This window comes from Streptomyces saintjeani (genome assembly GCF_055409605.1).
Genome location: NZ_CP189624.1, coordinates 3,916,498 through 3,972,935 on the forward strand (window position 1 = coordinate 3,916,498; position 56,438 = coordinate 3,972,935).

The 56,438-nt window shown below is 71.6% G+C and carries 54 protein-coding genes and 1 tRNA gene (1 of these 55 running past the window's edge); 24 read left to right on the forward strand and 31 right to left on the reverse strand.

What is annotated here, in order from left to right:
* A protein-coding gene (cbiQ, locus tag ACQCO7_RS17635; protein ID WP_464072746.1) for a cobalt ECF transporter T component CbiQ crosses the window boundary here: on the forward strand, positions 1-716 show its 3' portion. Its footprint begins 46 nt before the window's first position; 716 of the gene's 762 nt are visible here — the last part of the coding sequence; the start codon falls outside the window, past its left edge; the stop codon is at positions 714-716.
* Between the two features lie 35 nt (positions 717-751).
* Here cbiQ and ACQCO7_RS17640 read toward each other — a convergent pair whose 3' ends face one another.
* Positions 752-1,978 (reverse strand): RNA-guided endonuclease InsQ/TnpB family protein, encoded by a 1,227-nt coding sequence (locus tag ACQCO7_RS17640; protein WP_464072747.1) that lies wholly within the window; start codon positions 1,976-1,978, stop codon positions 752-754.
* 50 nt (positions 1,979-2,028) lie between these two features.
* Between ACQCO7_RS17640 and ACQCO7_RS17645 the strand changes: the two genes are divergently transcribed.
* From ACQCO7_RS17645 to ACQCO7_RS17655, 3 genes are all read left to right on the forward strand, one after another.
* Entirely contained in the window at positions 2,029-2,187 is a 159-nt protein-coding gene (locus tag ACQCO7_RS17645; protein WP_464072748.1) for an Arc family DNA-binding protein, read from the forward strand.
* A 27-nt stretch (positions 2,188-2,214) separates the two neighbouring features.
* A complete protein-coding gene (locus tag ACQCO7_RS17650; RefSeq protein WP_464072749.1) occupies positions 2,215-2,964 on the forward strand; it encodes an energy-coupling factor ABC transporter ATP-binding protein in 750 nt (249 codons plus the stop codon).
* Positions 2,965-3,071: 107 nt separating this feature from the next.
* Positions 3,072-3,506: a MarR family winged helix-turn-helix transcriptional regulator gene (locus tag ACQCO7_RS17655; RefSeq protein ID WP_464077225.1), complete on the forward strand. Its 435-nt coding sequence runs from the start codon at positions 3,072-3,074 to the stop codon at positions 3,504-3,506.
* Positions 3,507-3,693: 187 nt separating this feature from the next.
* Here ACQCO7_RS17655 and ACQCO7_RS17660 read toward each other — a convergent pair whose 3' ends face one another.
* Positions 3,694-3,939, reverse strand: coding sequence for a hypothetical protein (locus ACQCO7_RS17660; RefSeq protein WP_464072750.1), 246 nt, complete (start codon positions 3,937-3,939; stop codon positions 3,694-3,696).
* 157 nt (positions 3,940-4,096) lie between these two features.
* Between ACQCO7_RS17660 and ACQCO7_RS17665 the strand changes: the two genes are divergently transcribed.
* The 4 genes from ACQCO7_RS17665 to ACQCO7_RS17680 all read left to right on the forward strand — a co-directional run bounded on the left by ACQCO7_RS17665 (position 4,097) and on the right by ACQCO7_RS17680 (position 7,615).
* A complete protein-coding gene (locus tag ACQCO7_RS17665; protein ID WP_464072751.1) occupies positions 4,097-4,546 on the forward strand; it encodes an organic hydroperoxide resistance protein in 450 nt (149 codons plus the stop codon).
* Between the two features lie 101 nt (positions 4,547-4,647).
* Positions 4,648-5,820, forward strand: coding sequence for a serine hydrolase domain-containing protein (locus ACQCO7_RS17670; protein WP_464072752.1), 1,173 nt, complete (start codon positions 4,648-4,650; stop codon positions 5,818-5,820).
* 74 nt (positions 5,821-5,894) lie between these two features.
* Positions 5,895-6,911 carry a permease gene (locus ACQCO7_RS17675; protein WP_464072753.1) on the forward strand — a complete coding sequence of 339 codons (1,017 nt, stop codon included), beginning with the start codon at positions 5,895-5,897 and terminating at the stop codon, positions 6,909-6,911.
* Positions 6,908-7,615, forward strand: a complete 708-nt coding sequence (locus ACQCO7_RS17680) for a TIGR03943 family putative permease subunit (protein WP_464072754.1) — start codon at positions 6,908-6,910, stop codon at positions 7,613-7,615. Before ACQCO7_RS17675 ends, ACQCO7_RS17680 begins: the two co-directional genes overlap by 4 nt.
* Before the next feature lie 17 nt (positions 7,616-7,632).
* On the opposite strand, the gene ACQCO7_RS17685 is transcribed toward ACQCO7_RS17680, so the two are convergent.
* From ACQCO7_RS17685 to ACQCO7_RS17720, 8 genes are all read right to left on the reverse strand, one after another.
* Entirely contained in the window at positions 7,633-8,478 is an 846-nt protein-coding gene (locus tag ACQCO7_RS17685) for an EamA family transporter (protein WP_464072755.1), read from the reverse strand.
* Positions 8,475-8,966 (reverse strand): YbaK/EbsC family protein, encoded by a 492-nt coding sequence (locus ACQCO7_RS17690; protein ID WP_464072756.1) that lies wholly within the window; start codon positions 8,964-8,966, stop codon positions 8,475-8,477. The genes ACQCO7_RS17685 and ACQCO7_RS17690 overlap by 4 nt, the downstream gene beginning before the upstream one ends.
* A 154-nt stretch (positions 8,967-9,120) precedes the next feature.
* Positions 9,121-9,306 (reverse strand): DUF397 domain-containing protein, encoded by a 186-nt coding sequence (locus ACQCO7_RS17695; protein ID WP_464072757.1) that lies wholly within the window; start codon positions 9,304-9,306, stop codon positions 9,121-9,123.
* Complete coding sequence (locus ACQCO7_RS17700; RefSeq protein WP_464072758.1) at positions 9,303-10,160, reverse strand: helix-turn-helix domain-containing protein; 858 nt, start codon at positions 10,158-10,160, stop codon at positions 9,303-9,305. Before ACQCO7_RS17700 ends, ACQCO7_RS17695 begins: the two co-directional genes overlap by 4 nt.
* A gap of 440 nt (positions 10,161-10,600) precedes the next feature.
* On the reverse strand, positions 10,601-10,942 hold the full coding sequence (locus ACQCO7_RS17705) for a hypothetical protein (protein WP_464072759.1): 342 nt from the start codon (positions 10,940-10,942) through the stop codon (positions 10,601-10,603).
* 82 nt (positions 10,943-11,024) lie between these two features.
* Positions 11,025-11,669 carry a formylglycine-generating enzyme family protein gene (locus ACQCO7_RS17710; RefSeq protein WP_464072760.1) on the reverse strand — a complete coding sequence of 215 codons (645 nt, stop codon included), beginning with the start codon at positions 11,667-11,669 and terminating at the stop codon, positions 11,025-11,027.
* Positions 11,670-11,753: 84 nt separating this feature from the next.
* On the reverse strand, positions 11,754-13,955 hold the full coding sequence (locus ACQCO7_RS17715; RefSeq protein WP_464072761.1) for an MMPL family transporter: 2,202 nt from the start codon (positions 13,953-13,955) through the stop codon (positions 11,754-11,756).
* Positions 13,956-14,147: 192 nt separating this feature from the next.
* Positions 14,148-14,750, reverse strand: coding sequence for a TetR/AcrR family transcriptional regulator (locus tag ACQCO7_RS17720; protein ID WP_464072762.1), 603 nt, complete (start codon positions 14,748-14,750; stop codon positions 14,148-14,150).
* 187 nt (positions 14,751-14,937) lie between these two features.
* Between ACQCO7_RS17720 and ACQCO7_RS17725 the strand changes: the two genes are divergently transcribed.
* The gene (locus tag ACQCO7_RS17725; RefSeq protein ID WP_464072763.1) at positions 14,938-18,201 is read left to right on the forward strand and encodes a S41 family peptidase; all 3,264 of its coding nucleotides are present in this window, start codon (positions 14,938-14,940) and stop codon (positions 18,199-18,201) included.
* A 30-nt stretch (positions 18,202-18,231) separates the two neighbouring features.
* Here ACQCO7_RS17725 and ACQCO7_RS17730 read toward each other — a convergent pair whose 3' ends face one another.
* The 4 genes from ACQCO7_RS17730 to ACQCO7_RS17745 all read right to left on the reverse strand — a co-directional run bounded on the left by ACQCO7_RS17730 (position 18,232) and on the right by ACQCO7_RS17745 (position 22,536).
* Positions 18,232-19,125 carry an aminoglycoside phosphotransferase family protein gene (locus ACQCO7_RS17730; protein WP_464072764.1) on the reverse strand — a complete coding sequence of 298 codons (894 nt, stop codon included), beginning with the start codon at positions 19,123-19,125 and terminating at the stop codon, positions 18,232-18,234.
* Positions 19,126-19,247: 122 nt separating this feature from the next.
* Positions 19,248-20,135 (reverse strand): SDR family oxidoreductase, encoded by an 888-nt coding sequence (locus tag ACQCO7_RS17735; protein WP_464072765.1) that lies wholly within the window; start codon positions 20,133-20,135, stop codon positions 19,248-19,250.
* The gene (locus tag ACQCO7_RS17740; protein WP_464072766.1) at positions 20,132-20,998 is read right to left on the reverse strand and encodes an alpha/beta fold hydrolase; all 867 of its coding nucleotides are present in this window, start codon (positions 20,996-20,998) and stop codon (positions 20,132-20,134) included. Before ACQCO7_RS17740 ends, ACQCO7_RS17735 begins: the two co-directional genes overlap by 4 nt.
* Complete coding sequence (locus ACQCO7_RS17745) at positions 20,995-22,536, reverse strand: flavin-containing monooxygenase (protein WP_464072767.1); 1,542 nt, start codon at positions 22,534-22,536, stop codon at positions 20,995-20,997. Before ACQCO7_RS17745 ends, ACQCO7_RS17740 begins: the two co-directional genes overlap by 4 nt.
* A gap of 172 nt (positions 22,537-22,708) precedes the next feature.
* Here ACQCO7_RS17745 and ACQCO7_RS17750 point away from each other — a divergent pair, with 172 nt between their 5' ends.
* Positions 22,709-23,326: a MerR family transcriptional regulator gene (locus ACQCO7_RS17750; RefSeq protein WP_464077226.1), complete on the forward strand. Its 618-nt coding sequence runs from the start codon at positions 22,709-22,711 to the stop codon at positions 23,324-23,326.
* 46 nt (positions 23,327-23,372) lie between these two features.
* On the opposite strand, the gene ACQCO7_RS17755 is transcribed toward ACQCO7_RS17750, so the two are convergent.
* Positions 23,373-24,176, reverse strand: coding sequence for an exodeoxyribonuclease III (locus tag ACQCO7_RS17755; protein ID WP_464072768.1), 804 nt, complete (start codon positions 24,174-24,176; stop codon positions 23,373-23,375).
* Between the two features lie 137 nt (positions 24,177-24,313).
* On the opposite strand from ACQCO7_RS17755, the gene ACQCO7_RS17760 reads away from it, so the two are divergent.
* Positions 24,314-24,790 (forward strand): GNAT family N-acetyltransferase, encoded by a 477-nt coding sequence (locus ACQCO7_RS17760; RefSeq protein WP_464072769.1) that lies wholly within the window; start codon positions 24,314-24,316, stop codon positions 24,788-24,790.
* A 253-nt stretch (positions 24,791-25,043) separates the two neighbouring features.
* On the opposite strand, the gene ACQCO7_RS17765 is transcribed toward ACQCO7_RS17760, so the two are convergent.
* Positions 25,044-25,691 (reverse strand): response regulator transcription factor, encoded by a 648-nt coding sequence (locus ACQCO7_RS17765; RefSeq protein ID WP_464072770.1) that lies wholly within the window; start codon positions 25,689-25,691, stop codon positions 25,044-25,046.
* Between the two features lie 19 nt (positions 25,692-25,710).
* A complete protein-coding gene (locus ACQCO7_RS17770; protein WP_464072771.1) occupies positions 25,711-27,006 on the reverse strand; it encodes a sensor histidine kinase in 1,296 nt (431 codons plus the stop codon).
* A gap of 133 nt (positions 27,007-27,139) precedes the next feature.
* Between ACQCO7_RS17770 and ACQCO7_RS17775 the strand changes: the two genes are divergently transcribed.
* The gene (locus ACQCO7_RS17775; protein WP_464072772.1) at positions 27,140-27,949 is read left to right on the forward strand and encodes an ABC transporter ATP-binding protein; all 810 of its coding nucleotides are present in this window, start codon (positions 27,140-27,142) and stop codon (positions 27,947-27,949) included.
* A complete protein-coding gene (locus ACQCO7_RS17780; RefSeq protein ID WP_464072773.1) occupies positions 27,943-30,348 on the forward strand; it encodes an FtsX-like permease family protein in 2,406 nt (801 codons plus the stop codon). The genes ACQCO7_RS17775 and ACQCO7_RS17780 overlap by 7 nt, the downstream gene beginning before the upstream one ends.
* 126 nt (positions 30,349-30,474) lie before the next feature.
* Here ACQCO7_RS17780 and ACQCO7_RS17785 read toward each other — a convergent pair whose 3' ends face one another.
* Entirely contained in the window at positions 30,475-31,401 is a 927-nt protein-coding gene (locus ACQCO7_RS17785; RefSeq protein ID WP_464072774.1) for a LysR family transcriptional regulator, read from the reverse strand.
* Between the two features lie 84 nt (positions 31,402-31,485).
* Between ACQCO7_RS17785 and ACQCO7_RS17790 the strand changes: the two genes are divergently transcribed.
* Positions 31,486-32,247, forward strand: a complete 762-nt coding sequence (locus tag ACQCO7_RS17790) for a sulfite exporter TauE/SafE family protein (RefSeq protein ID WP_464072775.1) — start codon at positions 31,486-31,488, stop codon at positions 32,245-32,247.
* 185 nt (positions 32,248-32,432) lie between these two features.
* Here the strand turns inward: ACQCO7_RS17790 and ACQCO7_RS17795 are convergent.
* The 7 genes from ACQCO7_RS17795 to galU form a co-directional block, all read right to left on the reverse strand.
* Positions 32,433-32,506, reverse strand: a tRNA-Ala gene (locus ACQCO7_RS17795).
* Positions 32,507-32,602: 96 nt separating this feature from the next.
* Positions 32,603-33,892, reverse strand: coding sequence for a hypothetical protein (locus tag ACQCO7_RS17800; protein WP_464072776.1), 1,290 nt, complete (start codon positions 33,890-33,892; stop codon positions 32,603-32,605).
* Positions 33,893-34,065: 173 nt separating this feature from the next.
* A complete protein-coding gene (locus tag ACQCO7_RS17805; RefSeq protein ID WP_010354981.1) occupies positions 34,066-34,686 on the reverse strand; it encodes a GNAT family N-acetyltransferase in 621 nt (206 codons plus the stop codon).
* A gap of 26 nt (positions 34,687-34,712) precedes the next feature.
* A complete protein-coding gene (locus ACQCO7_RS17810) occupies positions 34,713-35,243 on the reverse strand; it encodes a MogA/MoaB family molybdenum cofactor biosynthesis protein (protein ID WP_464072777.1) in 531 nt (176 codons plus the stop codon).
* Positions 35,240-35,719 carry a cyclic pyranopterin monophosphate synthase MoaC gene (moaC, locus tag ACQCO7_RS17815; RefSeq protein WP_010354983.1) on the reverse strand — a complete coding sequence of 160 codons (480 nt, stop codon included), beginning with the start codon at positions 35,717-35,719 and terminating at the stop codon, positions 35,240-35,242. Before moaC ends, ACQCO7_RS17810 begins: the two co-directional genes overlap by 4 nt.
* Positions 35,720-35,829: 110 nt before the next feature.
* On the reverse strand, positions 35,830-37,155 hold the full coding sequence (gene glp / locus ACQCO7_RS17820) for a molybdotransferase-like divisome protein Glp (RefSeq protein ID WP_464072778.1): 1,326 nt from the start codon (positions 37,153-37,155) through the stop codon (positions 35,830-35,832).
* Positions 37,152-38,063 carry a UTP--glucose-1-phosphate uridylyltransferase GalU gene (gene galU / locus ACQCO7_RS17825; protein ID WP_409115169.1) on the reverse strand — a complete coding sequence of 304 codons (912 nt, stop codon included), beginning with the start codon at positions 38,061-38,063 and terminating at the stop codon, positions 37,152-37,154. Before galU ends, glp begins: the two co-directional genes overlap by 4 nt.
* Positions 38,064-38,156: 93 nt before the next feature.
* Here galU and ACQCO7_RS17830 point away from each other — a divergent pair, with 93 nt between their 5' ends.
* Positions 38,157-38,783: a 5-formyltetrahydrofolate cyclo-ligase gene (locus ACQCO7_RS17830; RefSeq protein ID WP_464072779.1), complete on the forward strand. Its 627-nt coding sequence runs from the start codon at positions 38,157-38,159 to the stop codon at positions 38,781-38,783.
* Between the two features lie 134 nt (positions 38,784-38,917).
* Here ACQCO7_RS17830 and ACQCO7_RS17835 read toward each other — a convergent pair whose 3' ends face one another.
* Positions 38,918-41,701, reverse strand: coding sequence for a penicillin acylase family protein (locus ACQCO7_RS17835; protein ID WP_464072780.1), 2,784 nt, complete (start codon positions 41,699-41,701; stop codon positions 38,918-38,920).
* A 268-nt stretch (positions 41,702-41,969) separates the two neighbouring features.
* Here ACQCO7_RS17835 and ACQCO7_RS17840 point away from each other — a divergent pair, with 268 nt between their 5' ends.
* From ACQCO7_RS17840 to mscL, 6 genes are all read left to right on the forward strand, one after another.
* Positions 41,970-43,484, forward strand: a complete 1,515-nt coding sequence (locus ACQCO7_RS17840; protein WP_464077227.1) for a potassium/proton antiporter — start codon at positions 41,970-41,972, stop codon at positions 43,482-43,484.
* 229 nt (positions 43,485-43,713) lie between these two features.
* Positions 43,714-44,991, forward strand: coding sequence for an MFS transporter (locus tag ACQCO7_RS17845; RefSeq protein WP_464072781.1), 1,278 nt, complete (start codon positions 43,714-43,716; stop codon positions 44,989-44,991).
* Positions 44,992-45,058: 67 nt separating this feature from the next.
* Positions 45,059-45,364 (forward strand): FmdB family zinc ribbon protein, encoded by a 306-nt coding sequence (locus ACQCO7_RS17850; RefSeq protein ID WP_409115173.1) that lies wholly within the window; start codon positions 45,059-45,061, stop codon positions 45,362-45,364.
* Positions 45,365-45,437: 73 nt separating this feature from the next.
* Positions 45,438-46,271 (forward strand): S-methyl-5'-thioadenosine phosphorylase, encoded by an 834-nt coding sequence (locus ACQCO7_RS17855; protein ID WP_464072782.1) that lies wholly within the window; start codon positions 45,438-45,440, stop codon positions 46,269-46,271.
* 202 nt (positions 46,272-46,473) lie between these two features.
* Positions 46,474-47,046 carry a hypothetical protein gene (locus ACQCO7_RS17860; protein ID WP_464072783.1) on the forward strand — a complete coding sequence of 191 codons (573 nt, stop codon included), beginning with the start codon at positions 46,474-46,476 and terminating at the stop codon, positions 47,044-47,046.
* Positions 47,047-47,187: 141 nt separating this feature from the next.
* Positions 47,188-47,664, forward strand: a complete 477-nt coding sequence (gene mscL / locus ACQCO7_RS17865; protein WP_010350104.1) for a large conductance mechanosensitive channel protein MscL — start codon at positions 47,188-47,190, stop codon at positions 47,662-47,664.
* Positions 47,665-47,735: 71 nt separating this feature from the next.
* Here mscL and ACQCO7_RS17870 read toward each other — a convergent pair whose 3' ends face one another.
* Positions 47,736-47,918: a hypothetical protein gene (locus tag ACQCO7_RS17870; RefSeq protein WP_464072784.1), complete on the reverse strand. Its 183-nt coding sequence runs from the start codon at positions 47,916-47,918 to the stop codon at positions 47,736-47,738.
* Positions 47,919-47,997: 79 nt separating this feature from the next.
* Between ACQCO7_RS17870 and ACQCO7_RS17875 the strand changes: the two genes are divergently transcribed.
* The 3 genes from ACQCO7_RS17875 to ACQCO7_RS17885 all read left to right on the forward strand — a co-directional run bounded on the left by ACQCO7_RS17875 (position 47,998) and on the right by ACQCO7_RS17885 (position 51,492).
* A complete protein-coding gene (locus tag ACQCO7_RS17875; RefSeq protein ID WP_464072785.1) occupies positions 47,998-49,227 on the forward strand; it encodes a low temperature requirement protein A in 1,230 nt (409 codons plus the stop codon).
* A gap of 143 nt (positions 49,228-49,370) precedes the next feature.
* Positions 49,371-50,393, forward strand: coding sequence for a P1 family peptidase (locus ACQCO7_RS17880; protein ID WP_464072786.1), 1,023 nt, complete (start codon positions 49,371-49,373; stop codon positions 50,391-50,393).
* A 352-nt stretch (positions 50,394-50,745) separates the two neighbouring features.
* Positions 50,746-51,492 carry a DUF6227 family protein gene (locus tag ACQCO7_RS17885; RefSeq protein ID WP_010350100.1) on the forward strand — a complete coding sequence of 249 codons (747 nt, stop codon included), beginning with the start codon at positions 50,746-50,748 and terminating at the stop codon, positions 51,490-51,492.
* A gap of 20 nt (positions 51,493-51,512) precedes the next feature.
* Here ACQCO7_RS17885 and ACQCO7_RS17890 read toward each other — a convergent pair whose 3' ends face one another.
* From ACQCO7_RS17890 to ACQCO7_RS17905, 4 genes are all read right to left on the reverse strand, one after another.
* Positions 51,513-51,794: a hypothetical protein gene (locus ACQCO7_RS17890; protein ID WP_464072787.1), complete on the reverse strand. Its 282-nt coding sequence runs from the start codon at positions 51,792-51,794 to the stop codon at positions 51,513-51,515.
* A 225-nt stretch (positions 51,795-52,019) separates the two neighbouring features.
* Positions 52,020-54,044: a PTS fructose transporter subunit IIABC gene (locus tag ACQCO7_RS17895; RefSeq protein WP_464072788.1), complete on the reverse strand. Its 2,025-nt coding sequence runs from the start codon at positions 54,042-54,044 to the stop codon at positions 52,020-52,022.
* 361 nt (positions 54,045-54,405) lie between these two features.
* Positions 54,406-55,353 (reverse strand): 1-phosphofructokinase, encoded by a 948-nt coding sequence (pfkB, locus tag ACQCO7_RS17900; RefSeq protein ID WP_464077228.1) that lies wholly within the window; start codon positions 55,351-55,353, stop codon positions 54,406-54,408.
* 140 nt (positions 55,354-55,493) lie between these two features.
* Entirely contained in the window at positions 55,494-56,255 is a 762-nt protein-coding gene (locus ACQCO7_RS17905) for a DeoR/GlpR family DNA-binding transcription regulator (RefSeq protein WP_464072789.1), read from the reverse strand.
* Positions 56,256-56,438: the final 183 nt, after the last annotated feature.

The window sequence follows — 56,438 nt, forward strand, 5'->3', positions numbered from 1 at the left end:
CGGTGCACGCGCTTCCTCCGCACACCAAGCTCGCCGCCGTCTTCGCGTTCGTCGTGGTCGTCGTGTCGACGCCGCGCGAGGCGATGTGGGCGTTCGCGGTGTACGGGGTGCTGCTGGGGGTCGTCGCGTACCGCGCGCGCGTGTCCGCCGGGTTCCTGCTGCGGAGGCTGCTCATCGAGGTGCCGTTCGTCGCGTTCGCCGTGCTGATGCCGTTCGTGGCGGAGGGGGCACGCGTCGACGTCCTCGGCATGTCGCTCAGCGTCAACGGGCTCTGGGGTGCGTGGAACGTCCTCGCCAAGGGGACGTTGGGGGTCGCCGCGTCCGTACTGCTCGCGGCCACAACCGAGTTGCGCGAGCTGCTCCTCGGGTTGCAGCGGCTCCGGCTGCCTCAACTCCTCGTACAGATCGCCTCGTTCATGATCCGGTACGGGGATCTCATCACCGACGAGATGCGGCGGATGCGGATCGCGCGGGAGTCGAGGGGGTTCGAGGCGCGGGGAGTCCGGCAGTGGGGGGTGCTCGCGAAGTCGGCGGGGGCGTTGTTCATCCGGTCCTACGAGCGGGGTGAGCGGGTGCACCTCGCGATGATCAGCCGGGGGTACGCCGGGTCGATGCCGGTCATCGACGAGGTCGACGCGTCGCGCGCGCAATGGTCGTACGCGTTGGCCCTGCCGGTCGCGGCGCTCGCGGTATGTCTGCTGGGATGGACCTTTTGACATCCTCGCCTCCCCGAAAGGAGGGGATTTCTGGCTCAGGCCGCCTCCGGGAGCGGCGCTCCCGGAGGTCTTCCGCCATCAGCACCAGCCGGGTTGAGACCAGCCCGGACGAGCATCACGCGGGCGGAGTTCTTGTCCCTGGGGGACGAGGCTCCGCACGCGGTGCAGGTGTAGGTACGTTCGGACAGTGGCAGTGCGTGCTTGGTTCTCGCTCCGCACGATGCGCAGTCCATGGTGGTGTGCGCGGGATGCACGAGACGGATGTCCCGCCCGTGTTTGCGGCCCATCTCGACCAGGGCCTTCTTCGTGGCACCGATCGCCGCGTCAGCAGCTTTGCGGGCCATGGTGGTCTTCGCGAGGAACTTCGGCCGAAAGTCCTCTACAGCGATCACGTCATGGTCACGCACAACTTTCTTCGCCCACTTGCGTGCCCTGTCCTGCCGCTGCCGGGCGATCTTCGCGTACGCCTTGGCCCGCCCCTTCTTCGCCTCGCGGTACCCCCTCGACGACGCCTGCCCCCTCGCCGGTTTGCGGCGGGCCATCATCCGGTCGTACCGGGTCAGCTTCGCCTGAGCCTTCCGTCCGTGCTGTGGATGAGGAAGGTCGTGGGCGTCGGACGTGGTGGTGGCGGTCTCCCTGACTCCCCAGTCCACGCCGAGCACGCGGCCCGTGCCAGGCAACGGCTGAGCTTCGATGGTGACGACGAACGAGGCGTACCAGTGCCCCACCGCGTCCCGGTACACCCGCACCGACGAAGGCACGGCCGGAAGGTCACGCGACCACACCACCGCCAGGACGATGCCACCCGCGAGGCGCAGGCGGCCGTCCTTCAGGCGGAACCCACGCTGCGTGTAGTTGAGCGTGGGCAACGCTTCACGCTTCTTCTTCGGCCTCGGCATCCCTGCCCGACGATGCATGGGCAGACGCTTCTCGACGTCCTTCAGCGCCTTCGCACGGGACTTCGCGAAGTCCCGGATGATCTGCTGCTGCGGCACCGAAGCACCCTCACGCAGCCACGACGTGCAGGCACGGGCCTCGGTCAGCATCTTGTCCAGCTGGGCCTGGCCGCACGTCAGCCCGCTCGCGGGGTGCGCCCGGTTATGGGCGTGCACAGCACGGGACTTGGCCACGCACTCGTTCCACACCCACCGGCACCGGTCCCACTCGGCGAGCAGAGCCGTGCGGGCGGTCGACGACACGCGAAGCCGGTAGGTGTACCGGGCACGCCCGGTATCCTCCGAAACCTTCTTTCGCGTCGCCATGGTGTCACTCTACTGCTCAACCAGTGTCTATGACCCTCTAATCTGGAGTCATGGATGAAGAGAAGCGCATCACCCTTCGCCTGCCCGCCGACCTGCACGGGTGGCTGGTCGCGCAGGCCAAGTCCGCCCGCAGGTCCCTCAACTCCGAAATCGTCTACCGCTTGGAGGTCGAGCGTGACGCAGCCATGGCGAACGCCGAATCGTCCTGAAGACCGGAACGGCCTCGGAGGAGTCCTGTGACCGCATCTCTCGAAGTCTCCGGCCTCGCGTTCGCCTACCCGGACGGCCATCAGGCCCTGTTCGGCGTCGACTTCAGCATCGCGCGGGGCGAACGGGTCGCGCTGCTGGGCCCGAACGGGGCGGGCAAGACGACCCTCGTCCTGCATCTGAACGGCATCCTCACCGGGGGTGCGGGGACGGTGACGGTCGCCGGACTCCCCGTCGGGAAACGGCACATGGCCGAGATCCGCCGGAAGGTCGGCATCGTCTTCCAGGACCCCGACGACCAGCTCTTCATGCCGACGGTGCGCGAGGACGTCGCGTTCGGCCCCGCGGCGTCGGGTCTCAAGGGCGCGGAGCTGGAGAAGGTGGTGGACGAGGCGCTGGAGCAGGTCGGCATGGCGGCCTTCAAGGAACGCCCGCCGCACCACCTGTCGTTCGGCCAGCGCCGCAGGGTCGCGGTGGCGACGGTCCTGGCCATGTCCCCGGAGATCCTGGTCCTGGACGAGCCGTCCTCGAACCTGGACCCGGCGTCGCGGCGCGAACTCGCAGACATCCTGCGGTCGTTGGACGTGACGGTACTGATGGTCACGCACGACCTCCCCTACGCGCTTGAGCTGTGCCCCCGCTCCCTGATCCTCAGCGAGGGAGTGATCGCGGCGGACGGCCGCACACCGGAGGTCCTCTCGAACGCCGACCTGATGCGAGCGCATCGACTGGAGCTGCCGTTCGGCTTCGATCCGCGCTCCGCGACAATGGGGGCGTGACGAACGAGGAGAGCTGGGCCGGGGGCGAGGGGGCGGCGGTGGTTCAAGAGGCCGGGAGCGGTGAGGGGGCCCGGGATGCCGAGAGCGCCCCGGCACCCCAGGGTTCGCTGCGGCTCGACGACCAGCTCTGTTTCGCCCTGTACGCCGCCCAGCGCGCCGTGACGGCCGCGTACCGGCCCCTCCTGGAGGAGCTGGGGCTCACGTACACCCAGTACCTCGTCCTCCTCACCCTCTGGGAGCAGGGCGAGATCACGGTCAAGCACCTGTCGTCCACCCTCCATCTGGACTACGGCACCATGTCGCCCCTCCTCAAGCGCATGGAAGGGGCCGGCCTGATCCACCGCGAACGGTCGACGCGGGACGAGCGGTCGGTGCTGGTGTCCTGCACGGGCCGGGGCGAGGAGCTGCGGGGCAGGGCGGCGAAGGTACCGGGTGCGCTGCTGTCGGCGACGGGGTTGGACGGGGCGGAAGTGGAGCATCTGCGGGCGGAGTTGTGGGGGCTGACGCAGAGGGCGGAGGGGGCGGCGGAAAGGGCGAGGTGAAGGGGCGTACGGGGAGGGCAAGTTGGGGAACGCGGTTCAGGGTGAACGCAGTTCAGCGCGAAGGCGGCCCGGCGCGAACGCTCAGTGCGGACGGGGCTTAGCGCGAACCCGGCTCGGCGCGAACCCGGCTCGGCGCGAACGCGGCTTCCCGAACCCGGCTCGGCGAACGCGGCTTGGCGAACGCCGCTCACCCCCCGCCGAGCAGCTCCCCCAGATCCCGGCTGTGCGCCCCCTCCCCCACCACCTCCAACAACGCATCGTGCAGAGCCCCGTTGGACACCAGCACGGACATGTCCCCCGCCAGAACATCCGCACCCCGCAGATCACTGATCCGCCCACCGGCCTCCGTCACGATGACCGGCATGGTGGCGACGTCCTCGTACCCCATGGCGGGCCCGGCGACAACGGCCGCGTCCGCACGCCCAGTCGCCACGGCAGCCATACACCCGGTGGACGGCACCACCCCTCCCCACCACCTCCACACCTCCCACCTGGCGTTACCTCCGGTTACCACCCCCGCCCCACCCCACCTACCTACCGGCCAGTACCTTGTGCACAAGGTAACTGGCCAACCCGGGGGAGGTCCCGCCATGACAGAAGGCGCCACTGCCGTAGACACGCGCCCGACGAAGATCATGTACGTCGCGGAGGCGACGGCGCACGGCGGTCGGGACGGGTACGTGACCAGCCAGGACGGCCAGATAGAGCTGAGGGTGGCGATGCCCCCGGAGCTGGGCGGCGACGGCAACGGCACGAACCCGGAGCAGCTGTTCGCGGCGGGGTACAGCTCGTGTTTCCACAACGCGCTGATCCTCGTGGGGAACAGGGCGGGCTACGACCTGACGGGTTCCACGGTCGCCGCGAAGGTCGGCATCGGCCCGAACAGGACCAAGGGCTACGGCCTCGCGGTCGCCCTCAGCGTCTCCCTCCCCATCCTGGACGCGGAGATCGCGGCGCAGCTGGTGGACGCCGCGCACCAGGTCTGCCCGTACTCGAACGCGACGCGCGGGAACATCGACGTAACGATTCTCCTGGGCTGACACCCCACGGCAACACGAAGTAACCGCTTGCACAACCAAGGAATCGCAGGCTGGCCCCAGACGTTGCACCAGGCGTCAAAGGCCAACCCGAGAGGACCGCGGTGAACGGCACAGTGGTGAACGGCACAGTTGCCGAGGGCTACGAACCCGTGAGGGCCGCGTTCGCGCGGAACTTCGAGACGCTGGACGACAAGGGCGCGTCGGTAGCGGTGTACCACCACGGTCGTAGAGTCGTACACCTCTGGTACGGCACCCAGGACGTGGACGGCGTAACCCCCTGGGGGGAGGGCACGGCTCAGATCGTCCGCTCGGCGACGAAGGGCGTGGCGGCGGCGGCCGTCCTCCTGCTCCACCAGCGCGGCGCCCTGGACCTGGACGCCCCGGTGGGCACGTACTGGCCGGAGTACAAGGCGGCGGGCAAGGACCACACCCTGGTCCGCCACCTCCTCTCGCACCAGGCGGGCGTACCCGCGCTGGACCACCCCCTCACGGCGGCCCAGGCGGCGGACCAGGACCTCGGCGCGGCGGCGGTGGCGGCGCAGACCCCCGCGTGGACGCCGGGCACCGCCCACGGCTACCACCCGCACACGTTCAGCTGGACGATCGCCGAGCTGGTCCGCCGCGTCACGGGCCGCCCGATCGCCGAGTTCATCGCGACGGAGATCGCGGGGCGGGCGCGCGCGGACTTCTGGCTGGGCCTCCCGCCGGAGCAGGCGTGGCGGGTGGGCCGTACGGCGATGGTGGAGACGACGACGGAGGCGGCGGGCACGCTGAAGTCGCGCCCGAAGCCGGCGATCACCGAGGCGTACGCGGACCCCGGCTCCCTCACCCGGCGGGCGTTCGGCGCGATCGTGGACACCGACGAGAACGAACAGGCGTACCGCGCGGCGCAGTTGCCCGGTTCGACGGGGTTCGCGACGGCGGACGGCCTGGCCCGGATCTACGCCTCACTGACCGGTGAACTGGACGGCGTACCACGCCTGTTCACCCCGGAGACGGTCGAACTGGCCCGCGCGCAGGAGTCGTCCGGCCCGGACCGCGTCCTGGTCGTCAACTCCCGTTTCGCACTGGGGTACATGCTGCACAGCCCGGCGTCCCCGTTCCTCGCCCCCACGTCCTTCGGCCACCCCGGCCGGGGTGGCCCGCTGGCGTTCGCGGACCCGGAGTCGGGCATCGCGTTCGGGTACGTCACCAACGGTTTCCGCCGGACGGTGACCGCCGACCCGAGGCCGCAGGCGCTGGTAAGAGCGGTACGTGAGTCGCTCGCGGGGTGAGTGAGAACCCTGGGCCGGTCCCGGTATGTTGGTCGGAACATGTGGAGGACATGTGAGGACCGGCAGGGGCGGGCGTGGGGCCGACGACGACAGAGGAACGCGCAGTCGACGAACTGCCTGCGACCGAACCGCCTTCGTGGCCGCGCCACGGACCTCTCCTCCTGATCGCGGCTGCGCTCGTCCCCGGCACCCTCCTCGTGGTCCTCGGCCGCTGGGGCGACTCCCCGGCGATGGAGGCGTGGCGCACGGTAGCCCTCTCGGTCACCGTGCAGGCGCTGCCGTTCCTGCTGCTGGGTACGGCTCTGTCGGGCGCGATCAACGCGTTCGTCCCGGCGTCGGTGTTCCGCAAGGCCCTCCCCAAGCGTCCGGCGCTGGCCGTACCGGTCGCCGGAATGGCGGGAGTTGTGCTCCCGGGCTGTGAGTGCGCCTCGGTCCCGGTGGCAAACAGCCTGATCGGCAGGGGAGTTGCTCCGGCGGCGGCGTTCGCGTTCCTGCTCTCGGCCCCGGCGGTGAACCCGATCGTCCTGACGGCGACGGCAGTCGCGTTCCCCGGCGCCCCCATGATGGTCGTCGCCCGTCTGGTCGCCTCGCTCGCGGCGGCCTCGGTGATGGGCTGGCTGTGGCTGCGGTTCGGCCGCGCGGAGTGGCTGAAGCCGGCCGTACGGCACACCGGTCACGAGCAAGGGCGCAGCCGCTGGGCGGAGTTCAGGGAAGGCTTCCAGCACGACTTCCTGCATGCGGGCGGGTTCCTGGTGATCGGCGCGATGGCGGCGGCCACCTTCAACGTCGCCGTCCCGCGCACGTGGGTCGACACGTTCGCGGGCTCCCCTTGGCTGTCTGTGCTGTTCCTCGCGGTCCTGGCCATCGTCATCGCCGTCTGCTCGGAGGCGGACGCCTTCGTCGCGGCCTCCCTGACCGGCTTCTCCCCCACCGCGCGCCTCACGTTCATGGTCGTCGGCCCGATGGTCGACCTGAAGCTCATCGCGCTCCAGGCCGGCACGTTCGGCCGCGCGTTCGCCTGGCGCTTCTCGGCGGCGACGACGGTGGTGGCGGTGCTGTGCGCGGCCCTGATCGGAGAGACCTTGCTATGAAACGCGTACTCCAGGCAGCCCTGTTGGCGCTGACCGGTGCGGGGCTCCTCCAAGTCGCCCTGTTCACCGAGGTGTTCATGCGGTACGTGAAGGAGGGGATGCGCCCGCTGCTGATCCTCTCCGGCGTCGTCCTGCTGCTGCTCGGGCTCGCGGAGGCGTGGTCGGCGTACCGTCACCGGGACTCGCACGGCGCCCATGTCCCGCCGGTGGCCTGGCTGTTGTTCCTCCCGGCGCTGAGCCTGCTGGTGTACGCGCCGCCGGAGCTGGGGTCGTACACAGCGTCCCGGGAGCCGGTCAAGGCGGTCGCCGTGGCGCCGGACGACGGCTTCGACCCGCTGCCCGCGACCTCGCCGCTGCCGATCACGCTGGGGGACTTCACGTCGCGGGTCCAGCAGGACCGCACGAGGGTGATCGCGGGGCGCCCGGTCACCATGACGGGGTTCGTCACCCCGACCTCGTCGCCGGACCACTGGTACCTCACCCGGCTGCTCCTGAGTTGCTGTGCGGCGGACGCGCAGTCGGTGAAGGTGAAGGTGTACGGGGTCGAGCCGCCCAAGGCGGACACGTGGGTGTCGGTGACGGGAACGTGGCACGCGGCGGGCGCACTTGGCACGCCGACGGCCGAAGTCGCCCTGGACGGGCGGACGTTGCGGAAGATCGACCGCCCCTCGAACGGCTACCAGGACGCGTTGCCGATCGGGTGAGCTGCCGCCGGGCGGCATCAACTGCCGTGCAGCATCAGCCCGATCCCCACGACGAGCACTCCAGCCGCCACGATCCTCGGCGCCCCGAACCGCTCCTTGAAGAACACCGCCCCGATCGCCGCCCCCACGATGATCGACGACTCCCGCAGCGCGGCGATCGGCGCGAGCTCTGCCCGCGTCTGGGCCCACAGCACCAACCCGTAGGCGGTGCAGGAGAGTACGGCGCCGATCGCGCCGACTCCCGCGTACGGCTTGAGCCGGGCGAGGGTCTCGCCGCGCCAGCGCGACCAGGCGTACACGGGCAGCACGAGCCCCTGTACGCCCATCAGCCAGGCGATGTACCCGAGCGAGGAGCCGGAGGCGCGGACACCGAGGCCGTCGACGACGGTGTACACGGCGATGGTGAACCCGGTCCCCAACGCGGCCCAAATAGCAGCCCAGTTGGGCCGCCTGCCCCGCAGCCCCCACAGAGCGACCCCGCCAAGTCCCGCACAGGACAAGGCGATTCCGGCGGCCCCCCACCCGTCCGGCACCTCGTGCGCGAACAGCGCGGCCAGCAACGTCACGATCAGCGGCGCGCTGCCCCGCGCGATGGGGTACGCCTGCCCGAAGTCGCCGATCCTGAACGACCGCATGAGCAGCGCGAAGTAGGCGATGTGGATGACGGCAGAGGCGATGAGATACGGCCAGGCACCCCCGTCCGGAAACCCCACGAACGGCGCCGCGAGCAGCCCGAGTACCGCTCCCCCACCGGAGATCAGCGCGAGCCCCACGAGCTTGTCGGGGATCTTGTGCGCGAGCGCGTTCCAGCAGGCATGCGTCACTGCGGCGAGCAGCACAGCCCCCGTGACGGCAGGCGTCACGGCGTCAACTCCCTTACGTCGACAAGCGTTGCCTGCGCGTGCCGCACCAACTCCTTCGGCGGCATGGGGAATACGGCATGCGGATTCCCGGCGGCGGCCCACACCTCGTCGTGCGCGAGCAGCCCGCGATCCGCCAACACCCGGGTACGGGTGCGGTGTCCGAACGGCGGCACCCCTCCGATGGCGTACCCGGTGACGTCCCGCACGACCTTGGCATCGGCCCGCGTGACCTTCTTGACGCCCAACACCTCGCTCACCGCGGCGACATCGACCCTGGACGCCCCGTCCATGAGCACCAGCACCGGTACTCCATCGGCAGCGAAGATCAACGACTTGCAGATCTGCCCCAGTTCGCACCCCACGGCGTCCGCCGCCTCGGCAGCCGTCCGCGCCCCCTCCGGATACGTCCGCACTTGCCCCAACACCTCGTCGAGCCCCATCTCTTGGAGGGCCTGGGCGAACAGGGGATGCGCGTCTGTCGTCGTCATGAATGGCACGTTAGCGGCAGGTGCTAGGGCCGGGCGAAGGGATTGAGACGGGGGCGCGTCGGGACGCCACCACACGACGGCAGGCCGCGCGGGGCGGACTCGACGAGTTGATCGCGGAGTTCGAAAGGATCTACAGGCCGGCCGACGCGGGAAGTCAGTTCGCGGCGTACGTAAGGAAGTCGGCCCAGGTGGTGGGGGTGACGGTGAGGCAGGCGGTGTCGGGGGTCTTGGAGTCGCGGATGTGGATGGTGGCGGGGGTGGTGGCGATCTCGACGCAGTCGCCGGGCTCGTTGGAGTCGCTGTAGCTGCTCTTGAACCAGTGGAGTTCGGCGGTGCTCATAGTCTCCCCAGCAGTTGCTTGATGTGGGTCTGCGTCTCCCTCGGTGAGAGAGCCTGCGACCGGATCATCCCATAGCGCAGCTCAAGGATACGGAGTTCACGGGGGTTTGAGACCGGACGTCCGTTGAAGGCTCCGTCCGAGCGCCCGACAGCTGTTCCATCAGCGAACTTCAGCACCTGGATGCGGCCAGCCATGCCCGCGTGCTCCTCACGGTCGGTCGGCATGATCTGGAACGTCACATGCCGCATCTCCGACACCTCCAGTACGTGCTCAAGTTGTCGGCGGAGCACCTCCTTTCCTCCGATTGGGCGTTCGAGGGTCACCTGTTCCTGAATGAAGCTGAACGTAGGTGCGATCTCCTTCCCCAAGACCGCCTGCCGGGCCATGCGTTCAGCAAGCTCTCGCTCCAAAACGTCCTCGGTGAGCGGGGGTTGCCTCATCTCGAACGCCGCCCGCGAGTACTCCGGCGTCTGCAACAACCCGTGGATGTTGTGGTTGCTGTAGAGCAGGAACTCGACCGCCCGCCCCTCCTTCTCCTTCAGTCCCCCCTGCGTCTTGGGGTACCGGGCCTTCCTCACCGTCTCCATGAAGTTCCGGAGACAGCCCTCGGCCCGCAGCTCGCGATCCGCCTTCTCCAGGAACTCCGGGCGGGGAATCCGCCGTCCGTTCTCCATCTTGCGGATCATGTCCTCGCCGAACTTCATCCGCACGGCGAACTCGACGACGCTCAACCCCGCCTTCTCGCGCCAGAACTTCAGCAGCGCCCCGATCGCCTGGATCACCGGTTCGATCTCGTCGCCGGGCTCGACATCCCAGCCGGTGTCGTCCACGTCCTCATAGATGTTCTCGCTCATGCCTACCTCCAACGCGCACGATTACCCAAGCAACATCGCGGACAGCCGAGACAGCACGAGACAAAATCCGGACGGTCACGGACTGATCACCGAATGCCATGGTTCAAGGTAGGAGCAGACGTCACCGTGAGTGCCATGAACCGGCAAACAGACACCCCGGCCCTCACGTTCACCACGCTCCTCTCCCCCACCCCGAGGGGCGCCAACAGGACGCGGCAGCTCACGGCGGAGCAACTCCGCCGCCGGGGAACCCCGTTGACCCCGGCGGACCAGATCGTCGCGGAACTGGCGACGAACGCGGCGACGCACGGCCGGAACCGAGGACTCGGGCCGGGGCCTCCCGCTCGTCGACTCGCTCGCGACCAGGTGGGGTTGGCGGGAGGGCCCGTCGCCGGGCAAGACGGTGTGGGCGGAGGTGGACCTGTGAGGCCGCAGAAGCCTCAGCCGATCATCGCCGCCGTCCACATCGCCACCCCGACCGGCACCGGAAGAGCGAACAGCCCCAGCACCAACAGCCGTGCGGGGAGGGCGAGTCGACGAAGCGGCGGGGTGAGGGCAAGGCCCGCCAGAGCTGCGGCACCACCGACGAGGTACGCCACGGACGCAAATCCGTCCGCCACTCCCAGGAGCACCCCCAGGCCCATCACGAACGCCATCCAGGTCATCGAGATCAAGGTGGGCATCCACACCACGGACGCCATCAGGGCCGTGGCGGAGTACTCCGGCTTGGGGTGGGACGGACGCCAGGGCCCGTAGAGCCTCGCGTAGGTCTCCGGGCGCACGGCAACTCCTGCGGGTCGGACCGGTGTTCGTGTCGCTGCCGATCTTCGCCGCATTCGGCCTCGTACGCATGAGCGCTCGTACTCAGACCGACCGGGCGACCCGGAACCCCACGTCGTCCACCGCGTACGTCGGATGGCTCCGCCGCCGCACGGACGCCCGGCAGCTCCAGTGTTCGTCGAACCACCCCCCGCCCCGCAGGACGCGGTACGTCCCGTAGACCTCGGGGTCGTACAGATCCCAGCACCACTCCCAGACGTTCCCCAACAGGTCATGGAAACCCCAGGAGTTGGGCGCCCGGGTGCCCACTTCCCGTATCCGCTCACCGGAGTTGGCGCGATGCCAGGCGATATCGTCCAGCAAGCCGTAGCGAGGACCCGACGTACCGGCCCGGCACGCGAACTCCCACTCCGCCTCGGTGGGAAGGCGGTAGCCGGTGGAGGCCGCGAGGAGTTCGATGTCGCCGTCCTCGCGGAAGCGGTAGGCCGGGCGTGAACCCTCCGCCAGGGAAAGGGTGTTGCAGTACCGGACGGCGTCGACCCAGGAGACGTCCACCACCGGGAGGCCGGGGTCGGTGAGCGCCTCGCCGGTCACCTCCGCGTAGTCCGCCTGGGTCACCGGACACGCCGACAACGCGTAGGAATCCACCTTGACCGTCCAACTCCGCGCCGTACGCCGGTCGTTGAGTACGACTTCGCCCGCGCCGACCGTGATCATCTGTAACCGCATGGACAGATGATCGCAGCGACGCGGGCGAAGTTGGTGCCGGTGAGGGCTCCCCGTCCCCACGGACCCTCACCGGCGGCTCAGGGATCAGGCGCGGACGAGCTCCTTGTCGCCTTGCCGGTCGGCGTCGGTGCGCAGCCCCTCGCCCTCGACGTCGACGTTGGGAAGGGCGCGGTCGAGCCACTTCGGCAGCCACCAGGCCCGCTTGCCGAGCAGCGCGAGGACGGCCGGCACGATCGCCATGCGGACGACGAACGCGTCGAAGAAGACGGCGATCGCGAGCCCGAACCCGATCATCTTGATCATGGACTCGGAGGACCCGATGAACCCGGCGAAGACGGCCATCATGATGACGGCGGCGGCGGAGACGACACGGGCCCCGTGCTTGAAACCGGTTACTACCGCTTGCGAGGGCGCCTCGCCGTGGACGTACGCCTCGCGCATCCGGGTCACGAGGAAGACCTCGTAGTCCATGGCGAGTCCGAAGACCACGCCGACCATGAAGATCGGCATCATCGACATGACGGGCCCGGTCTCCTCGACGCCCAACAGCCCTGCCAGCCAACCCCATTGGAAGACGGCGACGACCGCGCCGAGCGCCGCCATGACGGACAGGAGGAAGCCGAGGGCGGCCTTGAGCGGCACGAGGATCGAGCGGAAGACGACGATCAGGAGGAGGAACGCGAGTCCGACGACGAGCACCAGGTACGGGATCAGCGCGTCGTTCAGCTTCTGCGAGACGTCGATGTTCATCGCCGTCACCCCGGTCACCAGCACGGTCGCGTCGGTGTCGGCCTTGATCTCCGTGCCCTTGTCGCGGATCGCGTGGACGAGGTCCTCGGTCTTCACGGACGACGGCTTGGAGCCCGGGATGACGGTGATCGTCGCGGTGTCGCCCGCCTTGTTGGGCGCGGCCGGCGTGACGGTCGTGACGTCCTTCAACTTCTTGATCTCGTCGCCGACTTGGCGGAACGCGGCGTCGGCGTCCTTGCTCCCCTTGGCGTCGACGACGATCATCAGCGGCCCGTTGAACCCGGGCCCGAACCCGTCGGAGAGCGTGTCGTAGGCGCGGCGCTGCGTGGTGGACGTCGGCTGCGATCCGTCGTCGGGCAGCCCGAGTTCGAGCGAGGCGGCCGGTACGGCGACGGCTCCGAGGCCGACAACTCCCAGCACCAGTACGGCAATCGGCCGCCGGACGACGAACTGCGCCCACCGCGTACCCATGTTGGGCTTGCCGGCTTTCTCCGGCTTGTTGCCGCCGAGCATCCTGCTCTTCGCCCCGGCCGGCAGAATCCGCTTCCCGGCGTACCCGAGGAGCGCGGGGATCATGGTCAGCGCGATGAGTACGGCGATGGCGACCGTACCGGCGGCGGCGATGCCCATCTTCGTCAGCATCGGGATGTTGACGACGGCGAGGCCCGCGAGCGCGATGACGACGGTGAGTCCGGCGAAGACGACCGCCGACCCCGCGGTACCGGTCGCGCGTCCGGCGGCCTCCTCGCGGTCGCGTCCCTCGGCGAGTTCGGCGCGGTAGCGGGAGACGATGAACAGCGCGTAGTCGATGCCGACCGCGAGACCGATCATCAGCGCGAGGGTGGACGTCGTCGAGCCGAGGTCAAGTGTGCTGGCCAGGGCGGTGATCGAGGCGACGCCGATGCCGACGCCGATGATCGCGGTGAGCAGCGGGAGCCCGGCGGCGATCAGCGAGCCGAAGGTGATGACGAGGACGACGGCCGCGATGCCGATGCCGATGATCTCGCCGGCGCCGGTGTGCGGGGTGGCCTGGAGGGCGTCGCCGCCGATCTCGACGGTCAGGCCCGCGCTCTTGGCGTGGTCGCCGGCCTCTTCGAGGGCGTCGCGCGAGGAGTCCTTCAACTCCATGCCGGAGACCTTGTACTTGACCGACGCGTAGGCGACCGTACCGTCCTTGCTGACGGCCTTGCCGGTGTACGGGTCGGCGACGGAGACGACCTCGGAGCCGGACTTCAGCTCGGCGACGGTCTTCTCGACGGTCGCCTTGTTCGCGGCGTCGTTCATCGTCTGTCCGGCGGGCGCCTTGAAGACGACGCGGGCGGTGGCGCCGTCGGCGCTCATCCCGGGGAAGCGCTGTTCCAGCAGGTCGAAGGCCCTCTGGGCCTCGGTGCCGGGGATCGAGAAGGAGGTCGTGCCCGCAGCGGGGGCACTGGCGGCGCCGACGCCCGCGAGCGTCAGCAGGGCTATCCAGAGCAGGGCGACGAAATGCCGTCGCCGGAAGGCGAGCCGGCCCAGCTTGTAGAGGAACGTGGCCACGGAGGCGTACTCCCGGTCAGTCGTGGGGTTTTCATGGGCAGGGGTGATCGACCGCGGGGCGGGGAGCGCGCGGTGGGATGCGCGAGGGCAGCGTCGATCGGCCCGACGACGTGAGCGGTGACGTCAGTTGGGGTGTGGGCGTACTGCGGGGAAGGTCAACTCCGAGGCGGGAACCTGGAGTTGGGATTCAGCTCAGACTCTGGGATCGATGCCGAGTGCGGGGAGCACCACGGCGTCCAGGTACGAGATGAGGAATGCCTGGGTGGGCGGCTGGTCGTCGAGCAGCATCCGGGTGGCGAATCCGCCGACCATCATGTGCACCATGAACTCCAGTGCGGGGCAGTCGGCTTGGACCTCGCCCCGGTCGACGGCCCGCTGGATCACCTTTTTGAAATCGGAGAGTTCGGGGTCGACCAACTGCGCCTTGAACGCCGCGCGCAGGTCCTCGTTGTTGTGCATCGCCATGGCGATGCCGCGCATCAGCGCCGAGTTCCGCTCGTGGACGCAGTCGTCCTCCAGCATGATCACCGCGTGCAGGTCGCCCCGCAGGGTGCCGGTGTCGATGTCGTCCGGAGGGGCCGGCTTGCTGTACCGGATGGCCTTGACGACGAGTTCGGCCTTGCCGCCCCACTGGCGGTAGAGCGTGGCCTTGCTGGAGCGGGTGCGGGCGGCGATGGCGTCCATGGTGAGAGCGTCGTAGCCGACCTCGCGGAGCAGGTCGAGGACGGCGTCGTACAGCTCCGCCTCGCGTTCGGGAGTGATCCGACTGCGACGCGCCGTTGCGACCTCAGCCATGACGCCCCTCCATGCTCTCCGCGTTTCTTCCTACGTCCATGAAGATACCCTGAGCAGCAAGCGAAACGAAACGGTTTCGTACGTGTCCTGAGTCACGTGTGTGTGAAACGTGTAAGTGATCGCCTGAATCGCTTGCTCCCCGGCGCCTGAGTTGCTGGCTCCCCGGCGCCGGAAAAGCATAGAAACCGTGAGCTACCTGCGCCTTCCGCATCTCAGCGGTGACCTGCTGTGCTTCGTTGCCGAGGACGACCTCTGGCTGGCCCCCCTCGACGGGCCCGGCCGCGCCTGGCGCCTGACCGTCGACCGTACGAAGACCGGCCACCCCCGCTTCTCCCCGGACGGCTCGGTCATCGCCTGCACGACCTGGCGCAGCCTCGTCCCCGAGATCCACGTAGTACCCGTGTACGGCGGAAGGACCAGGCAGCTCACCTACTGGGGCAGCGCCGACACCCGCGTCTGCGGCTGGACCCCCGAGGGCCGCATCCTCGCCGTCACCTCCCACAGCCAGCCCTTCTCGTACTTCACGTGGGCCTACGACGTACCTCTCAGTGGTGACCCCGGCGGCCCCCTCCCCTGGGGGCCGGTGAGCGACCTCCAGGTCGCCGACCTCGACGGGGAACGGAAGACCCTCCTGCTCACCGGTACGCCGCCGCACGAGCCGGCCGCCTGGAAGCGGTACCGGGGCGGCGCGACGGGCCGCCTCTGGCTCCATGGCCGCCGTCTCCTCCCCGAGGTGGAGGGCCACCTCTCCACCCCCCTCTTCGTCGCCGGGCGCATCGCGTTCCTCTCCGACCACGAGGGCGTCGGCAACCTCTACTCCTGCGCGTACGACGGCTCCGACCTGCGCCGGCACACCGACCACGACGCGTTCTACGCCCGCAACGCCTCGACCGACGGCACCCGGGTGGTCTACCAGTGCGCGGGTGACCTGTGGCTCGTCGAGGATCTGGACGCCGGCTCGCGGCCACGCCGCCTCGACGTACGGCTCGAAGGTCCTCGCGCGGGGCGACGGCCGCATCAGATCCCCGCCGCGCAGCACGTGGACGGCGTCTCGGTGGACGAGACCGGGCGGGCCAGCGCCGTGGTGGTGCGCGGCAGTCTCTACTGGCTGACCCACCGGGACGGGCCCGCGCGGACGATCGCCGATACCCCAGGGGTACGGGTACGACTCCCGGAGATGCTGGGTTCCGGGGGCCGGATCGCGTACGTCACCGATGCGGAGGGGGAGGACGCGGTCGAGATCGCGTACCTCCCCAGAGCCAGTGGGGAACGTCCCCCTCGCAGGCTCGCGTCCGGGGAGGTGGGGCGGGTGCTGGAGCTGGTGTCCGACCCGGAGGGGAAGCGGCTGGCGATCGCTTCGCACGACGGGCGGGTGCTGCTGCTGGATACCTCCGAGGTGGTAGCCGGGGACGACTCCGGGGGTAGCGGGGGTAGCTCTGAGGGTGGAGGTGGGGGTCTTGTCGAGCTGATCCGGTCCGTGAACGGTCCCGTGCGGGATCTCGCGTTCTCCCCGGACGGGGCCTGGCTCGCCTGGTCGCACCCCGGGATCGGGCGCTCGCTGCGGCAGATCAAGCTGGCCCGGATGAAGGACCGGCTGATCGTGGACGTCACCAACGGCCGCTTCGCCGACGAGAATCCGGTCTTCACCCGCGACGGCCGCTACCTCGCGTTCCTGTCCTGGCGCGGCTTCGACCCGGTCTACGACGTCCACACCGGCGACCTCTCCTTCCCGCTGGGCTGCCGCCCCTACCTGGTCCCCCTCTCCTCGGCGACCCCCTCCCCGTTCGCGCTGAGCCCCGACGGGCGCCCGGCGGCGGGCGGACTCGACCCCGTGGAGACCGGGGCCGGCGGCGCGGTGACCGTCGAGGTGGAGGGGCTGGAGAGCAGGGTCACGCCGTTCCCCGTACCCGCCTCGAAGTACTCCGCGCTGTACCCGGTCGCCGGGGGCGGGGTGGTGTGGCTGCGGTGGCCGATCTCCGGCGCGCTGGGCGAGACCTTCGCGAACCCGGACGACACCAGCGAGCGCCCGACCCTCGAACACTTCACCATCACCAAGGCCAAGAAGTCCGAACTCGTCGGACACCTCGACTGGTTCGTGCTCAGCGGCGACGGTACCCGCCTGGTCGTCGTCGACGAGGGCGAGCTACGGGCCGTCCCCTCGGCGGAGCCCGGCGACAGCGACACGACCGTCTGGATCGACCTCCGCCGCATCCTCCACGAGGTCGACCCCGGCGCGGAGTGGCAGCAGTCGTACGAGGAGGCCGGCCGGCTGATCCGCTCCTACTTCTGGGACCCCGGCATGTGCGGTATCGACTGGAACTCGGTGCTGGACCAGTACCGTCCCCTGGTCCAACGGGTCGCCTCCCCCGACGAGTTCGCGGACCTCCTGCGCGAGGTCCTCGGCGAGCTGGGGACCTCCCACGCGTACGTCGCCTCCGCGCGCCGCAACGAGGGACCACCGCACTATCAGCGGCTCCAGGGCCTCCTGGGCGCCAACTTCGTACGCAGAGACAGCAGTTGGGTGCTGTCCCGCATCCTCCCCGGCGACTCGTCCGACTCCAGGGCGCGTTCTCCCCTCGCCGGTACGGGAATTCGGGAGGGGGCGGTGCTGACGCACGTGGACGGACGGGTGGTCGACCCGGTGACCGGGCCCTTTCCGCTGCTCGCGGGGGCGGGCGGTACGACGGTGGAGCTGACGTTCGTGGAGGGCGAGCGGCCTCCCCGCCGGGTCGCTGTCGTGCCGTTGGTCGACGAGCGGCCCCTGCGCTACCAGGACTGGGTGGCCAAACGACGTGACGTCGTACGGGAGTTGAGCGGGGGGCGGTGCGGGTACCTGCACATCCCGGACATGGGCGGGTCGGGGTGGGCGCAGTTCAACCGGGACCTGCGGATGGAGGTGTCGCGGCCGGCGCTCATCGTCGACGTCCGGGGCAACGCGGGTGGCCACATCAGCGAGTTGGTCGTCGAGAAACTGTCCCGCACGATCCTCGGGTGGGACCTCACGCGCAACGCCCAGCCGGTGTCGTACGCGTCGAATGCCCCTCGGGGACCGGTGGTTGCCCTCGCCGACGAGGCGACCTCCTCCGACGGCGACATGATCACCGCCGCGTTCAAGCTCCTCGGGATCGGGCCGGTGGTGGGGCAGCGGACGTGGGGCGGTGTGGTGGGGATGACCGGGCGGCACGAGCTGGGGGACGGCACGGTCATCACCGTGCCGATGAACGCGGCCTGGTTCGACGCGTACGGGTGGTCGGTGGAGAACCGGGGCGTCGATCCCGACATGGAGGCCCTGCGCACGCCGCTGGACTGGGCCGAGGGACGGCACGCGCAGTTGGACGACGCGGTGGGGCTGGCGCTGGAGCTGCTGGAGCGGGGGACGGTGGCGAGTCCGCCGGATCATCGGGGGGTACCGGACCGGTCCCGACCGAAGCTGCCGCCCCGGGAAGGGTGACGCCGGTCCCCCCGTAGTACCGGGGTACCCCTACGCCCCGTGCGCCAGCACCCGCTCCAGGGTCCGGCGGCCCGCCCTCCCCCACGTCGGCTGGCCGCCCGGCAGGCCCTTCTCCCATGCCTGGCCGACGCTGAGCAGGCCGAACGCCGAGAGGACGGCCCAGCCCTGGGCGCGGTGGACGAGCGCCTCGTCGGTGACGCCGTAGGCGCGCAGGAAGGGGTCCGCCGCGCCCTCGGGGAGCAGCTTCCACGCGGCGGCGATGTCGGCGGCCGGGTCGCCGGCGCCCATGTCGCCGAAGTCGATGATCCCGGCGAGGACGCCGTCCGTGACAACGGCGTTGGCGGGGTGGAGGTCCACGTGCACCCAGACCGGCGGGCCGTCCCAACTCGGCGCGGTGACAGCCCTGTTCCACACCTCGCGGATCCGGGGGACGTCGACGATGTCCGCCAGCCTTTCGAGCCCCGCCTCGAACCCGTCCTTGAGCGGGGCGAGTTCACCGCAGCGGCTGGGGTTCGTGGGGGCGTCCTGGGGCGCCGGCTGGTGCAGGGCGCGGAGGAAACCAGCGAGGGCTTCCGCCGAGCGCGGTCCGTCGGTCATCTCGACGCCGTCGGCGGGCTGTCCCGGTACCCAGTCCACGACCGCCCACGGCCGGGGGAACAGCTCACTCGGCTCGCTCAACCGGCGGGGCGTCGGCACGGGCAGCGGCAGCCGCTCGGCCAGCTCCGGGAGCCAGCGGAACTCCTGGGCGAGGAGCGTGGGGGCGCGGTCCGTCATCGGCAGCCGTACCGCCAAGTCCTCGCCGACCCGCCAGAGTTGGTTGTCCCAGCCGGACGCGACGGGACGGATCGGGAGGTCGGCGAGGTCGGGCTGCTGGTCGCGGAGGAGACTGCGGACGAAGGCTTCGTCGGTGTCGGTGCGCTGCATGGTCCGCAGCGTACGTGCCCCCCGTAAGACCTCCGGGGGACCGCCCTTCCTCATACCTCTGAGCTACCTCCGGGCTACCTCCCAGGTACCGCTGGGCTACCTCTGAGGGCCTCCCCCGGCGTTCACCCCTTCCGCGCCCCCGCTCTGGCCGTCTCGTCGGCGGTCCCGCCCGCCCCGACCAGCCCCGTACTCATCCCGGACAGTCGAGGTGCGACGCGGCGCATCTCGCGCGCGCCGACCGAGCCGATCACTCCGGGGAGGTACCCGCGTACACCCTGCATACCGCGCAGCCACCACTGCCCGTAGACGTGGCTGGACCGGCGCTCTATCCCGTCGGCTATGCGCTCGACGGCGGGGCCAAGGGGGTACGTCTTACTGGCGGGCCACGGCAGGCGCTGGCGCAGCTCGCGCATGACGTCGTCCTGGTCGGCGCCGCGCACCATGTCGGTGTCGGTCCAGGAGAGGTAGCCGACGCCGACGCGGACCCCCCGGTAGCCGACCTCGGCGCGCAGGCTGTGCGCGTACGCCTCGACGCCCGACTTGGAGGCGCAGTACGCGCTCATCATCGGCGCCGGGGTGAGCGCGGCGAGGGAGGCGATCTGGAGGAGGTAGCCGCGGCTCTCGATGAGGACCGGCAGGAAGGCGCGGGCGGTGACGGCGGAGCCGATGAGGTTGACCTCGATGACGCGCCGCCACGCGTCGGGGTCGGAGTCCAGGAAGGTGCCCCCGGCGGCGACCCCGGCGTTCGCGACGACGATGTCGACCTTCCCGAACCGTTCCTTCACCTCTTCGGCGACCCGGTTCATGGCGTCCTGGTCGGTGACGTCGGCGTACCAGTGGCCGCTCTCGCCGTGCAGTCGTTCGGAGACCTCCTTGAGTGCCTCGGGTTCGAGGCCGACGAGTGCGACGGTCGCGCCGCGCGCGGAGAGCTTGCGCGCGAGCAGCTCACCGACGCCGCGCGCGGCCCCGGTGATGACGGCGACCTGTCCGTCGAGGCTCACCTTGCTCATGCGCCCTCCTTCAACTGGCTGTAGGCGGTGGTCAGTTCGCGTATCCGCGCGCTCACGAGGTCCGGCGCCTCGACGGGGGTCATGTGGCCGATGCCGTACAGCTCGGTGAGGCCGAGGCAGTTGGGGAGCGCGGCGGCGAGGGCCCGGGCGTGGACGGGTGGGGTGAGGCGGTCGGCGGTGCCGGTGACGATGGCGGTGGGGATGGCCAACTGGCCGACTTGGTCGTCGAGTTCGAGTGATTCGAGGACCCGCGCCCAGGCGTACCGCACCTTCCGGGGGCACGCGTGCACGATCCGCGCGCACTTCTCGACCGCCTCGGGGTCCGAACCGGGTCCCATCGTCGCGTACTTGAGGACCTTCTTGCCGGCGGGGGTGACCGGGCCGAGCGGCGCCTTCGACCCGATGAGCTTCCCGGTGAGCCAGGTCCGCGCGCGCCCGGCCTTGAGGGGGACGACCGTCGACTCGGCGACCAGCCGCGAACTCCCCGTACTGCACAGGAGACTTGCGGCGACGTACTCCCTGAACGCCGGTCGTGTCGCGGCGGCCATCACCGTCATGCCGCCCATCGAGTGACCGGCGACCACCGTCTTCTCGCCGGGCGCGAGGGTGGCGAGCAACACCGCTTCGAGGTCGTCGGCCAGGGCTGTCGTACTGACCGCCGGGCTCGCGGGGGTGCTGCCGTGGCCGCGCAGGTCGTAGGCGATGACGCGGTGGTCGCGGGAGAGGTCGTCGATTTGCGCTTGCCAGAAGGCTGTTGAGCAGGTCCAGCCGTGCACGAGGACGACGGCGGGCGCGATGTCGGGGCCGTGGATCTCGACGTGCAGGGGTGAGCCGTCCTGCGAGGTGGCCGTGATGGTCTTCATGCGGTCACCTCTACGGCGTCGTAACTGCCGCCGTCCTTGGCCGAGTTGGGTTCCTTCGGCTTCTTGGGCCGCCTGAGCACCTCGTACTCGGCCAGGTCGACGCGGCGGGTCGCGCGGCGGAACTCGCTCGTCGTGCCCGGCCACACGGTCGTGTTGCGGCCCTGCGCGTCCAGGTACCAGCTCACGCAGCCGCCGGTGTTCCAGACGGTCCGCTCCATGCGGTCCTGCACGCGCCGGTTCCAGCGGTGCACGGCGCTGGGGCGGGCGTCGAGCGCCACCTCCCCGCCCAGGACGTCGAGTTGGCGCAGATAGTCGGCCATGTAGTTGAGCTGCGACTCGATCATCAGGATCATCGAGGAGTTGCCGAGGCCGGTGTTGGGTCCGATGACCGTCATCCAGTTCGGGAACCCGGCGACCGACGCGCCGCGCAGCGCCTCCATGCCGCCGTGTCCCCAACTCTCCCCGAGCGTAAGGCCGTCGGCACCCACGACGCGGTCGGCGATCGGCATGTCGGTGACGTGGAAGCCGGTGCTGAAGACGATCGCGTCGACCTCCGCCGTACTGCCGTCGGCGGCGACCAGCGTGTTGCCGCGGATCTCGGCGAGGCCGCTCGCGACGACGTCCACGTTGGGCTGCGCGAGCGCCGGGTAGTAGGCGCTGGACAGCAGGATGCGCTTGCAGCCGATGCGGTAGTCGGGCGTCAACTTGGCGCGTAGTTCCGGGTCCTTGACGGCCCTGGCGATGTTCCGCTTGGCCAACTGCTCGACGAAACCTAGTTCGTTGGGGTGTTTGGTGAACGCCTGGACCTGCAACTCCCTCATGCCCCACAGGAGTCCGCGTCGCGCCTTCGTCGTGAAGGGGAGGGTGCGGTGCAGGGCACGTTCGGCGCCGGTGATCGCGCGGTCGACGCGCGGCATGACCCAGGCCGGGGTCCGCTGGAACAACGTCAGTTCGGAGACCAGGGGTTGGATCGCCGGGACGATCTGGATCGCCGACGCGCCCGTGCCGATCACCGCGACGCGCTTGCCGCGCAGGTCGTAGCCGTGGTTCCAGCGCGCGGAGTGGAAGACCTCGCCCGGGAACGTCTCCAGTCCGGGGACGTCCGGCATCTTCGGGTCGGAGAGCGGGCCGGTCGCCGAGACGACCATGTCGGCGGAGAGTTCACCGGACGCGGTCTCGATGTCCCAGCACAGGCGCTCCGTGTTCCACGCCATCCGCTTGACCTCGGAGCCGAACCGCAGGTGCGGCCGGATTCCGAAGACGTCCGCGACCTTCTCCAGGTAGGCGCGGATGTGGCCCTGGCCCGAAAAGGTGCGCGGCCACTCGGCGTTGGGCGCGAAGGAGAAGGAGTACAGGTGCGACGGAACGTCGCAGGCGCATCCCGGATAGGTGTTGTCCCGCCAGGTGCCGCCCACACTGTCCGCCCGCTCCAGGACCACGAAGTCCGTGATCCCCTCCCGCCGCAACCGCACCGCGGCCCCGAGCCCGCCGAACCCGGACCCGACGACCGCCACCCGCACATGCTCGCGTCCGGCCATGGGGACGCCCTCCTTCGCGCGACCGCGCCAGTAATCACTGGCACAGTCGGACTGTAGAGCAGCTCCATACCGATGGGTAGGGGTCGTACGGAGGAAAGTTACCGACGGTACGACATAGGGTCTGGGCGTGGCGGACAGGCAGGACGAGAACTCGGCGAAGCGTGAATACCGCATGGAGGAGCTGGCGTCCCTGGCCGGCATCACCGTGCGGACCCTGCGTTTCTACCGCGAACGCAAGCTCCTCGCGCCGCCCCGCCGCGAGGGCCGCATCGCCTGGTACGACGACCACCACCTCGCCCGCCTGCGCACGATCGCGGCGCTCCTCGAACGCGGCCACACCCTCACCGGCATCGCCGAACTCGCCGAGGCCCTCGACCACGGCCGCGACATCACCGACGTCCTGGGACTCGCCCCCACGGAGGAGGAACCGGTCCGCCTCACCCCCGAGGAACTCGCGGCCCGCTTCGAGGGCCAGACCACCCCGGAGAACCTCGCCGCCGCCCTCTCCCTCGGCTACCTCGGCACCGACGGCGACGAGATCGTCCACATCAGCCGCCGCCTCCTGGACGTCTCCTCCACCCTCGTCCGCGAGGGCATCCCCCTCGCGGACATCCTCGCGGCGGCCCACGAGGTCCGCGCCCACACGGACGCCCTGGCCGACCTCTTCACCACAACCCTCCTCCAGCACCTCCCCCCCGAACACCTCCCCCGCCTGCGCCCCCTGGCCAAGGCGATCTTCGACGCGGAACTGTCCCTGTCCCTGGACCGCCGGCTGCGCGAGGCGGAGTGAGGGCCGGGGTGGCGGCGTTACCCCCTCACGGCGTCCCGGCCGTCCCTCACAGCTCGTACACCACCGTCACCGGCGCATGGTCCGACCACCGCTCCGCGTGCGTCGCCGCCCGCTCGACGTACCCCTTCACCGCCTTGCCGGCGAGCCCCGGCGTCGCGACGTGGTAATCGATGCGCCAGCCCGTGTCGTTGTCGAAGGCGCGCCCCCGGTAGGACCACCAGGTGTACGGCCCCTCGACGTCGGGGTGCAGGGTCCGCATGACGTCGACGTACCCCCCGTTCCCCTCGCCGAAGACCTCGCCCAGCCACTCCCGCTCCTCCGGGAGGAAGCCGGAGTTCTTGGTGTTGCCGCGCCAGTTCTTGAGGTCGGCCTGCTGGTGGGCGATGTTCCAGTCGCCGCAGACGAGGACCTCACGCCCCTCGGCGGCGGCCCGCACCCGCAGCTCCTTGAGGTGTGCGAGGAACTCGTCCATGAACCGGACCTTCTCGTCCTGCCGCTCCGTCCCGACCTCGCCGGAGGGCAGGTAGAGGGAGACGACGGTCACACCGGGAAGGTCGGCCTCGACGTACCGCCCGCTGCCGTCGAACTCCTCCGACCCGAACCCGACCCGCACCGCGTCGGGCTCACGCCGCGTGTAGAGGGAGACCCCGGCCCGCCCCTTCGCGGCGGCCGGCGCGTGCACGACGAACCACCCCTCCGGCGCCCGCACCTCCTCCGGGAGCTGCTTCTCCTCGGCCCGCACCTCCTGGAGGCACAGCACGTCGGCGGAGGTCTCCGCGAGCCACTCCACGAAGCCCTTCTTCGCGGCGGCCCGCAGCCCGTTCACGTTCACGGTGGTCACGGTGAACACAACACTCGCCTCTCGCGTCGCGGCCCCGTGACACCTTCACCCTGGTCACCGTCGGCCCGCGGGAACGATACCGGCACACTGGACCAAGCCCGGATAACCATCCACCTCCCTTTCTGCATAGAAGTACAGTGATCCGCATGAACATACGTCGCCTCTCCTTCGACCACCCCGACGCCGTCAAGCTCAACGACGAGGTCCAGGCCGAGTACCACGAGCGCTACGGCGACGGCGGCGACGCCACCCACCTGGACCCCGCCGACTTCCAGCCGCCCCGGGGCCTCTACCTCATCGCCTACGACGACTCCGACCGTCCCGTCGCCACCGGCGGCTGGCGCAGCCAGGACCAGAACGACGAGGGGTACTCGGACGGCGACGCCGAGCTGAAGCGCATGTTCGTCATCCGCGAGATGCGCGGACTCGGCCTCGCCCGCCGCATCCTCGCCACCCTGGAGGACGACGCCCGCGCCGCCGGCCGTACCCGCATGGTCCTGGAGACCGGCACCGAGCAGCCCGAGGCCATCGCCCTCTACGTCTCCAGCGGCTACGAGCCCTGCCGGAAGTTCGGCTACTACCGCGACTTCGATTCGAGCCGCTGCTACGCGAAGACTCTGTAGCCGACGCTCAGACTGCCGCCGACGGCGCCGACCCGACCGGACCGCCGCCCCATCCGGCGGTCCGCTGCCGCTCTCGCTCTCATCCCGGCCTCACCGCTTCCCGCGTCTCCCTCACCGGCTCCTCCTCTTCCCTTCTGCTCCCTTTTCCGCTCCCGGTTTCCGGCCTGTACCCCTTCATCGTTCCGACCCCGCCGTCCGGTTCACGGATCCGCGGATTCCCCCGAACTTTTTTTCCGCGCACCCCCTCACCCCTTCATCCCCGCAAGAACGCCAGCACCGCCAGCACCCTCCGATGCCCGTCCTCCGCCGGCGGCAGATCCAGCTTCGCGAGGATGGACCCGATGTGCTTCCCCACAGCCGCCTCGGAGACCACCAGCTCCCGGGCGACCGCCGCGTTGGACCGCCCCTCGGCGACCAGCGCCAGCACCTCCTTCTCCCGCGCGGTCAGGCGCGCGAGCGGATCCCGGCGGCGGCGCAGCAACTGCCGGACGACTTCGGGATCGACGACCGTCCCGCCACCCGCGACCTCGGTGAGCGCGGCGACGAACTCCTCGACCTGTCCGACGCGGTCCTTGAGGAGGTAGCCGACGCCGATGCCGTCCCCGGAGTCGAGGAGGTCGGCGGCGTAGGCGTGCTGGACGTACTGGCTGAGCACGAGCACCGGCAGCCCGGCCCGCTCCGCGCGCAGCAGGACGGCGGCGCGCAGCCCCTCGTCCTGGAAGCCGGGCGGCATCCGTACGTCGGTGACGACGACGTCGGGCGCGTGTTCCCGCACCGCCGCGAGCAGTCCGTCCGCGTCCCCGACGGCCGCGACGACCTCGTGCCCGAACCGCGCGAGCAGGGCGCCCAGCCCGTCGCGCAGCAGGACGCTGTCCTCGGCCAGGACGACCCTCAGCCCCACCGGCGTGTCCCCTCCCCCGTCAACGCCCGGCGGCGCAGGGCATCTCGGCCCGCAGCACGGTCGGCCCGCCCGCCGGGCTGGTGAGCGCCAGTCTCCCACCGACCACCGACACCCGGTCGGCGAGCCCGGTGATCCCGGTCCCGCCGGCACTGTCCGCCCCGCCGCGCCCGTCGTCGCCGACCTCCACCACGAGCCGCCCGCCCCGCTGTTCGACCCGTATCCAGGCCCGCCCGGCGCCACTGTGCTTGGCGACGTTGGCGAGCGCCTCCCGGACGACGAAGTACGCGGTGGCCTCGACGGCGTCGGGAAGGCGCCCGGGGAGCGCGCAGTGCGTGTCGACGGGGACGGGCGAGCGGTCGGCGACGTCGGCGACGGCCGCCGGCAGCCCGTGGTCGGCGAGGACCCGGGGGTGGATGCCCTGGATCAGCTCGCGCAGTTCGGCGAGGGCCGCGCCCGCCTCCTCGTGCGCCCGCGCGAGCTGTGCGGCGAGAGGGCTGCCGGGCGGTGCGTCGAGGCGAGCGAGTCCGAGGGCCATGGAGAGGGCGACGAGCCGCTGCTGGGCGCCGTCGTGCAGGTCGCGTTCGATGCGCCGGCGCTCGGCCTCGAAGGCGTCGACCAAGCGGGCCCGGGAGCGGGTGAGTTCGACGACCCGTGCGCCGAGGTCACCCGCGCGCGGGGTGACGAGCAGCCGGGTCAGCGCCCCGCGCGCGCCCGCGGCGACGCCGACGACGTAGAGCCCGGCGGCCAGCAGCACGACGCCGCCCAGGCAGGCGGCGAACGCGGCGGGCCAGCCGGTGACCGTCCACACCTTGAGCACCTTGGTCTCGCGCCCACCCCCGACCGTGCCGAACAGCACCGGCGCGGCGATCATCGTCAGGGGTCCGCCGAGCGCGAGGGCGAGCAGCACCGCTTCGGCCGGCCACCACAGGCAGGCCGTCAGCAGGGCGTGCCCCAGCTCCCGCCAGGTGGCCCGCTCCCGCGCGCGTACGGCCAGCCACCCCCGCAGCCCCGGCACGGCGGGCTCGGCGTGCGCCCCGGGCGCCTCCTCCCGGTCGACGAGCCGCAGCCGGCGCCGCTCCAGTGCGGCGACGGGCAGTCCCGCGAAGGCGAGGCAGCCGAGCAGCGGCAGCCCGACCAGGACGACGGCGAGGACGCTCCCCGCCACCGCCAGCAGGGCCAGCCCCACCAGCACGAAGGCGCCGGTCACCGCGCCCGTCAGCAGGTACAGCACCGCCCGCCACGGCCACGGGGACAGCAGGTACCCCCGTCCGGCCAGGCCCTCCCACACATCGCGCGCACGCTCGTCCCGCCCCATGCGGATCACCGTAGAAGCGCCGCGCCACCCCGGCCATACGGCGGAACCGACCTCCGGGGGTATGCCTGGCCCTACCCCAGGTCTCGCCCCTGCCCCAGCGACCGCGCGCGGGTCGCGGCGGTTTCGTGGAGCCATGACCTCGACGACTCCGCATCCGGACGGCGCCGTGCCCCGCCCCGCCGTCCAGCTGACCTCCGTGACCAGGCGGTACGGCGCCGGCGTGACGGCCCTCGACGACCTCTCCCTCACGCTTCCCGCCGGGTCCTTCACGGCCGTCATGGGGCCGTCCGGCTCGGGCAAGTCGACGCTGCTCCAGTGCGCGGCGGGGCTGGACCGGCCGACATCGGGTTCGGTGCGGATCGACGGCACCGAGCTGACCGGCCTCGGCGAGCGGCGGCTCACGCTGCTGCGGCGCGCGCACATCGGCTTCGTGTTCCAGTCGTTCAACCTGCTGCCGTCCCTGACGGCCGCGCAGAACGTGGCCCTGCCGCTGCGGCTGGCCGGGCGGCGTCCGTCGTCCGCGCGGGTGCGCGAGGCGCTCGCCCGGGTCGGCCTCGCCGACCGCGCGGGCCACCGCCCCGGCGAACTGTCGGGCGGCCAGCAGCAACGCGTCGCCCTTGCGCGGGCGTTGATCACCCGCCCGCGCGTGCTGTTCGGCGACGAACCGACCGGCGCCCTGGACTCGACGACCGGCCGCGAGGTGCTGCGCCTGCTGCGCGGGATGGTCGACGCCGAGGGCCAGACGGTCGTCATGGTGACCCACGATCCGCTGGCCGCGTCGTACGCGGACCGGGTGCTGTTCCTGGTCGACGGTCGTGTGCACGGCGAGCTGGCGGGCGCGGGGGCGGAGACGATCGCGGCGCGGATGGCGGGGCTGACGGCGGGGACGCGCCCAAGCTCTCAAGACGCCCCCGGAGCCCGCCAGGAGGCCCTCCCGTGCTGAGCCTCACCCTCTCCGGCCTGCGCACGCGCTGGGTGACCTTCCTCGGCGCCTTCGTCGCCCTCACCCCCGCCGTGGCCCTCCTCGTCGTCATGGGACAGGCGCTGGCCGCCACCCTCCAGGCGCCCGCGCCCGTCCCCGAGCGCTTCGCGTCCGCGCCCGTGGTGGTCCGCGCCCAGGACACCCTGCGCGTCCCCACGCCGACCGGTGTCCGCACCGCCGAGCTCGCCATCCCGCACCCCCTCTCCGCCGAAACCCTCACCGCCCTGCGCACCGTCGGCCCCGTCACCGAGGACCGCTCCTTCCCGGTCCCCGTCACCGGCGGCCCCACCGACCTCGTCGGCCACCCCTGGTCGACAGCACGTTTCGCCTCGTACTACCTCAACGAGGGGCATCCGCCGCAAAGTTCCCACGAAGTCGTGGCAACCGGCGGCTGGGCCGCCCTGGGCTCCCGACTCCGCACGCCCCACGGCTCGTTCAGGGTCGTCGGGATCGCGGAAGCCCTCGGTTTCGAGCGCGCAATCTTCTTCACGGACCCCCAGGCAGCCGCCCTCGCCCCACAGACCGTCCAAGCGGCCGTCGAGGCCGACGCGACAGCCGTACGCGCCGCGCTCACGGGTACGGACGTCCAAGTGCTGACCGGCGCCGCGCGGGCCGAAGCCGACCCGGACACCGGCCGGCAGGCGGAGCGACTGACGGGTCTGAACGCCCTGTTCGGGACGGCGGGCGGGGTCACGGCGTTCGTGTCGGTCTTCGTCGTGGCCTCCACGTTCGCCTTCACGGTCGCCGGGCGGCGCCGCGAGTTCGGCCTGTTGCGCATGGCGGGCGCGACGCCGGGCCAGGTCCGGCGGACGGTCCTCGCGGAGGCCCTGCTGATCGGCGTCCTGGCGTCGGCGGCGGGCTGCGCGCTCGGCGCGTACGCGGCACCGTACGCGGGCGCCTTGGTGGTCGACGCCGGTCTCGCCCCCGCGTGGTTCGCCGTGGGAGGCCGGACCTGGCCGTACCACGTGGCGTTCTGGACGGGCCTGGCGGTCGCTCTGAGCGGTGCCGTCGCCGCGTCCTGGCGCGCGGGCCGCACCGCCCCGTCGCAGGCCCTGCGCGAGGCGTCCGTCGACACGGACACCCTGCCCCGGGGACGCCGGCTCTGCGGGGCGGCTCTGCTGCTGACGGCGGTCGCGACCCTCGCGTACGCGCTGCTGACCGATCCGGGCGACCTGCTGCACCGCAAGACGTACATCAGCCGCCCCATGCTCCTGATCACGGCGGTGGCCCTGCTGTCCCCCGCGCTGATCCGCCCCCTGGTCCGGCTGCTCTCCTGGCCGGTGACCCGCTTCCGGGGCGCTGTGGGCCTCCTCGCGCGCGAGAACGCGTCCACCGCGCTGCGCCGCACCGCCTCCCTCGCGGCGCCCGTCCTGGTCACCGTCGCCCTGTCGGGCTCCCTCCTGGGCGCGCCCGCGACCCTCGCGGAGGCCCGCGCGCGTGAGGCGCGCCAGCAGACGGCCGCCGACTTCGTGGCCCTGCCCTCGGACCCGGCCTCCGTCGCGCGCCTGAGGGACGTCCCGGGAGCCGACGTGTCCGCCTCCTCCCCCACGGTCCTGCACACCCTGGAGGACGGCGTCGCCCTGGTGAAGTCCGAGGCCCACGCGGTCGATCCGGCCCTGCTGTCCGCCACCGCGCGCCTGCCGGTGACCGCCGGGCGGATCACCGACCTCGACGACCGCTCGATCGTCGTCACCGAGGAGTGGGCCCGCCACAGGGTCGGCGACAAGGTCCGCGTATGGCTGGCGGACGGCACGCCCCGGACCCTGCGGATCGCCGCCGTCCTGGCCGTCGGCACGGGCGCGGGCGGCGCGTACGTCACACCGGCGAACGCCCCCGGGGCGAGGGTCGACCGCGTCGACGTACGCGTGCGCGCGGGGGCCGACCGTACGGCGGTGGAGTCGGCGCTGCGCGCGGTGGACGGCGTACGGCTGCTCACGAAGGACCAGTGGGTGACGGCCGGTCGCCCGGCCTCGAACCGTGCCGCGCGCGTGGGGGTCTTCCTCGTCCTGGGGATCGCCGTGCTCTACACGGCCGTCGCTCTGGTCAACACCCTGTTGATGGCCGCCTCCGGCCGGGGCCGCGAGTTGGAGTCCCTGCGGCTGACCGGCGCGACGCGCGCCCAACTCCTGCGCCTCACCGCCCTGGAGGCCCTGATCGTCGTCATCGCGGGGGCGTTCCTGGGCCTCCTGGTGACACTCGTCGACCTCTCCGGGATGAGCGCCGCGCTCGGCCTGCTCTCCGCCCCGCCGACCCTGTCCCCGCCCTGGGCGGCACTCGGTGCGGCCACCGCCGTCTGCGCGCTGCTCGCGGTCGCCGCGTCGACGACGGCACTGGCCGCACGGTCGGACCAGAAGCCGTGACGGGCTGAAACAGGAACCGCGACAGCCCGAGCCGGAAGCCGTGCCGGGCCTGGGCGGATGCCCTCACAGGTCGGGCCGGAACCCGTACAGCGCCGGCCGAGCCGAGCCCGGAGCCGTACGGGTCCTTCAGACGCCCTCAGCGGCCGTCTGAGCCCCCGCTGACGGCTCTGCCAGGGCCGCACGCCTCAAATGATCCGCAAGGGCCGTGACGGCCGCCTGCGGCCCGTCCTTGACGCCCCAGGCCAGCAGATGGTGCCGACGGGCCCAGGGGTCCTGGAGTTCGCACACGTCCAGCGGCCGACCCGGATCGAGAGCCCGGCGCGGGACGACCGCGAGGCCGACACCACCGGCGGCGAGCGCGACCTGGACGTTCAGGCTCGCGACGGTCGTCCGGTACCGCACCACCGGCGCGCGCTCCCCGAGGCGCCGTTCGATCCAGCGGCGCAGCGACGAACTCTCGTCGAGCCCGACGAGCGGGTGCTCAGCGACCTCGCCGTACGACAGGGCCGTACGCCCGGAGAGGATTCCTCCGGCCTGGCCGATCACGACGAGGGAGTCGTCGCCCAGCGGCTCGGTCCGCAGCCCGCAGTCCCGGGCCTCGGCATCCAGGACGACCCCCAGGTCCGCCTGTCCGTCGGCGAGCCCGCGCACGGTCCCCGGGGTGGAGCTCTCGCGGACCGTGACGTCGACGTCCGGGTGCGCGCGCAGGAACGTCACCAGGGCGCGCGGCACGAGCCGGTGCATGGCCGAGCCGCCGCCCAGCAGGACCAGCGGGGCCGTGGGCGAGCGGCTGTAGCTGGCGACGGCGCTCTCCAGACGCGCGGTCCGGTCGAGGACGTCGCGCGCGTGCCGGGCGAGCGTCGTGCCCGCCGGGGTGGGCCGTACGCCGCGCCGTCCGCGCACCAGGAGCGGCACGCCGGCCTGCCGCTCCAACGCGCGTACGCGCGCGCTGGCCGACGGGAGGCTCAGGTGCATCCGCCGGGCGCCTGCCGTGATCGACCCCTCCGTCACGGTGTGGAGGAAGAGCCGCAGGTCGTCCAGGTCGTAGCGCACGGCTCTGAGCCTATGGCCGTGCCTGAGGCAGGATGAGTCGATCACGCATTGTGGGCGCGCCGGTCGTACGGGGATGCTCGTCGAATGTCCGAGTTGCTGCTCGTCCTGCTGGCCGGTGTCGCCTCCGGCGCCCTGAACGCCATAGGGGGCGGCGGTACGTTCGTCGCGCTGCCCGCCCTCGTCGCCCTCGGCGTGCCGCCGGTCACCGCGAACGCGGTGTCCCGGGTCGCGCTCGTCCCCGGCTCGGTGGCGAGCGCGTGGGTGTACCGGCGGGAGATCGAGCAGGTCAAAGGGGTCGCCACGCGGACGCTGACGGCGATCAGCGTCGTCGGCGGCCTGGTCGGCGCGGGTCTCCTGCTGGCGCTCCCTGCCTCGTCCTTCGACGCGGCGGTGCCCTGGCTGCTGGCCTTCGCGACGGTGACCCTGGCCTGCGGCCCCCGCCTCTCCCGCGCACTCGCCGCCTCGCGCGGGCGCACGGCCCTGCTGTCCCCGCCCGCCCTGCTGACGGGCCAGTTCCTGCTCGGTGTGTACGGCGGATACTTCGGCGGAGCCGTAGGCATCATGATGATGGCCCTGTGGAGCGTCGGTGCGGGTCTCGACGCGGCGACCGGCAATCCGATGCGTACGGCGCAGGTGACGGCCGTCTATCTGAGCGCGACGGTCCTGTTCCTCACCGCCTCCGACGCGCTGAGCGCCCCGCGCCATCTGACGGCACTCCTCGCGGGCGCGGTGATCGGCGGCTTCGCCGGTGCGCATCTGGGCCGCCGTATGCCGTCCCGGCTGCTCCAGGGCGTCGTCCTGACCACAGCGGCGGCCATGACGGTCCTGTACTTCCTGCGCGGGTGATAGAGAGCCGGCCCGATGACCAACTACGGCGCCCTGAAGCCCTCGACGCGCCCCGGACGCCCAACTCCCGCCCCATCCGGACTCCGACGCCCCGTCAGCCGGGACCGTCCGGGTAAAACAGAAGACCCCATCCAACTGGATGGGGTCTTCTCAACCGCTCTCGCGTAGCGAGCAGTTGTTGCGGGTGGACCTGTGGGGATTTGAACCCCAGACCCCCTCGATGCGAACGAGGTGCGCTACCAGACTGCGCCACAGGCCCTTGCAACGAGTGAAACTCTAGCACCCTCATCGCCCTGCTCGGAAATCCGTCCCCCAGGGGGAGCCGGGGCCCGGTCGCAGGTCACGGGGTGGACGGTCATTCGTTGGCCGCGCGCGGGCGGTCGCCGTCCTCGTACTGGTCGAACAGGGGCGTGCGCCCGCGTTCGCGGGAGCGGCGGGCCGAGGCGGCACGGCGGGCGTCGGAGCGTTCGCCGTCGTCCGCGCGCGCGGGATCGTCGTCGGCCGTGGACTCGGAGGGAGCCGTCCCGTCCTCCGCTTCGTGGTCCGGGGCGACCGCGCTGGAGCGGGCGGAGCTCCAGGTGTCCGGGGCGCCGAGGTCGACGTCGGACGTCGCGCGCGGGGCGACGGGAGCGGTGACGTACGTCGGCAGGGGCACGGGTACGGGGTCCCAGCTGTCGCCGTGGTCGGGACGGCGCTGGCGCTCGCGCTGCTGGTCGACCCACTCGGCGTGGTCGGTCTGCTCGACGAGCGCGCGGCGGTCGGCGGCCAGGGCGAGCAGACCGGGGTCCTCGGGCTCGGCCACCGGTTCGGGCTCCTCTGCGGGGACGTCGAACGCCTCCGTGGACACCGAGGCGGACGCGCGGCGGTGCGGCTGGCGGACGCGCTCCTTGAGGCGCTGTGCGGCGACCTCCGCGCGCTGGCGGTCCATCTGGACGGCGAAGCGGCGGTGCTCCTGGGAGCGCAGGTAGGCGATGTACGCGCTGAGCAGCACGGCGGGCACACCCGGCGCCCAGAGGAACGCGAGTCCCCCCACGGCGGCGATGACCGCGCCGAAGGTGAAGGCGAGGAAGAGCAGGACCGTGGTGCGGCGGCGGCGCGCGAGGGCCTTCGAGCGCTGCGCGCGCTCGGTCGTCCGGCCGGTGGCGCGCTCGGAGGGCGTGCGCCGGGCGCCGGGTACGCGCTGCTGGGCGGGGGCGGAGTGCCCCTCACGGGAGTCCCGCGCATCCCGGGAATCCCGCGAAACGTTCACCTCGCGCGCGGGATGCGCCTCCCGTGCGGCGCCCGCGTCCCGCGCCGGATTCTCCCGCCCGTGGTACGCCTCGCGCGCGTGCGCGCCGTCGGCGTCCTGCGCGGAGTGCCCCTGCGGGCGCCCCGGAGGCATGGCGAAGGCCCGGACGTCCACCGGTTCGGTGGCGACGTCCAGGGCGTCGTCGTCGGGCTCCCCCGCCTCGGCGGAGCGGGTCCTCAGGTCCCGGGCGTACCGGCGCTCCATCCCCGCCCGGCCGGACAGCAACCGGATGGCTGTGCTGAAGCGTTCCGTCGGACGGGCCTCGTTCAGCTCGTCCTGCCTACGGAGCCACATCGGCACCAAGTAGGCGGCCCAGGCCCCGACAATGACTGCGTAGATGAGGCCGCTGCTGCTCACGCTTCACACCGTAGAGGGATTTGGTTGAGGCCATCCGCCAATTGGGCCGGTGTGTCGCACGATCCGGCTGATATTTCGAGCTTTTTTTGTGACCGATGCGATCAGCGGACCACATCGGACCGGAACTTCAGCGTTTCGAGGCGGTCATCGTCCGATCATTTTCGAACACGTATTCAATTTCCCGGTCCGGTGTGATGTCCCGGCGCGCGATGCCGGTCGTACGAGCGGCGCCAGCGGTTCAGGAGCCCTTCGGGTACTTCTTCGGAGGTGAGTGCGAACACGAGGTGGTCGCGCCAGGCGCCGTCGATGTGCAGATAACGAGGTCTGAGGCCCTCCTCCCGGAATCCGAGTTTCTCCACCACGCGGCGGCTCGGGCCGTTCTCGGGGCGAATGCAGACCTCGATGCGGTGCAGTCCCACGGTGCGGAAACAGTGGTCGACGACGAGCGCGACGGACGTCGGCATGACCCCGCGCCCGGCCACGGACTCGTCGACCCAGTACCCGACGTGCCCGGAGCACATGGAGCCCCAGGTGATGCCGGCGACCGTCAACTGGCCGACCAGGCGCCCCTGGTACTCGATGACGAACGGCAGCATGCGGCCCGCGTTCGCCTCGGAGCGCAGGTGGCGGACCATCTGGCGGTAGGTCGGCCGGTGCGCGAGAGGGCCGTTCGGCGCGGGCGGCGGGATCGTCGCCTCCCAGGGGCGCAGCCAGTCGCGGTTGCGCCGGTTGACCTCGCGCCAGGCGTTCTGGTCGCGGACCTTTATCGGCCGCAGGACGATGTCGCCGTCCACCAGCCGTGCGGGCCAGGTTGGGCTGTTCAGCTCGCACCCCCGGCTCTGGGGTGGTCGCCGCCGCGGATCTGGTCGACGGCGTGGACCAGGAGGGGTTCCAGGACGGCCAGTCCGTCCTTCACCCCGCCGGTGGAGCCCGGCAGGTTGACGACGAGCGTCCCGCGCGCGAGGCCGGCGAGTCCGCGGGAGAGCGCGGCGGTGGGGACCTTGTCGCGGCCGTAGGCGCGGATGGCCTCGGCGATGCCGGGGACCTCGCGGTCGAGGACCGCGCGGGTCGCCTCGGGGGTGCGGTCGGTGGGCGAGACGCCGGTGCCGCCGGTGGTGACGATGACGTCGTACCCGGCGTCCACGCCCGCGCGCAGGGCCGTCTCCACGGGGTCGCCGTCGGGGACGATCTGAGGGCCGTCCACGGCGAATCCGAGGGCGCGCAGGCCCTCGGCGACCAGCGGGCCGCCCTTGTCCTCGTAGACGCCCGCGGAGGCCCGGTTGGAGGCCGTCACGACCAGTGCGGAGTACGGCGCGAGCAACGCGCCGCCGGCGGACGGGGCGAGTGTCATGTCCTGCTCCAGTCGCCCGACTTGCCGCCCGTCTTCTGCTCCACGCGCACGTCCGTGATGACCGCTCCCTTGTCGACCGCCTTGACCATGTCGATCACGGTGAGCGCGGCGACGGAGACCGCGGTGAGGGCCTCCATCTCGACGCCCGTGCGGTCCGCCGTGCGGACCGTGGCGAGGATCTCCACGGCGTCGTCCGCGACCGACAGGTCCAGTGTCACACCGGACAGCGACAGCGGGTGGCACAGCGGGATCAGGTCCGGGGTGCGTTTGGCGCCCATGATGCCCGCGATGCGCGCCACGGCGAGCGCGTCGCCCTTGGGGACGCCCTCTCCGCGCAACAGCTCGACCACGCGCGGGGAGACGAGGACGCGGCCGGACGCGCGGGCGGTGCGGGCCGTCACGTCCTTGCCGGTCACGTCGACCATCCGGGCGGCGCCCGCCTCGTCGATATGCGTCAGTCGGTCCTGCGTGCTCATGCTGTGTGGCGCTCCCGGTCCGGGCCTGTTGTGCGCGACACGGTACTCCCCGGTCGGCGGGGACGACGGAACGGGACCGTCCTGCGGGCGGGCGCACCCGCGCGGGCGCCTCAGCCGAGGAGGACGACCTCGACGTCGGTGCCCGGCTCGACGTGGTCGACGTCCTCGGGGACGACGATCAGCGCGTCCGCGTGCGCGAGGGCGGCGACCAGGTGGGAACCGGCGCCGCCGACCGGGCTGACGGTGCCGTCGGCGCAGGTGGCGCGCAGGTACTGGCGACGGCCCGCCGGGGACTTGAGGGGTCTGTCGGCGGTGAGCCGCGCGCGCGTGGTGGGCCGGTGGAGGTCCGTGAGGCCCATCAGGGCGCGGATGGCGGGCCGGACGAACAGCTCGAAGGAGACGTACGACGAGACCGGGTTGCCGGGCAAGGCCAGCAGGGGCGTGTGGTCGGGGCCGACCGTGCCGAAGCCCTGGGGTTTGCCGGGCTGCATGGCGAGCGTGCGGAAGTCGACGCCCGCGCCCGCCTCGTCCTCGTCGGCGACGGACGACAGCGCCTCCTTGACGACGTCGTACGCGCCGACGCTGACGCCGCCGGTGGTCACCATCAGGTCGGCGCGGACCAGTTGGTCCTCGATGGTGGAGCGCAGCGTCTCGGGGTCGTCGGCGACCGCGCCCACGCGGTAGGCGATCGCTCCGGCGTCGCGGGCGGCGGCGGTGAGGGCGAAGCTGTTGGAGTCGAAGATCTGCCCGTCGGCCAGTTCCTCGCCGGGCTGGATCAGTTCGCTGCCGGTGGACAGGACGACCACGCGCGGGCGCGGGCGTACGCGGACGGTGCCCCGGCCGATCGCGGCGAGCAGGGCGATCTGCGGCGGCCCGAGGACCGTACCGGCGCTCAGCGCGCGGTCGCCCGCGCGGACGTCGCTGCCCTGCGCGCGTACGTGCGCACGGGCCTCGGCGGGCCGGTACACGCGGACGTGCCCGAAGGCGCCCTCCGGGGCGAGGCTGTGCGCGCGCATGGAGCCGACCGGGCCCTCACCGAGCCCGCCGTCGGTCCACTCGACGGGTACGACGGTCTCGGCGCCGGGCGGCAGGGGGGCGCCGGTCATGATGCGGGCGGCCTGGCCGGGGCCCACGTGCAGGAGGGCCGCCTGCTGTCCCGCCGCGACGTCCCCGACGACCTCCAGGGCGGCCGGGAACTCCTCGCTCGCGCCCGCGATGTCCGCGACCCGTACCGCGTACCCGTCCATGGAGCTGTTATCGAACGGCGGCAGGGAGACCGCGACCGTGACGTCCTCGACGAGGACGCAGCCCTGGGCGTCGAGGAGTTGCAGCTCGATGGGTTCGAGGGGGCGGACGGTCGCGAGGACGTCCTCAAGGTGCTCGTCCACGGACCAGGTGCGGTCCGGGGCGGCGGGGCGCGGTGCGGCGGTGCTCAACGCGGCTGCAACTCCTCGGTGACGTAACGGTGGAGCCAGGTCCGGAAGTCCGGTCCCAGGTCTTCACGTTCGCACGCGAGTCTGACAATGGCACGCAGGTAGTCGCCGCGGTCGCCGGTGTCATAGCGGCGGCCCTTGAAGACGACGCCGTGCACGGGGCCGCCGGCCGACTCGTCCTGGGCGAGCTGCTGGAGGGCGTCGGTGAGCTGGATCTCGCCCCCGCGCCCGGGTGCGGTGGTGCGCAGGATGCCGAAGACGGCCGGGTCGAGGACGTAGCGGCCGATGATCGCGTAGGCGGACGGGGCGTCCGCGGGCTCCGGCTTCTCGACGAGGCCGGTCACCTCGACGACGTCGGCGTCGGCGGTGGGCCGCACGGCCGCGCACCCGTAGAGGTGGATCTGCTCGGGCGCGACCTCCATGAGGGCGACGACGCTGCCGCCGTGCCGCTCCTGGACCTCGATCATGCGCTGGAGCAGGGGGTCGCGCGGGTCGATCAGGTCGTCGCCCAGGAGGACCGCGAAGGGCTCCTGGCCGACGTGCGGGGCCGCGCACAGCACCGCGTGGCCGAGGCCCTTGGGGTCGCCCTGGCGCACGTAGTGCATGGTCGCGAGGTCGCTGGACTCCTGGACCTTGGAGAGCCGGGCGGCGTCGCCCTTCTTCTGGAGCGCTGACTCGAGTTCGTAGTTGCGGTCGAAGTGGTCCTCAAGGGGCCGCTTGTTGCGGCCGGTGACCATGAGGACGTCGTCGAGACCGGCGGACACGGCCTCCTCGACCACGTACTGGATCGCGGGCTTGTCCACGACCGGCAGCATCTCCTTGGGCGTCGCCTTCGTCGCCGGCAGGAACCGGGTTCCGAGGCCGGCCGCGGGGATGACAGCCTTGCTGATCCTGGGGTGGGACTGAGTCATGGCGGTCACCCTATCCGGTGCTCTTGAGCGGAATCCGTGACACCGGATCATGGATGCTCATATGAGCGCATTCGAGACAGTGCGGAGTGGTGCATGAGCCTGACCGACGGCCCGGCGGCGTCCGGGAAGCGGGAGCTGCGACGGCAACTCCTCGCCGTACGCGCCGGGTTGACCCCCGACGACCTGCGGGGATCGGCCGACGCCCTGGCCGAACGCGCGCTGGAGCTGCCGGAGTTGGCGCACGCGCGCGCGGTGGCGGCGTACGTCTCCGTAGGGAGCGAGCCGGGCACGCTCGCGCTCCTGGACGCGCTGCGCGCGCGGGGCGTGCGCGTCCTGCTGCCCGCGCTGCTGCCGGACAACGACCTGGACTGGGGCCCGTACGACGGCGAGGGCTCCCTGGCGAGCGTCCGGCACGGGGGGCGGATGGCCCTCCTGGAGCCTGTCGGCGAGCGGCTCGGCCCGGACGCCGTGACGGGCGCCGACGTCGTCCTGCTGCCCGGCCTCGCGGTCGACGCGCGCGGGATGCGGCTGGGGCGCGGAGGGGGGTCGTACGACCGGGTGCTGGCGCGGCTGGAGCGGGCGGGGTCGGGTGCGGCTCTGGTGGTGCTCCTGTACGACGGTGAGGTGGTCGAGCGGGTGCCGGCGGAGGGGCACGACCGGCCGGTGCACGCGGTGGTGACGCCGTCGGGTGTACGTCGGTACGGCACTGTTTCGTCGTAACGCACTCGATCCGACGTAACGCATCCGAGGCGTCGCTACGGTCCCGTTCCGTCGTCCCGCTCGCCGGGAGCGGGGGAACGCGAAGGGGCCCTCCGCGCGGAGGGCCCCTTCGCGTCGTCAGTCGCGCGTGCGCGTCACGGCTTCAGCGTGAGGGTGTCGCTCGTGCTGTCGTCGACGGACTTCGACGTGAAGGACCAGTCGAGGAGTTCGCCGTCGGCCCACTTGCCGGTCTGGTCGGTGTAGTGGGCGCTGAAGGCGTGTCCGGAGGCGCCGGAGAGGTTGATCCACCTCGACTTGTCGAAGTCGTCGAGGTTGACGACCATCCGCATCGAGGGGACCCAGACGACGCCGTAGCCGCCGGCCGCGTTCCAGCCGGTCGCGTTGACCGCGGCCTCGCCGCCGCTGAGCTTCCAGGGGCCGCGGTTGAGGATGTACCGCAGGAAGTCGGGGCCTTCGGTGCCGAGGGTCTGGTTCTTCAGGAACAGCCGGTGCAGGCGGCCCCAGCTCCAGGTGTCCATGTCCTTGCCGAGCTTGGCCGTCAGCTCCCAGCGGGCGTCGATCAGCGCGCGCTTGAAGAGGCCGTCGCGGTCGACGGCTCCCGGGCGCGTGCCGGAGCGGGGCGTCGTCCACCAGGCGCTCTTGGGCTTGTCCATCAGGTCGCGCACGACCTCGAACCAGCGGTCGCCGCCGTCGGGCTGTGCCTGGTCGGCGTCGCGCATGCCGCACTCGCGGACCTTCTGCGTGTCGTCGACAGGGCCGGTGGAGTTGACCGGATCGACCCACAGGCACTGTCCCTCGACGCGCAGTTCCTTGGGGAGCTTGTTGCCGAAGGCGAGCTTGAGGATGTTGCGCCACACGGCGTTGAAGTACGCGGCTGCGGCGGAGTCGGCGTCCTGGGTGTAGTCCCAGCCCTGGAGGAGCTTCTGGGCCTCGCGGACGTCCGGGTCGTCGAGGTCGATCTTCAGGAGCCTCGGCACGAGCAGCTTGGCGATCTCGCTGCTGCTGTCGAGCTGCATCTGACGCATGTCGTCGGTGGAGATCTTGCCGCCGCCCTCGATCTTCTGCTTGATCAGGTCGGTGATGCGCTGGCTGCGAGTGCCGTAGCCCCAGTCGGTGGTGAGCGTGTACGGGTAGTCGTCGGGGTCGACGACGGCCTGGTTGGCGGTGACGATGTAGCCGCGCTCGGGGTTGTACTCGTTGGGCAGCTGGTCGAACTTCAGGTAGCCCGTCCACGCGTACTTGGAGTCCCAGCCGGGGGCGGGGATGGAGCCGTCGTGGTTCTTCCCGCGCGTGGGGATCTTCCCCGGCAGCTGGTAGCCGATGTTGTTCTTGGTGTCGGCGTAGATCAGGTTCTGCGAGGGGACGTCGAAGAGCTTGGCGGCGTCGCGGAAGCTCTCCCAGCCGGTCGCCCTGTTCATCGCGAAGACGGCGTCCATGGTGGTGCCGGGTTCGAGGGCGGTCCACTTCAGGGCGACGCCGTAGCCGTCGCCGCGGTCCGGCGCCGAGGAGGTGACGCCGGCCTTCTTGCCGACCTCGACGAGTTCGTCGTTGCGGTCGGACAGCAGGGGCATGCCGTCCTCGGTCTGCCGTACGACGATCTTCTTGGCGTCGGAGCCGGCGACCTTGATGGTCTCCTCGCGCGTGGTGAACGGGCGGACCTTGCCGTCGTACTCGTAGCCGTCGCCGGTGATCTTCTCCAGGTAGAGGTCGGTGACGTCGACGCCGGAGTTGGTCATGCCCCAGGCGATGTTCTGGTTGTGGCCGATGACGACGCCCGGCATGCCCGCGAAGGTGTAGCCGGTGACGTCGTACTGGCAGGTCGCGGAGACGCTGCGGCAGTGCAGGCCCATCTGGTACCAGACGGAGGGCAGCGAGGCCGTCAGGTGCGGGTCGTTGGCCAGGAGCGGCTTGCCGGTGATCGTGTGCTTCCCGGCGACGACCCACGAGTTGGAGCCGATGCCGTTGCCGTTCACGCCGACGGCCGCCGGAAGGTCGTCGAGGACCCCGTTGAGGCCCGCCAGCTGGCCCTGGAGGGCCGAGGAGCCCTGGGTCGAGGTTCCGGAGCCCGAGCCGGTTCCCGAGCCCGTGGAGGAGCCGCTGGAGCTTCCGGAGGAAGAGCCGGAGTCGCCCTTCGGCCCGAACTCTCCGGTCAGTTCGTCGTACTGGCCTTCCTGGACGATCGCCTTGTTGCGGCTGTACGGGTACGCGGGGTACAGGTCGGCGATCTGCTGCGGGCCGAGGCGGCTGGTCATGAGGGCACGGTCGATCTCGTCCTTCATGTTGCCGCGCAGGTCCCAGGCCATCGCCTTGAGCCAGGACACCGAGTCGACGGGGGTCCACTCGGTCGGCTTGTAGTCGTTGGTGAAGCCGAGGGCCGCGTATTCGAGGGAGATGTCCTCGCCGGACTTGCCCTTCAGGTACGCGTTGACCCCCTTGGCGTACGCCTGGAGGTACTTCTTCGTGGCGGCCGACAGGACCTTGTCGTACTCCTCCTTGGCGACGCGGTCCCAGCCCAGGGTGCGCAGGAATTCGTCGTTCTCGACCTGGCCCTTGCCGAACATCTCCGACAGGCGGCCGGAGGTCATGTGGCGGCGTACGTCCATCTCGTAGAACCGATCCTGCGCCTGGACGTAGCCCTGCGCCATGAACAGGTCCGCGTCGGAGGAGGCGTAGATCTGCGGGATGCCGTAGCCGTCGCGCTTCACCTCGACCGGACCGGACAGCCCGTCCAGCTTGATCTCGCCCGACGTCTGCGGGAACGAGGCCCGGACCGTGCTGACGGACCAGTACCCGCCGTAGGCGATTCCCCCGATCACCGCCAGGACCAGGACGATCACGATCAGGCGGGCTTTGCGCCCCTTTTTCCTGCCGGACTTGCCGGGCTTGTCACCCGTTGTGGCGGTGGTATTCGGGGGCATCGCTGTCCTTGCTGTCCTAACGCGAGCGGCAGGTCGGGCTGTGACTTTGAATGAACGCTGGAGCAACCATAGGCGCAGGGTCTGGCGCCACTTGACTCGGAGTCGGGAACGCGGACGCGTGAGCGCCGGTCCACACCTCGGCGAGCGTCAAGAAATCGTCAAGAGTTAGGTAAGGTAACGAAGTAATTGGCTGTACGGCACCGTCCTTCCTGTCCGATGTGTTCGTGCACCCTTCCGCCAGCCACCTCGCCAGACAAGGAATCCGCCGCTGACCGTCCACCACCTCAACCAGCTCCTGCTCGTCTGCTCGCTCGTCCTGCTCGTCGCCGTCGCGGCCGTACGGATCTCCTCGCGCAGCGGGCTCCCCAGCCTGCTCGTGTACCTGGGGATCGGCGTCCTCATGGGCCAGGACGGCATCGGCGACATCCACTTCAGCAACGCCGAGATGACCCAGGTCATCGGGTACGCGGCCCTGGTCGTGATCCTCGCCGAGGGCGGTCTGGGGACGAAGTGGAAGGAGGTCGGGCCCGCGCTGCCCTCGGCCTCCGCGCTGGCGCTCGGCGGGGTCGCGGTGAGCGTCGGGGTGACGGCGACGGCCGCGCACTACCTGGTGGGCCTGGAGTGGCGGCAGGCGCTGATCATCGGCGCGGTGGTGTCGTCGACGGACGCGGCGGCGGTCTTCTCCGTCCTGCGGCGCATCCCGCTGCCCGCGCGCGTGACGGGCACGCTGGAGGCCGAGTCGGGGTTCAACGACGCCCCGGTCGTCATCCTGGTGGTCGCGTTCTCGACAGCGGGTCCCGTCGAGCACTGGTACGTGCTGCTCGGCGAGATAGCCCTGGAGCTGGCCATCGGCGCGGCGATCGGCCTGGCGGTCGGCTTCGCGGGCGCGTGGGGCCTTCGGCACATCGCGCTGCCCGCCTCCGGCCTCTACCCGATCGCCGTCATGGCCATCGCCGTCACCGCGTACGCGGGCGGCGCGCTCGCGCACGGCAGCGGCTTCCTCGGCGTCTACCTGGCCTCGATGGTGCTCGGCAACGCGAAGCTGCCGCACTGGCCCGCCACGCGCGGGTTCGCCGAAGGGCTCGGCTGGATCGCCCAGATCGGCATGTTCGTGCTGCTCGGCCTGCTGGTCACGCCGCACGAACTGGGCGACGACTTCGCGCCCGCGCTGATCATCGGGCTGGTCCTGACCATGGTCGCGCGCCCGCTGAGCGTCCTGCTGTGCCTGCTGCCGTTCCGGGTGCCCTGGCAGGAGCAGACGCTGATGTCCTGGGCGGGGCTGCGCGGCGCGGTGCCCATCATCCTGGCGACGATCCCGATGGTGAACGGCGTCGACGGCAGCCAGCGGATCTTCAACATCGTCTTCGTGCTGGTCGTCGTCTACACGCTCGTCCAGGGCCCCACACTCCCCTGGCTCGCCCGCACCCTGCGCCTGGGCGACAACAGCGAGGCGACCGACCTGGGGATCGAATCGGCGCCCCTGGAGCGGCTGCGCGGTCATCTTCTGTCCGTCGCGATCCCGGAGGGGTCGAAGATGCACGGCGTCGAGGTCGGCGAACTGCGCCTGCCCGCGGGCGCGGCGGTCACCCTCGTCGTCCGCGACGACGCCTCCTTCGTGCCGTCCCCGACGACCGTCCTGCGGTACGGCGACGAGCTGCTCGTCGTCGCCACCGACCCCGTGCGGGACGCCGCCGAGAAGCGCCTGCGCGCGGTGGGCCACGGCGGCAAACTCGCCGGCTGGCTGGGGACGGACGGGAGACTCCCACCGCGGGCGAAGCGTTAACGACAGGTTTCGCGGTGCTCATTCTCACAGGCCACGAAGGGCTGTACGCCTGTACGATGAGCGCGCACCTAGATCGAACCAACTCTGTCTGAAGCAGAGCTGGCGCGACCGTATGGCGGCCGGAACGCCCTCCTGAAAGAGGGCGACGGTATCTACCGCAGCGCGCAAGAGGACAGCTCTCGGCGTCCCCGCGAGGGTCGCGCTACCAGGCGGCAGAAAGGCACGGGCCGTGGCATCCACGGTCACCAAGAAGTCGGCCGAAGGCCGTTCCGGATACGGACAGCTCCTGCGCACGCGCGGGGCGTGGACCTTCCTGCTGCCGGGCTTCGCGGCACGCCAGCCGTTCGCGATGCTCACCATTTCCATCGTGCTCCTCGTCCAGCACACCACCGGCTCGTACGGCGCGGCGGGTGCCGCGGCGGCCGTCACCGGTGTCTCCCTGGCCCTGTTCTCGCCCCTCAGCGGCCGTCTCGCCGACCGGTACGGGCAGCGGGCGGTTCTGCTGCCCGGCGTCGTCGTGCACGCGTTGGCGGGCCTCACGTTCACCGCCCTCGCGCTGGCCGACGCCCCCCTGTGGGCGCTGTTCGCGGCGGCCGTCCCCACGGGCGCCTCGGTGCCGCAGGTCGGGCCCATGGTGCGCGCGCGGTGGGGCGTGACGCTGAAGGACTCGCCCCTGATGCCGACGGCGGCGGCCTTCGAGTCCGTCACCGACGAGCTGACGTTCGTCGTCGGCCCGCTGCTGGCGACCGCCCTGTGCACCGCCGTCCACCCGGCCGCCGGGCTCGTCACGGAAGCCGCCCTGACGCTGGTCGGCGGGCTGCTGTTCGCCGCGCAGAAGAGCACCCAGCCGCCGGTCTCCGTCGCCGGGCACGCGCGCGTGGAGCACGCCTCCGCGCTGCGGATCCCCGGCGTGCGCGTGCTGATCGTCGCGTTCCTCGGCATCGGTTCCGTCTTCGGCGGGATGCAGGTGTCGCTGGCCGCGTTCAGCGAGTCGATCGGCGAACCCGGGCTGAACGGCGTCCTGTACGGCACGTTCGCCGCCGGCAACATGCTGTCGGGCGTCGTCTGCGGCGCGATCGTCTGGAAGGTCGCCCCGAGGCGCCGGCTGCTCGTCGCGTACGGCGCGCTCGCGCTGGTCGCCTCCGGGCTGTGGGCCGCGCACTCGGTGTTCCTGCTCGCCGGGCTCGGGCTGCTGGTCGGCGTGTGCATCGCGCCCGCGCTGATCACCGGTTACACCCTGGTCGAGGAGCTGGTCCCGGCGGGCGCGCGCACGGAGGCGTTCACGTGGATGACCGGTGCGGTCGCGCTGGGGCAGGCGGCGGCCGTCACGGTCGCCGGGCAGCTGGAGGACCGCTTCTGGGGCGGCTCCGGGTTCCTGGTGCCCCTGGGCGGCACGCTGCTGGCCCTGGTGACCGTCCTGGCGCTGCGTTCACGGCTGGCGTCGCCCTCGCGCGGGCGCACGGTGGCACGTGGCGTCGGTCACCGCGTGCCGGTGGCAGTGGACTGATCCTCGGGAATACGTCACTATGGACCATCGTTAGCACTCATCGAGTGAGAGTGCCAGGAGGAAGACAGTGCCGACCTACCAGTACCAGTGCACCGAGTGCGGCGAGGGCCTTGAGGCGGTGCAGAAGTTCACCGACGACGCCCTGACCGAGTGCCCCAGCTGCGGTGGCCGCCTGAAGAAGGTGTTCTCCGCCGTCGGCATCGTCTTCAAGGGCTCCGGCTTCTACCGCAACGACAGCCGCGGCTCGTCGTCGAGCAGCTCGCCCGCGTCGGCCAAGTCGTCGTCCTCCTCGTCCACCACGGACGCGAAGCCGTCGTCCGACGCGAAGCCCGCCTCGGACTCCAAGCCGTCCGCCGGCACCACCGCCGCCTGACGCACCTCGCTTCCGAAGGCCCCACCGTCCTCTCGACGGCGGGGCTTTCGTCGTAGCCGCTACTGTTCCGTGCATGACGAACGCAGAGATCGGCGTGATCGGCGGCTCCGGCTTCTACTCCTTCCTCGACGACGTCACCGAGATACAGGTCGACACTCCGTACGGGGCGCCCAGTGACTCCCTCTTCCTCGGCGAGGTCGCCGGACGGCGGGTCGCGTTCCTGCCCCGGCACGGGCGCGGGCACCATCTGCCGCCCCACCGGATCAACTACCGGGCCAACCTCTGGGCGTTGCGGTCCGTCGGGGCGCGGCAGGTGCTCGGGCCGTGCGCGGTGGGCGGGCTGCGGCCCGAGTACGGGCCCGGGACGCTGCTGGTCCCCGACCAGTTGGTGGACCGTACGAAGTCCCGGGCGAACACGTACTTCGACGGACTGCCGCTGCCCGACGGGACCGTGCCGAACGTCGTGCACGTCTCGCTGGCCGACCCGTACTGCCCGGCCGGGCGCGCGGTCGCGCTGAAGGCCGCCCGGGGGCGGGACTGGGAGGCCGTGGACGGCGGGACGCTGGCCGTGATCGAGGGGCCGCGCTTCTCGACGCGTGCCGAGTCGTTGTGGCATCGGGCCCAGGGGTGGTCGGTCGTGGGGATGACCGGGCATCCGGAGGCGGCGCTCGCCCGTGAACTGGAGCTCTGCTACACGTCGTTGACGCTCGTCACGGATCTGGACGCGGGGGCGGAGACGGGTGAGGGGGTGTCCCACGAGGAGGTGCTCGCCGTGTTCTCGGCGAATGTGGAGCGGCTGCGGGACGTGCTGTTCGACGTGGTGGCGGGGTTGCCGACGGCGGACGGGCGGGAGTGTCTGTGCGTGAACGCGCTGGGCGGGATGGATCCGGGGTTCGTGCTGCCTTAGCACTCCGGTGGCGGCGGCCGTGGTTTTCCCCAGGCCGTCGCCACGTTCGGGTGACGGGGTTTTCCACAGGGCCGGCGTTGTCCACAGGCCGCTGCGGAGGGTTGCGGGGCAGGTCATCGTGGATCTCGCAGGCCGGATGTGCGGCCTGTGCGGTCCGCCGGGGTGCCGGGCGGCCGTCCCTTCGTCGCCGGTGGTGATCCCCATGACCGTTCCGCCCTCTCCTTCCTCGTCCGACGTCTGCCCGGCCGGTGCGGACACTCCGGCCACCTGCGAGGTGCCGCACTTCTCGCCCGTGCGGGTGCGGGGTGCGGGGCATCTGCTGCGGCGGCTCGGGCGGCAGCGCCGGCGGGCACTGGCGCTGGGGCTCGCGGTCACCGCCGCGGCGCTCGTGGCGGCGGGGGCCCGGGGCGGCGGCCAGGACGCCGCCGAGCGGGCCCGTGGCCGCCCTCACGCCGCCCCTCCTCGCACCGCCGCCCCGCCTGGCAGGCCGGTCGCCGTCGGGACCGTGTCGGCGCCGGTGCGGATCGCCGACGCGGAGACGGTACGGCTGCTGCGGCCCGGCGACCGGGTCGACGTGATCGCCTCCGCGCAGACCGCGACGGACGGGGGCGAGGCCCGGGTCGTGGCGCGCGGGGCGCTGGTGTCGAAGGTGCCCGAGCCGCTGGGCGCGGGCGCGGACAGCGGGGCCCTGGTCGTCCTCTCCGTTCCTCGCGAGGCCGCCGCGCGACTGGCCGGCGCGGGGGTCACGCAGCGGCTGGCGGTGACGCTGTGGTGAGGGGCTTCGTCCGATATGTGTACGGTTCGCCGCCGTCAAGTCCCTCGTTCGAGCTACCGAATTGGACATGTACGCCTCGCTCTGACGTAAGTTGCGGAGCTGTTCGTTCCGCAGTCGGAGCAAGTGAGGAGTGTCACCGAGGTGAGCGAGAAGAAGGGGGCCGGTGTCTGGGACGGCTTCAAGGCCTTCCTGACGCGTGGCAACGTCGTCGATCTGGCAGTCGCGGTGGTCATCGGCGCCGCCTTCACGAACATCGTCAACTCGGTGGTGAAGGGCGTCATCAACCCGCTGGTGGGTGCGATCGGCACGAAGAACCTGGACAGCTACAGCACGTGCCTGAAGGAGCCGTGCAAGCTGGCGGCCGACGGCTCGCTGGAGAGCGGCGTCCTCATCCAGTGGGGGTCGGTGCTCGGGGCGACGCTGAGCTTCGTGATCACGGCCGCGGTCGTGTACTTCCTGATGGTGCTGCCGATGTCGAAGTACCTGGCGCGGCAGACCGCCCGGCAGAAGGCCAAGGAGGGCGCGCAGGAGGTCATCGAGGTCTCCGAGCTGGAGGTCCTCAAGGAGATCCGGGACGCTCTGGTCGCCCAGCGCGGTTCGGGGCACGACGGGCGGTAGGCGCGTTCCCCTCGGCCCTGCGGGCGGCGTCCGGCCGTGCCCGCGGGGCCGTCCGGCTTTTCCGGGGGGCCTCAGATGTGGTGGGGCGGCTTCTCGTCGAAGAAGCGCTTGAGGTCGGCCGCCGCGTCGCCGGTCGTCGTGGCGGACTCGCCCCAGCCGCGGTCCGTGTCGTCCGAGGACTGGCGGTCCAGAGGGTCGTCGAAGACCAGCGCGGCCTTCGGGTCACGGGGTTCGGCGGCGGAGGGGGTGCTCATCCCTCCAGGGTACGGGTCCCGGAGGGAACGGGGCGGGTCCGTCGTGCGGGGGAAAGCGGGGTCTGCTGTGCTGGTGGGCATGACGACCAGTTCGGTTCCTTCGGGTACTTCCTCCGGTGCCCCCGGCTCGCCTCGTCCGGGGCGGCCCGTACGGCGGCTCACCGCGCGCGGGCGCGACGAGGCGCACCGGGTGGCGTCGCCGCTGGAGCTGTTCTTCGACCTGTGCTTCGTGGTGGCGGTCGCGCAGGCGGGCGTCGGGCTGGTGCACGCCGTGGCGGAGGGGCACGCGGGGCAGGGGGTCATGCACTACGCGATGGTGTTCTTCTCCGTGTGGTGGGCCTGGATGAACTTCTCGTGGTTCGCCTCCGCGTACGACAACGACGACGTGCCGTACCGGGTCGTGACGCTCGTCCAGATCGCGGGCGTGCTGGTGCTGGCGGCCGGGGTGTCACGGGCCTTCGACGGGCGGGACTTCCTGGTCGTGTGGCTCGGGTACCTGATCATGCGGCTGGCGATGGTCGCGCAGTGGCTGAGAGCGGCGGTGTCGACGGCCGGCGCGGAGCGGGCCGTGGCGCTGCGGTACGCCCTGGGGGTGCTGGCGTGCCAGGTGGGGTGGCTGGGGCTGCTCGTGTTCCCCGAGGACGCGCGGGCGTGGGTGTTCCTCGTGATGGTGGTCGCCGAGCTGAGCGTGCCGGTGTTCGCGGAGCGGGACTTCCAGACCGCGTGGCATCCGCATCACATCGCCGAGCGGTACGGGCTGTTCACGATCATCGTGCTGGGCGAGACGATCGCGGCGGCGACGGTCGCGGTGAAGTCGGCGGTCGACGAGCACGACGCGCTGGGCGAGTTGGTGCCGATCGCCGCCGGTGGGCTGCTGATCGTGTTCGCCGCGTGGTGGATCTACTTCGTGGTGCCCGTCCACGGGCATCTGCGCTCCAACCGGCAGGCGTTCCTGTGGGGGTACGGCCACTACCTCGTCTTCGCGTCGGCCGCCGCGATCGGGGCGGGGCTCGAAGTGGGGGTGGAGGAGGCGGTCGGGAAGGCGCACATCTCCGCTGTGGCGGCAGCGGCGGCCGTGACCGTGCCGACGGCGCTGTATCTGGTGACCGTGTGGGCGTTGCACTCCCGGCACTTCAAGGTGGGGCTCGCGCAGCAGGCGGTGTTGCCGGGGGCTGCGGTGCTGGTGCTGTGCTGCACGTTTCTGGGGCGGTGGGGGGTGCTTGCGGCTGGGGTGGTGGCGGGGCTCACGGTGGTGACGGGGACGATGCTGACCGCGCGGATGGTGGCTCGGGAGGGGGCTGTGGGATGAGGGGGTTGTGCGTGCGGGGCGGCTGCGGCGGGGGCGCGGGAGGTTTGGGGGTGGGTCGGGGGTGCCGGTGGGGGCAGGTGCAGGGGGGAAGAGGGGCGGTTGTGGTGTGCGGGGTGGGTGTTGGGTGAAGGGAGACTGGCCGTATGACAGTTGACGCTTTGACTGACGTTGCCGGGATTCGGGTTGGGCATGCCACTCGGGTCGGGGGTGGGTGGTTGACCGGGACGACCGTCGTGCTTGCGCCGGAGGGGGGTGCGGTGGGGGCCGTCGATGTGCGTGGGGGTGGGCCGGGGACGAAGGAGACCGACGCGCTGGATCCTCGGAACGTGGTGCGGCGGGTTGAGGCGGTCGTGCTCACCGGGGGGAGCGCGTACGGGCTCGACTCCGCGTCCGGGGTGATGGGCTGGCTGGAGGAGCGGGGGCGGGGGGTTCGGGTGGGGCCCGAGGTGGGGCATGTGGTGCCGGTCGTGCCTGCCGCGTGTGTGTTCGATCTGGGGCGGGGTGGGGATTTTCGGGCCCGGCCCGATGCGGGGATGGGGCGGGCTGCGGTCGAGGCCGCCGCGGCGAGCGGGGTCGGGGCGCCGGTCGTCGAGGGGTGTGTCGGGGCGGGTACGGGGGCTGTTGCCGGGGTGTTGAAGGGGGGTGTCGGGACCGCCGGGGTGCGGTTGCCGTCCGGGGGCACGGTGGGGGCGCTGGTCGTGCTCAACGCGGCGGGGTCCGTGGTGGAGCCTGGGACCGGGGCGTTGTACGGGGAACTGGTGCTGGGGCGGGGGGAGTTGCCCGAAGCTCGGGTGCATGAGGCTGCGCGGGCCCGGATGGCCGAGTGTGCTGCCGCGTACGCCCCTCCGCCGCTCAACACGACGCTGGCCGTCGTCGCCACGGACCTCGCCCTGTCCAAGGCACAGGCCCAGAAGTTGGCGGGGGTTTCCCATGACGGGATCGCCCGGGCCGTTCGTCCTGTGCATCTGCTGAACGACGGGGACACGGTGTTCGCGCTGGCCACGGGGGCTCGGGCGCTGGACGAGGGGGATCCGTTGGCGTTGAACGAGGTGCTGGAGGCGGGGGCGGATGCTGTGACTCGGGCGATCGTGAGGGCTGCGCGGGCGGCGGAGTCGGTGGAGGGGGTGGGGGGTGTGTGGCCTTCGTATCGGGAGTTGTACGGGTGAGGGGTGCGGGCGTAGGTGCGGGGCGCGGGAAGGGGGTGGGGGCGTTGGCGCTTGCCCGTGCTGGCGGGGTGCCGCTGCGGGCAACGGAGGGCGGGTGCGGCGCGGCCGTCCGCCGGGTGTGCGGGTCGGTGGGGTGCGGTGTGGCGGACCGTAGTCGGCTAGGTCTGGGCGGGCCCGTAGGGGCGTATGGGTGTGGGGTGGGGTTTTCGTGGTTTGTCTGGGTGGGGGGAACTTCTTGGGGTGAGGCTGCGTTTTATCGGGCATACGTTTTGCCGTTCGCCGGGCGCGGTGTCCGGGTGAGGGGCTACCGTATGCACCCACAAGGTGACATGCAGCAACGCCGGGAGAAACCTTGAGCGTTCCGTACGAGATGGCGGCGTACGAACCATTTGAGTCGCCGGAGTCCCCGGAGGAGCACCTCGCGCGGCTCCTCGGGCGGGCCCTGAACTCCTTCGAGCTCGCCGACGAGGTGCTGAGGCAGCTCGACTGCGCGCTGGCGCACGACAGTTCGCTGCACTCCGCGCACCACAGCGCGGGGCTGCACCGGGAGACGTACCGGCACACGTGGCTGCTCGCGGACGGTACGGCGCTCACGCTGTGGGAGCTGGTGCACAACATCACGGCCGGCGGGGAGTCGCAGCACGAGGTGTACGCCGAGCCGGAGGAGTTGCGGGAGGCGACCTCGCGGCTGCCGTTACCCCTGGACTCGCCGGAGTTCGAGCTGCCGGTGTCCGTGCAACTGGCGGCCATGCCGGTGCCTCGGCACATGTACGTGCGGGGGGATTCCGCCGATCACGTACGGCGGTTGCTGCGGCGGGCGGAGAACTCCGACCGGCCGGGGCGGGAGTTGGTGGAGCGGGTGTCCGCGGCGTCGGCGTACGAGATCACCCAGGCGTTCGGGCGGCCCTGCCGGGCGGGGCGGGCGGGGATCGGGTTCGCGCTGTACGAGCACGCGTTCCTGCTGGCCGACGGGGAGGAGGTGTCGCTGTGGGAGGTGGAGCACACGGTGACGCCGGACGGGCGGCACATGTGTGAGGTGTACGCGACGGAGGAGGAGGCGCGGGCGGGCATGGAGCGGCGGGCCGCGCAACTGTCGTAGCTGTGTCGGGGGTTGGCTCTTCAGCGGTCGTCCGCCAAGCGGCGGACCAACGTCGCGAAGGCATGCTCCTCCGCCGGCGTGAGGGGGGCCGATTCCGCTGCGGGGCCCGTGCGGCGTTGGCGTGGGAGCGCGGGGAGGCCGTCGGGGCGGCGGACCAGCGGGGTGGTGCGCAGGAGGGGGCCGTACGGCTGGTGCGGGCGGGGGCGGCGGAGGGTGCGGGTCAGGACGGTCAACCAGGCCAGGGCCGCGAGGGTGAGGGTGGTCAGGGCTGCCAGTTGGGGGAGGGTGAGGTTCGCGGGCATGGGAACCAGTAGACACCACGAATCGTTACCTTTGTGGCGGATCGTGACGGATCTCGCAGGGCTCGCGGGGGGTATTGAATGCGCGTGTGGGGCTTGGGAGTTGTGAAGGGCGCGTGGGGCGGTCGGGGGGCGTGCGAGGGGGTGTTCGGCGGAGCGTCCGAGCGGGGAAAAGCCTCGGCCGCGGCCCGATTCGGGGGGCCGCGGCCGAGGAGTGGGGTGGGGGGGCTACGCCGCTATCGGGTGCTTGCGGTCGGTGGGCCGGGTGAGGGGTTCCTCGGGCTGAGGGGCCGCCGGGGTCGCTTTGCGCAGGCCCTTCAGGAGGATCACCAGGGCGGTGGTGATGGCCACGCCCGCCGCCAGGGCGATCAGGTAGAGGAAGGGGTTGCCGATCAGCGGGACCACGAAGATGCCTCCGTGCGGGGCGCGGAGTGTCGCGTCGAAGGCCATCGACAGGGCGCCCGTGGCCGCGCCGCCCACCATCGAGGCGGGGATGACGCGCAGGGGGTCGGCCGCGGCGAACGGGATCGCGCCCTCCGAGATGAACGACGCGCCCAGTACCCACGCCGCTTTGCCGTTCTCGCGTTCCGTCTCCGTGAAGAGCTTCGCGCGGAGCGTCGTCGCGAGGGCCATCGCCAGCGGCGGGACCATGCCGGCGGCCATCACCGCGGCCATGACCTTCATCGCCGAGTCACTGGGGTCGGTGACGGCGATGCCGGCCGTGGCGAAGGTGTACGCGACCTTGTTGACCGGCCCGCCGAGGTCGAAGCACATCATCAGGCCGAGGAGCGCGCCCAGCAGGATCGCGTTGGAGCCGGTGAGGCCGTTCAGCCAGTCGGTCATGCCCTTCTGCGCGGACGCGATCGGCTTGCCGATCACCACGAACATCAGGAACCCGACGATCGCCGTGGAGATCAGCGGGATCACCACCACCGGCATGATGCCGCGCAGCGCCGCAGGGATCTGCACCTTCTGGATGCCGATCACCACGCCGCCCGCGAGGAGGCCCGCCGCGAGGCCGCCGAGGAAGCCGGCGTTGATGGTGGAGGCGATCATGCCGCCGACGAAGCCGGGGACGAGGCCGGGGCGGTCCGCCATGCCGTACGCGATGTACCCCGCGAGGACCGGTACCAGGAAGCCGAAGGAGACGGCGCCGACCTGGAACAGCAGCGCCGCCCAGCTGTCGGCCTGGGTCCACAGGAAGTGGTCCATCACCGACGGCGCCTTGTTGATCTTGTAGCCGCCGATCGCGAAGCCGAGGGCGATCAGGAGACCGCCCGCCGCGACGAAGGGGACCATGTAACTCACGCCGGACATCAGCCACTTGCGCAGCTTCGTGCCGTATCCCTCCGTGGAGTCGCCCGCGCGCTCCACCGGGGTCGGCGCCGAACCCGTCGTCACCACTCCCCTGGCCGCCTTGTCCCTGACCTCGGCGATCAGCTCCGACGGGCGGTTGATGCCGGCCTTCACGCCGACGTCGACCGTCGGCTTGCCGGCGAAGCGGTCCTTGTCGCGGACCGGGACGTCGTGCGCGAAGATCACGCCGTCCGCGTCCGCGATGAGCTGCGGGTCGAGGCGGGTGAAGCCGGCGGAGCCCTGCGTCTCGACGGTGAGCTGTACGCCCGCCTCGCGGCCCGCGTTCTCCAGGGACTCGGCGGCCATGTACGTGTGGGCGATGCCGGTGGGGCAGGAGGTGACGGCGACGATGCGGAAGGGGGCATCCGGCGCGGCGGGTTCTGCCGCTGCGGCACCGGTGGAGGCCGCCACCGGTGCCGCAGCGGAGTCTTCGTCGGCGGCCAGGTCCTGCGGGGACCGGTCGCCGCGGATCAGGGCCGCCGCCGTCTCCGGGTTCCCGACCGCGCGCAGCGCGTCCGTGAACTCCGTGTTCATCAGCTGGCGGGCCAGCGCGGAGAGGATCGTGAGGTGGGCGTCGTCCGCGCCCGCCGGGGCGGCGATCAGGAAGATCAGGTCGGCGGGGCCGTCCGGGGCGCCGAAGTCGATGCCGGGGGTGGCCCGGCCGAAGGCCAGCGTCGGCTCCGTGACGTGGGCGCTGCGGCAGTGCGGGATGCCGATGCCGCCGTCCAGGCCGGTCGGCATCTGCGCCTCCCGCGCGGCGACGTCCGCGAGGAAGCCGTCCAGGTCGGTCACGCGGCCCTGGGTCACCATGCGGACGGCGAGAGATCGCGCCGCCGCTTCCTTGCTCTCGGCGGACAGGTCGAGGTCGACCAGGTCCGCGGTGATCATGTCGCTCATCGCGGGCTCCTTCGCACGCGTATCGCCAGTGGGGCGGGGGTGGAGTCGGGGACGGGGGTGGCGAGGGCCGCGGTTAACGACGGGCTCTGCCGCGTGGGGGCGAGGTGGGGTGGCCGAGGGGTGTGGGGTCCGGCGTCGAGGGGTGCCGTCGCGGGAGCACCGGCGCTCGCCCGCGCTCGCGGGGTGCCTCCCCCGGGCTCTTCGAGCGGGGAGGCGGGCGAGTGCGGGCCGGAGCGGGCGGCGCGGCGGGCCGCAGCCGTGCGCGGGCGGTGGAGCGGGTGCGGGTCGTGGAGCGGGTGCAGGCCGTGAAGCAGGTGCAGGCCGTGAAGCAGGTGCGGGTCCGCGACGCGTACGCGTGGGCTCATGACGTCGGCTCTCTCAGTTCGCGGTCCACCGGGACCGTCGACGTCAAGGTCACCGAGGACGGGTCCAGGTCGGCGGGCGTCGGCATGACGCTGCCCGGGAGCTGGACGGCTGCCGCGCCGTGGGCCACCGCCGAGGCGAGGGCGGCCGGGCCGGTGCCGCCGGCGATCAGGAAGCCGGCCAGGGAGGAGTCGCCCGCCCCTACGTTGCTGCGGACCGACGTGACCTGGGCCGTCGCGTGGTACGTGCCCGTCGCGTCCAGGAGGAGCTGGCCGTCGGCGCCCAGGCTGGCCAGGACCGCTCGGGCGCCCATGTCGCGGAGTTGTTCCGCCGCCTTGAGGGCGTCGCCGATCGTCCGCAGGGGGCGGCCCACCGCCTCCGACAGTTCCTCCGCGTTCGGCTTGACCACGTCCGGGCCCGCGCGGAGCGCCTCCAGGAGCGCCGGGCCCGAGGTGTCCAGGGCGATGCGGGCGCCCGCCTCGTGGGCCCGGGTGACCAACTCGGCGTACCAGGACGGGGACAGGCCCCTCGGGAGGCTGCCGCAGCAGGCGATCCAGTCCGCGTGGGCCGAGTGCTCGCGGACCGTCTCCAGGAGGAGTTCCTGTTCGGCGGGCGAGAGTTCGGGGCCGGGCGCGTTGATCTTCGTGAGGACGCCGTCCGACTCCGCGAGCGCGATGTTGGAACGGGTCGCGCCGGCCACGGGGACGGGCGCGACCTCGATGCCCTGCGCGTCGAGGAGGTTCGCGACGAGGGCGCCGGGGGCGCCGCCGAGGGGCAGGACCGCGACCGTACGGCGTCCCGCCGCCGCGACCGCGCGCGACACGTTGACGCCCTTGCCGCCGGGGTCCATGCGTTCGCCGGTGGCGCGGATGACCTCGCCCCGGTCGAGGGAGGGGACCTCGTAGGTGCGGTCGAGGGACGGGTTGGGGGTGACGGTGAGGATCATGCCGCTCTTACCGGTCGTACGGACGGTGTCTCGGGTGGGGTGGAGGGCGGGCGTGGCTCTCACGGCGTACGTGGCGCCTGAGTCGTACGTGGTGTCCGCGCCGTACGTGGTGCCCGCGCCGTCCCTCTCGTGCCTGGCGTTCATGCCCTCACCACCTCCGTCCCCGCGCCCTCGATCTGCGCCGTCTCCTCGTCGCCCAGGCCCTGGTCCGTGATCAGGAGGTCCACGTCCGTGAGGTCGCCGAAGCGGGCGAAGTGTTCCTGGGCGTGTTTGGCGGAGTCGGCGAGGAGGACGACGCGGCGGGCGGCGGCGATGGCCGCGCGCTTGACCGCGGACTCCGCGAGGTCGGGGGTGGTGAGGCCGTGGGCCGGGGAGAAGCCGTTCGCGGCGACGAAGAGGACGTCGGCGCGGATCTCGCCGTACGCCCGCAGGGCCCACGCGTCGACGGCCGCCCGCGTGCGGTGGCGGACCCGGCCGCCGACCAGGTGGAGCTGGATGCCGGGGTGGTCCGCGAGGCGCGCGGCGATGGGGAGGCTGTGGGTGACGACCGTGAGCGTGGCGTCGAGGGGGATCGCGGCGGCGAGGCGGGCGACCGTCGTACCGGCGTCCAGGATCAGCGTGCCGTCCGTGGGGAGTTCCGCGAGGGCCGCCTTCGCGATGCGGTCCTTCTCGTCGGCGGACGTGTACTCGCGCTCCGCCAGGTCCGGTTCGAAGTCCAGGCGGCCCACCGGTATCGCGCCGCCGTGCACCCTGCGGACGAGGCCCGCGCGGTCCAGGGACTTCAGGTCCCTGCGGATCGTCTCCGCCGTGACCTGGAACTCCTCGGCGAGCGAGACGACGTCCACACGGCCGCCGTCGCGGGCGAGGCGCAGGATCTCCTGCTGCCGTTCCGGTGCGTACATCGCTTCGCCTCCGAGGGGTCCGGTCCACGTCCGGTCATGTCCGCCTGATGCCCGAACTTGTGGTTTCGGTGGGAGGCTACGCCCAGATTTCCGGAAAGTAAACAGGTTCGGACTTCAATCGGGCATGATCGGACTTTCGGGCAGGTCAGGGGCGCCGGGGCCTTCCGCTCGGTTCCCGTCTAG

Coding starts and splice junctions, on each gene's coding strand:
- moaC (WP_010354983.1), bottom strand. CDS start 35,719: ATGAGCACGCAGGACCGACTGACGCATATCGACGAGGCGGGCGCCGCC.
- ACQCO7_RS17665 (WP_464072751.1), top strand. CDS start 4,097: ATGACAGAAGGCGCCACTGCCGTAGACACGCGCCCGACGAAGATCATG.
- ACQCO7_RS17760 (WP_464072769.1), top strand. CDS start 24,314: ATGAACATACGTCGCCTCTCCTTCGACCACCCCGACGCCGTCAAGCTC.
- ACQCO7_RS17905 (WP_464072789.1), bottom strand. CDS start 56,255: ATGTACGCACCGGAACGGCAGCAGGAGATCCTGCGCCTCGCCCGCGAC.
- ACQCO7_RS17645 (WP_464072748.1), top strand. CDS start 2,029: ATGGATGAAGAGAAGCGCATCACCCTTCGCCTGCCCGCCGACCTGCAC.
- pfkB (WP_464077228.1), bottom strand. CDS start 55,353: ATGATCCTCACCGTCACCCCCAACCCGTCCCTCGACCGCACCTACGAG.
- ACQCO7_RS17835 (WP_464072780.1), bottom strand. CDS start 41,701: ATGCCCCCGAATACCACCGCCACAACGGGTGACAAGCCCGGCAAGTCC.
- ACQCO7_RS17745 (WP_464072767.1), bottom strand. CDS start 22,536: ATGGCCGGACGCGAGCATGTGCGGGTGGCGGTCGTCGGGTCCGGGTTC.
- ACQCO7_RS17895 (WP_464072788.1), bottom strand. CDS start 54,044: ATGAGCGACATGATCACCGCGGACCTGGTCGACCTCGACCTGTCCGCC.
- ACQCO7_RS17640 (WP_464072747.1), bottom strand. CDS start 1,978: ATGGCGACGCGAAAGAAGGTTTCGGAGGATACCGGGCGTGCCCGGTAC.
- ACQCO7_RS17735 (WP_464072765.1), bottom strand. CDS start 20,135: ATGAGCAAGGTGAGCCTCGACGGACAGGTCGCCGTCATCACCGGGGCC.
- ACQCO7_RS17890 (WP_464072787.1), bottom strand. CDS start 51,794: ATGCCCGCGAACCTCACCCTCCCCCAACTGGCAGCCCTGACCACCCTC.
- ACQCO7_RS17690 (WP_464072756.1), bottom strand. CDS start 8,966: ATGACGACGACAGACGCGCATCCCCTGTTCGCCCAGGCCCTCCAAGAG.
- ACQCO7_RS17790 (WP_464072775.1), top strand. CDS start 31,486: ATGTCCGAGTTGCTGCTCGTCCTGCTGGCCGGTGTCGCCTCCGGCGCC.
- ACQCO7_RS17860 (WP_464072783.1), top strand. CDS start 46,474: ATGACCGTTCCGCCCTCTCCTTCCTCGTCCGACGTCTGCCCGGCCGGT.
- ACQCO7_RS17750 (WP_464077226.1), top strand. CDS start 22,709: ATGGAGGAGCTGGCGTCCCTGGCCGGCATCACCGTGCGGACCCTGCGT.
- ACQCO7_RS17855 (WP_464072782.1), top strand. CDS start 45,438: ATGACGAACGCAGAGATCGGCGTGATCGGCGGCTCCGGCTTCTACTCC.
- ACQCO7_RS17695 (WP_464072757.1), bottom strand. CDS start 9,306: ATGAGCACCGCCGAACTCCACTGGTTCAAGAGCAGCTACAGCGACTCC.
- ACQCO7_RS17810 (WP_464072777.1), bottom strand. CDS start 35,243: ATGACACTCGCCCCGTCCGCCGGCGGCGCGTTGCTCGCGCCGTACTCC.
- ACQCO7_RS17730 (WP_464072764.1), bottom strand. CDS start 19,125: ATGCAGCGCACCGACACCGACGAAGCCTTCGTCCGCAGTCTCCTCCGC.
- galU (WP_409115169.1), bottom strand. CDS start 38,063: ATGACTCAGTCCCACCCCAGGATCAGCAAGGCTGTCATCCCCGCGGCC.
- ACQCO7_RS17770 (WP_464072771.1), bottom strand. CDS start 27,006: ATGGGGCGGGACGAGCGTGCGCGCGATGTGTGGGAGGGCCTGGCCGGA.
- ACQCO7_RS17720 (WP_464072762.1), bottom strand. CDS start 14,750: ATGGCTGAGGTCGCAACGGCGCGTCGCAGTCGGATCACTCCCGAACGC.
- ACQCO7_RS17775 (WP_464072772.1), top strand. CDS start 27,140: ATGACCTCGACGACTCCGCATCCGGACGGCGCCGTGCCCCGCCCCGCC.
- ACQCO7_RS17870 (WP_464072784.1), bottom strand. CDS start 47,918: ATGAGCACCCCCTCCGCCGCCGAACCCCGTGACCCGAAGGCCGCGCTG.
- ACQCO7_RS17740 (WP_464072766.1), bottom strand. CDS start 20,998: ATGAAGACCATCACGGCCACCTCGCAGGACGGCTCACCCCTGCACGTC.
- ACQCO7_RS17875 (WP_464072785.1), top strand. CDS start 47,998: ATGACGACCAGTTCGGTTCCTTCGGGTACTTCCTCCGGTGCCCCCGGC.
- ACQCO7_RS17700 (WP_464072758.1), bottom strand. CDS start 10,160: ATGAGCGAGAACATCTATGAGGACGTGGACGACACCGGCTGGGATGTC.
- ACQCO7_RS17710 (WP_464072760.1), bottom strand. CDS start 11,669: ATGCGGTTACAGATGATCACGGTCGGCGCGGGCGAAGTCGTACTCAAC.
- ACQCO7_RS17880 (WP_464072786.1), top strand. CDS start 49,371: ATGACAGTTGACGCTTTGACTGACGTTGCCGGGATTCGGGTTGGGCAT.
- ACQCO7_RS17830 (WP_464072779.1), top strand. CDS start 38,157: ATGAGCCTGACCGACGGCCCGGCGGCGTCCGGGAAGCGGGAGCTGCGA.
- ACQCO7_RS17680 (WP_464072754.1), top strand. CDS start 6,908: ATGAAACGCGTACTCCAGGCAGCCCTGTTGGCGCTGACCGGTGCGGGG.